At 50.1% G+C, this 57,671-nt stretch carries 49 protein-coding genes (2 of these 49 only partly in view); 19 read left to right on the plus strand and 30 right to left on the minus strand.

Annotated elements, in window-relative coordinates; genetic code table 11:
* From queC to ACJJIC_RS20440, 15 genes are all read right to left on the minus strand, one after another.
* A protein-coding gene (queC, locus tag ACJJIC_RS20370; protein WP_444883815.1) for a 7-cyano-7-deazaguanine synthase QueC crosses the window boundary here: on the minus strand, positions 1–663 show its 5' portion. Its footprint begins 15 nt before the window's first position; the window shows 663 of its 678 coding nt (coding positions 1–663); the start codon lies at positions 661–663; its stop codon lies off the left edge, out of view.
* Positions 664–701: 38 nt separating this feature from the next.
* On the minus strand, positions 702–1,361 hold the full coding sequence (gene queE, locus ACJJIC_RS20375; protein ID WP_252084629.1) for a 7-carboxy-7-deazaguanine synthase QueE: 660 nt from the start codon (positions 1,359–1,361) through the stop codon (positions 702–704).
* A 125-nt stretch (positions 1,362–1,486) separates the two neighbouring features.
* Entirely contained in the window at positions 1,487–2,311 is an 825-nt protein-coding gene (locus tag ACJJIC_RS20380; RefSeq protein ID WP_444908742.1) for a YbgF trimerization domain-containing protein, read from the minus strand.
* An 18-nt stretch (positions 2,312–2,329) separates the two neighbouring features.
* A complete protein-coding gene (pal, locus tag ACJJIC_RS20385; protein WP_444908741.1) occupies positions 2,330–2,815 on the minus strand; it encodes a peptidoglycan-associated lipoprotein Pal in 486 nt (161 codons plus the stop codon).
* Positions 2,816–2,909: 94 nt separating this feature from the next.
* Complete coding sequence (gene tolB / locus ACJJIC_RS20390; RefSeq protein WP_252084626.1) at positions 2,910–4,205, minus strand: Tol-Pal system beta propeller repeat protein TolB; 1,296 nt, start codon at positions 4,203–4,205, stop codon at positions 2,910–2,912.
* Positions 4,202–4,996: a cell envelope integrity protein TolA gene (tolA, locus tag ACJJIC_RS20395; RefSeq protein ID WP_252084625.1), complete on the minus strand. Its 795-nt coding sequence runs from the start codon at positions 4,994–4,996 to the stop codon at positions 4,202–4,204. The genes tolB and tolA overlap by 4 nt, the downstream gene beginning before the upstream one ends.
* Positions 4,997–5,003: 7 nt before the next feature.
* Positions 5,004–5,435 carry a protein TolR gene (gene tolR / locus ACJJIC_RS20400; RefSeq protein WP_444883811.1) on the minus strand — a complete coding sequence of 144 codons (432 nt, stop codon included), beginning with the start codon at positions 5,433–5,435 and terminating at the stop codon, positions 5,004–5,006.
* Between the two features lie 20 nt (positions 5,436–5,455).
* The gene (tolQ, locus tag ACJJIC_RS20405) at positions 5,456–6,145 is read right to left on the minus strand and encodes a protein TolQ (protein WP_152451559.1); all 690 of its coding nucleotides are present in this window, start codon (positions 6,143–6,145) and stop codon (positions 5,456–5,458) included.
* Positions 6,146–6,149: 4 nt separating this feature from the next.
* On the minus strand, positions 6,150–6,554 hold the full coding sequence (gene ybgC, locus ACJJIC_RS20410) for a tol-pal system-associated acyl-CoA thioesterase (protein WP_444883810.1): 405 nt from the start codon (positions 6,552–6,554) through the stop codon (positions 6,150–6,152).
* 54 nt (positions 6,555–6,608) lie between these two features.
* On the minus strand, positions 6,609–7,631 hold the full coding sequence (gene ruvB, locus ACJJIC_RS20415) for a Holliday junction branch migration DNA helicase RuvB (protein WP_445357749.1): 1,023 nt from the start codon (positions 7,629–7,631) through the stop codon (positions 6,609–6,611).
* 24 nt (positions 7,632–7,655) lie between these two features.
* Positions 7,656–8,267 (minus strand): Holliday junction branch migration protein RuvA, encoded by a 612-nt coding sequence (ruvA, locus tag ACJJIC_RS20420; RefSeq protein ID WP_444888053.1) that lies wholly within the window; start codon positions 8,265–8,267, stop codon positions 7,656–7,658.
* Positions 8,268–8,326: 59 nt separating this feature from the next.
* A complete protein-coding gene (ruvC, locus tag ACJJIC_RS20425; protein ID WP_252084620.1) occupies positions 8,327–8,854 on the minus strand; it encodes a crossover junction endodeoxyribonuclease RuvC in 528 nt (175 codons plus the stop codon).
* Between the two features lie 170 nt (positions 8,855–9,024).
* Entirely contained in the window at positions 9,025–9,768 is a 744-nt protein-coding gene (locus ACJJIC_RS20430; protein WP_445357750.1) for a YebC/PmpR family DNA-binding transcriptional regulator, read from the minus strand.
* A gap of 105 nt (positions 9,769–9,873) precedes the next feature.
* On the minus strand, positions 9,874–11,652 hold the full coding sequence (gene aspS, locus ACJJIC_RS20435; protein ID WP_445357751.1) for an aspartate--tRNA ligase: 1,779 nt from the start codon (positions 11,650–11,652) through the stop codon (positions 9,874–9,876).
* Between the two features lie 77 nt (positions 11,653–11,729).
* Entirely contained in the window at positions 11,730–11,996 is a 267-nt protein-coding gene (locus ACJJIC_RS20440; RefSeq protein WP_252084617.1) for an FmdB family zinc ribbon protein, read from the minus strand.
* 288 nt (positions 11,997–12,284) lie between these two features.
* Here ACJJIC_RS20440 and ACJJIC_RS20445 point away from each other — a divergent pair, with 288 nt between their 5' ends.
* The 5 genes from ACJJIC_RS20445 to ACJJIC_RS20465 all read left to right on the plus strand — a co-directional run bounded on the left by ACJJIC_RS20445 (position 12,285) and on the right by ACJJIC_RS20465 (position 17,528).
* Positions 12,285–12,692, plus strand: coding sequence for an HU family DNA-binding protein (locus tag ACJJIC_RS20445; protein ID WP_252084616.1), 408 nt, complete (start codon positions 12,285–12,287; stop codon positions 12,690–12,692).
* Positions 12,693–12,946: 254 nt separating this feature from the next.
* On the plus strand, positions 12,947–14,677 hold the full coding sequence (locus ACJJIC_RS20450; RefSeq protein ID WP_445357752.1) for a proline--tRNA ligase: 1,731 nt from the start codon (positions 12,947–12,949) through the stop codon (positions 14,675–14,677).
* Positions 14,678–14,886: 209 nt separating this feature from the next.
* On the plus strand, positions 14,887–15,429 hold the full coding sequence (locus ACJJIC_RS20455; RefSeq protein ID WP_444891703.1) for a lytic transglycosylase domain-containing protein: 543 nt from the start codon (positions 14,887–14,889) through the stop codon (positions 15,427–15,429).
* A 3-nt stretch (positions 15,430–15,432) separates the two neighbouring features.
* Positions 15,433–16,500, plus strand: a complete 1,068-nt coding sequence (locus ACJJIC_RS20460; protein WP_444888050.1) for a helix-turn-helix transcriptional regulator — start codon at positions 15,433–15,435, stop codon at positions 16,498–16,500.
* Positions 16,501–16,685: 185 nt separating this feature from the next.
* Positions 16,686–17,528: a sterol desaturase family protein gene (locus tag ACJJIC_RS20465; protein ID WP_445357753.1), complete on the plus strand. Its 843-nt coding sequence runs from the start codon at positions 16,686–16,688 to the stop codon at positions 17,526–17,528.
* A gap of 18 nt (positions 17,529–17,546) precedes the next feature.
* On the opposite strand, the gene ACJJIC_RS20470 is transcribed toward ACJJIC_RS20465, so the two are convergent.
* From ACJJIC_RS20470 to ACJJIC_RS20485, 4 genes are all read right to left on the minus strand, one after another.
* Positions 17,547–18,500: an AEC family transporter gene (locus ACJJIC_RS20470; protein WP_252084612.1), complete on the minus strand. Its 954-nt coding sequence runs from the start codon at positions 18,498–18,500 to the stop codon at positions 17,547–17,549.
* Between the two features lie 162 nt (positions 18,501–18,662).
* Positions 18,663–19,067: a DUF4345 family protein gene (locus tag ACJJIC_RS20475; RefSeq protein ID WP_444888048.1), complete on the minus strand. Its 405-nt coding sequence runs from the start codon at positions 19,065–19,067 to the stop codon at positions 18,663–18,665.
* A 641-nt stretch (positions 19,068–19,708) separates the two neighbouring features.
* On the minus strand, positions 19,709–20,185 hold the full coding sequence (locus ACJJIC_RS20480; RefSeq protein WP_226644702.1) for an Lrp/AsnC family transcriptional regulator: 477 nt from the start codon (positions 20,183–20,185) through the stop codon (positions 19,709–19,711).
* Positions 20,186–20,319: 134 nt separating this feature from the next.
* On the minus strand, positions 20,320–21,528 hold the full coding sequence (locus ACJJIC_RS20485) for a pyridoxal phosphate-dependent aminotransferase (RefSeq protein WP_444899052.1): 1,209 nt from the start codon (positions 21,526–21,528) through the stop codon (positions 20,320–20,322).
* A gap of 503 nt (positions 21,529–22,031) precedes the next feature.
* Here ACJJIC_RS20485 and ACJJIC_RS20490 point away from each other — a divergent pair.
* Genes ACJJIC_RS20490 through ACJJIC_RS20505 form a run of 4 tightly spaced genes read left to right on the plus strand, consistent with a single transcriptional unit; the run spans position 22,032 to position 25,157 of the window.
* Positions 22,032–23,051 (plus strand): S41 family peptidase, encoded by a 1,020-nt coding sequence (locus ACJJIC_RS20490; RefSeq protein ID WP_445357754.1) that lies wholly within the window; start codon positions 22,032–22,034, stop codon positions 23,049–23,051.
* A gap of 29 nt (positions 23,052–23,080) precedes the next feature.
* Positions 23,081–23,791, plus strand: coding sequence for an aspartate/glutamate racemase family protein (locus ACJJIC_RS20495; protein WP_445357755.1), 711 nt, complete (start codon positions 23,081–23,083; stop codon positions 23,789–23,791).
* Between the two features lie 59 nt (positions 23,792–23,850).
* On the plus strand, positions 23,851–24,783 hold the full coding sequence (locus ACJJIC_RS20500; protein WP_445357756.1) for a DUF4124 domain-containing protein: 933 nt from the start codon (positions 23,851–23,853) through the stop codon (positions 24,781–24,783).
* Between the two features lie 47 nt (positions 24,784–24,830).
* A complete protein-coding gene (locus tag ACJJIC_RS20505; RefSeq protein ID WP_252084607.1) occupies positions 24,831–25,157 on the plus strand; it encodes a hypothetical protein in 327 nt (108 codons plus the stop codon).
* Positions 25,158–25,309: 152 nt separating this feature from the next.
* On the opposite strand, the gene ACJJIC_RS20510 is transcribed toward ACJJIC_RS20505, so the two are convergent.
* Positions 25,310–25,750, minus strand: a complete 441-nt coding sequence (locus ACJJIC_RS20510) for a YqaA family protein (protein ID WP_445357757.1) — start codon at positions 25,748–25,750, stop codon at positions 25,310–25,312.
* Between the two features lie 221 nt (positions 25,751–25,971).
* Here ACJJIC_RS20510 and ACJJIC_RS20515 point away from each other — a divergent pair, with 221 nt between their 5' ends.
* Complete coding sequence (locus ACJJIC_RS20515) at positions 25,972–26,958, plus strand: transposase (RefSeq protein ID WP_445357758.1); 987 nt, start codon at positions 25,972–25,974, stop codon at positions 26,956–26,958.
* 164 nt (positions 26,959–27,122) lie between these two features.
* Complete coding sequence (locus tag ACJJIC_RS20520) at positions 27,123–27,407, plus strand: ABC transporter permease (protein WP_445357759.1); 285 nt, start codon at positions 27,123–27,125, stop codon at positions 27,405–27,407.
* A 118-nt stretch (positions 27,408–27,525) separates the two neighbouring features.
* Here the strand turns inward: ACJJIC_RS20520 and ACJJIC_RS20525 are convergent, their stop codons facing one another.
* The 3 genes from ACJJIC_RS20525 to ACJJIC_RS20535 form a co-directional block, all read right to left on the minus strand.
* The gene (locus ACJJIC_RS20525; protein WP_445357760.1) at positions 27,526–27,918 is read right to left on the minus strand and encodes a DUF6156 family protein; all 393 of its coding nucleotides are present in this window, start codon (positions 27,916–27,918) and stop codon (positions 27,526–27,528) included.
* Positions 27,915–33,935, minus strand: coding sequence for a toxin TcdB middle/N-terminal domain-containing protein (locus tag ACJJIC_RS20530; protein ID WP_445357761.1), 6,021 nt, complete (start codon positions 33,933–33,935; stop codon positions 27,915–27,917). Before ACJJIC_RS20530 ends, ACJJIC_RS20525 begins: the two co-directional genes overlap by 4 nt.
* 197 nt (positions 33,936–34,132) lie before the next feature.
* Entirely contained in the window at positions 34,133–38,803 is a 4,671-nt protein-coding gene (locus tag ACJJIC_RS20535; protein ID WP_445357762.1) for a fibronectin type III domain-containing protein, read from the minus strand.
* A gap of 683 nt (positions 38,804–39,486) precedes the next feature.
* On the opposite strand from ACJJIC_RS20535, the gene ACJJIC_RS20540 reads away from it, so the two are divergent.
* Complete coding sequence (locus ACJJIC_RS20540; RefSeq protein ID WP_445357763.1) at positions 39,487–40,884, plus strand: aminotransferase-like domain-containing protein; 1,398 nt, start codon at positions 39,487–39,489, stop codon at positions 40,882–40,884.
* 123 nt (positions 40,885–41,007) lie between these two features.
* Positions 41,008–41,205 (plus strand): CPXCG motif-containing cysteine-rich protein, encoded by a 198-nt coding sequence (locus ACJJIC_RS20545; RefSeq protein WP_445357764.1) that lies wholly within the window; start codon positions 41,008–41,010, stop codon positions 41,203–41,205.
* Between the two features lie 95 nt (positions 41,206–41,300).
* Here the strand turns inward: ACJJIC_RS20545 and ACJJIC_RS20550 are convergent, their stop codons facing one another.
* The 3 genes from ACJJIC_RS20550 to ACJJIC_RS20560 are packed head-to-tail and all read right to left on the minus strand — an operon-like array spanning position 41,301 to position 44,682.
* The gene (locus ACJJIC_RS20550; RefSeq protein WP_445357765.1) at positions 41,301–42,779 is read right to left on the minus strand and encodes a cryptochrome/photolyase family protein; all 1,479 of its coding nucleotides are present in this window, start codon (positions 42,777–42,779) and stop codon (positions 41,301–41,303) included.
* Positions 42,776–43,711: a MerR family transcriptional regulator gene (locus ACJJIC_RS20555; protein WP_445357766.1), complete on the minus strand. Its 936-nt coding sequence runs from the start codon at positions 43,709–43,711 to the stop codon at positions 42,776–42,778. Before ACJJIC_RS20555 ends, ACJJIC_RS20550 begins: the two co-directional genes overlap by 4 nt.
* An 8-nt stretch (positions 43,712–43,719) precedes the next feature.
* Positions 43,720–44,682 (minus strand): YbgA family protein, encoded by a 963-nt coding sequence (locus ACJJIC_RS20560; protein WP_444908721.1) that lies wholly within the window; start codon positions 44,680–44,682, stop codon positions 43,720–43,722.
* A 242-nt stretch (positions 44,683–44,924) separates the two neighbouring features.
* Here ACJJIC_RS20560 and ydiJ point away from each other — a divergent pair, with 242 nt between their 5' ends.
* From ydiJ to ACJJIC_RS20580, 4 genes are all read left to right on the plus strand, one after another.
* Positions 44,925–47,963: a D-2-hydroxyglutarate dehydrogenase YdiJ gene (gene ydiJ, locus ACJJIC_RS20565; RefSeq protein WP_445357767.1), complete on the plus strand. Its 3,039-nt coding sequence runs from the start codon at positions 44,925–44,927 to the stop codon at positions 47,961–47,963.
* 68 nt (positions 47,964–48,031) lie between these two features.
* On the plus strand, positions 48,032–48,784 hold the full coding sequence (locus tag ACJJIC_RS20570; protein ID WP_444903877.1) for a tetratricopeptide repeat protein: 753 nt from the start codon (positions 48,032–48,034) through the stop codon (positions 48,782–48,784).
* A 517-nt stretch (positions 48,785–49,301) separates the two neighbouring features.
* Positions 49,302–49,703, plus strand: a complete 402-nt coding sequence (locus tag ACJJIC_RS20575) for a 3D domain-containing protein (protein WP_444883789.1) — start codon at positions 49,302–49,304, stop codon at positions 49,701–49,703.
* Positions 49,704–50,528: 825 nt separating this feature from the next.
* Positions 50,529–50,930 (plus strand): 3D domain-containing protein, encoded by a 402-nt coding sequence (locus ACJJIC_RS20580; RefSeq protein ID WP_252084600.1) that lies wholly within the window; start codon positions 50,529–50,531, stop codon positions 50,928–50,930.
* Between the two features lie 238 nt (positions 50,931–51,168).
* Here the strand turns inward: ACJJIC_RS20580 and ACJJIC_RS20585 are convergent, their stop codons facing one another.
* Positions 51,169–51,702 (minus strand): hypothetical protein, encoded by a 534-nt coding sequence (locus tag ACJJIC_RS20585; RefSeq protein WP_444908719.1) that lies wholly within the window; start codon positions 51,700–51,702, stop codon positions 51,169–51,171.
* Positions 51,703–51,921: 219 nt separating this feature from the next.
* Positions 51,922–52,182, minus strand: coding sequence for a hypothetical protein (locus ACJJIC_RS20590; protein ID WP_252084598.1), 261 nt, complete (start codon positions 52,180–52,182; stop codon positions 51,922–51,924).
* Positions 52,183–52,381: 199 nt separating this feature from the next.
* Between ACJJIC_RS20590 and trhO the strand changes: the two genes are divergently transcribed.
* Positions 52,382–53,383 carry an oxygen-dependent tRNA uridine(34) hydroxylase TrhO gene (gene trhO / locus ACJJIC_RS20595; RefSeq protein ID WP_444908718.1) on the plus strand — a complete coding sequence of 334 codons (1,002 nt, stop codon included), beginning with the start codon at positions 52,382–52,384 and terminating at the stop codon, positions 53,381–53,383.
* Between the two features lie 3 nt (positions 53,384–53,386).
* Here trhO and ACJJIC_RS20600 read toward each other — a convergent pair whose 3' ends face one another.
* On the minus strand, positions 53,387–53,779 hold the full coding sequence (locus ACJJIC_RS20600; RefSeq protein ID WP_252084596.1) for a hypothetical protein: 393 nt from the start codon (positions 53,777–53,779) through the stop codon (positions 53,387–53,389).
* 736 nt (positions 53,780–54,515) lie between these two features.
* Positions 54,516–55,667: an iron-sulfur cluster carrier protein ApbC gene (apbC, locus tag ACJJIC_RS20605; protein WP_252085959.1), complete on the minus strand. Its 1,152-nt coding sequence runs from the start codon at positions 55,665–55,667 to the stop codon at positions 54,516–54,518.
* Positions 55,668–55,882: 215 nt separating this feature from the next.
* Here apbC and metG point away from each other — a divergent pair, with 215 nt between their 5' ends.
* Positions 55,883–57,671, plus strand: partial view of a methionine--tRNA ligase gene (metG, locus tag ACJJIC_RS20610; protein ID WP_444908717.1) — the 5' portion only. 239 nt of this gene lie beyond the right edge of the window; only the first 1,789 of its 2,028 coding nucleotides appear in the window; its start codon is at positions 55,883–55,885; its stop codon lies beyond the right edge, outside the window.

Raw genomic sequence — 57,671 nt, forward strand, 5'->3', positions numbered from 1 at the left:
CGTAGGGTCCGCCAGGCCTGCTTCCGTAAATCCCGCAGCACGCAGCCGACAACTATCGCAGCGACCACAGGCCGCACCATCTGGGCGCGCCTGGTAACAGGATACCGTCAAACTGTAATCAACCCCAAGACGGGTTCCCTCGAGTACAATATCCGCCTTACTCATCTGCATCAGCGGCGCTCTCACAGAGAGCTTGTTTCCCTCTACCCCAGCGCGGGTAGCGAGGTTGGCCATCTTTTCATAGGCCTCGATATACTCCGGCCGGCAATCCGGATAGCCAGAGTAATCCACCGCATTGACGCCGACAAAAATATCCTGAGCTCCAAGCACCTCGGCCCAGCCAAGGGCAATAGAGAGGAATACCGTATTGCGAGCCGGTACATAGGTAACCGGGATGCCACTGGTTTCCTCTTCGGGAACCTCAATACTGTCATCGGTTAGGGCCGAGCCGCCAATTGAACGCAGATCGAGCTTCACCACTTTGTGCTCTGCCGCTCCGAGATCAGCGGCTACGCGCTTTGCCGCTAACAATTCAGCTTCGTGCCGCTGACCGTAATCAAAACCCAAGGCATAACATTCATAACCTTCTGCACGCGCCATGGCGAGCACTGTGGCCGAGTCGAGGCCACCGGACAGCAAAATTACCGCTTTCTTTGCAGTCATCTCTTCCTCAATTTTTCAATCCACAATCACCGGGCCAATCAGACACCCGGGATATCTCCCCACAGCAATTTGTGCAGCTGCATCTGCATGCGCACCGGCAACCCATCGGCCAGCACCCACTCCGCCAGCTGCCGCGCCGGCAATTGCTCATAGCTGGGCGAGAAAAGTACCTCCCCTACACGCTCTGGCAAGTTGTACTGATCCAGGGTAAATCTGGCCCACTCGTAATCGCCCCGGTCACAGATCACAAATTTGATCTGGTCATCGCGGGTGAGCACCTGCATATTTTCCATGCGGTTGCGGTGCTGCTCTCCGGAAGCTGGGGTTTTCAGATCCACAACCCGGGATACCCGTGGGTCCACCTGATCCACCGGCATGGCGCCACTGGTCTCCAATGATACCGAGTAGCCGGCGTCGCAAAGAGCTTCAAGTAAGGGCAGGCAATTGGGCTGGGCCAGAGGTTCGCCGCCAGTTACACACACATGGCGTGCGGGATGGCTTTGCACCTGCTGCAATATTTGCTCCAGGGTCATGCGCTCGCCGCCATAAAAAGCATATTCCGAGTCACAATAGGTACAGCGCAACGGACAACCGGTCAGTCGAACAAAAACCGTAGGCAGGCCACTTTCCCGCGCTTCTCCCTGAAGGGAGTAGAAAATCTCACTAATTCTGAGTGATTCTTTAGACAGATTGGTCATACACACCCGACACAAAAACGCCCGAATGGCACATGCCATCCGGGCGCGGGATCATAGGCTTTTTCTGCTCAAAAAACCAGCGATGCGAATTAGGCAACAGCAGCAGTTATTACTGCCACACCGGGCTAGAAGTTCTCCTGCAGATATTTTTTAGCCAGGTTTGATGCACGGGCATCACTCGCCGCCACCTGCTCCAGCAGGTTGCGCGCTTTCTGCTGATCTCCCAGCTGGTGGTAAACCGTTCCCAGCTTGTAACGACCATCCCAGACTTTATTAGAGTTCGGGTAGCCGTCCAGCAGGGCCACAAACCATCCGCGGGCCTCTTCCAAATTTCCCTGTACCAGCGCTATCTCACCCAGCCAATAATTGGCATTGGGGGCATACTGACCGTTGGGAAAGTCTTGTAGCAGACTCTTGAATTCAGCACTGGCGCCACCGTAGTCACCATTGCGAGCCAGACCAAAGCTGGCCTGATAGCGGTCGCGTTCACTCTTGCCGTCTTTCGGCCCCTGGGGCTTGGGCGGCATTGAGGAACCCCCTCCAACAGAGGCGCCACCACTGCCTTTAGTATCCACCGGCGGCTGAGCTGAGGGCTCTGTACCACTCAGGCGCGCTATACGCCGGTCCAGATCCATATAGTCCTCGGTGCGCTGTTGTTTGAGACGCTTTATCTCGTGGCGCAGCTCCTCAACCGTACCGCGCAATTCGCGCACTTCCTGCTGCAATACCTGCATCTGGTAGTAGGCTTCAGCCTGGGGGTTGGTCTTAGCTTTGGGACTGGGGGTTGTGGCGCGGGCGAGGTAGATGTCCTCGTTACTAGCGTCACTTGAGACGGTCGACGACTCCTGGCTGCTGGCAGTCAGGTCGACAATCGGGGCTTGGGAGAATACGGGCGATGCCGCAGCCATTATGGCAGCGGCGATCGCCAGTTTTCTAATCGTAAAAGCCATTGGCATCCATTTTGACGATTAGTTAATAACAACGCGACGGTTCATCGCACGGGCAGCTTCGTTAGAGCCCATTTGAGCCGGGCGCTCTTCACCGTAGCTGATTACTTCCAGGTTAGCTGCGTCTACGCCCTGCAGTACCAAAAAGTCGCGTACAGCATTGGCGCGGCGCTCACCCAGAGCCAGGTTGTACTCGCGGGTGCCCAGTTCGTCAGCGTGGCCTTCGAGGCGAACAGCAGTAGCATTACTGCGCATGCGGTCGGCGTGACGGATCAGCAGTTCACGGGTTTCCGGCTTCAGCAGGGACTGGTCGAAGTCAAAGTAAACCACATTTTCCAACGGAGCCATGGTTTCAGCTTCATCTACAACGTTAGTTTCAACTTGAGTATCAGCCTCAGGCTGAGTGTACTCTTCACCGCTGGTGTTGTCGCTGCTGGTATTGCTACAACCGGCCATTACTGCCAGAACACAGGCCAACCCCAGGCCCGTTTTTACTGATTTCAACATAAGCTACTCCGCTTTTAGTGTTATCGAAAATCCTGAAAGATTTTTAAAATTGGTCTTATAAATACCCTACGCTTCAGAGCGCTGGGCCCCCGCCTCAATCAAAGTATGGCGACCATGCCGGTTCACGGACATCGCCTCTCTGTGAGGGTAAGTTGTACTTCACCCCGGCATCCAGCGATACCGCAGCCAGAATGCCCTTGTCTCCGCGCTTGGTTGCGTACATCAGCATGGCCCCATTGGGTGCAATGCTGGGGGACTCATCCAGGGTGGTCTCCGTGAGGACACGCATCCTGCCCGAGTTAATATCCATCGTGGCGATGGTAAAGGTTCCCCGGTTGCGATGTACCATGACCAACGTTTTCCCATCAGGAGAAACACGCGGCCGCGCATTGTAGTCGCCATCGAAGGTTAAGCGGTCGACTTGACCAGTGGCAAGAGTCAATTGGTAAATTTGTGGCTTCCCTCCCCTATCTGAGGTGAAAACCAGCGATTTACCATCCGGCATCCAGTTCGGCTCGGTATCGATGGAGAAGTGTCTGGTCATGCGAGTGAACTTACCACTCGCCAAATCCAGTACATAGATCTCCGGGTTGCCGTCCTTGGAGAGCACCATCGCCAACTTGGTTCCATCAGGAGACCAGGTTGGCGAGCTATTGATGCCCTTGAAGTTGGTTAGTTGTTTGCGTTCGCCTGTGCGCAAGTTTTCGCGGAAAATCGCCGGGCGGCCGGTCTCGAAAGAAACATAGGCCAGCTCCTGGCCGTTGGGCGACCACATGGGCGACATCACTGGCGCACTAAAGCGGCGAACCTGCTTGGCACGGGCACCGTCGATATCCGAGCGCATCAGCACATAGCTGGGCTTGCCGCCGCGCTTCTCTTCCTGCACATACACCATCTCTGTGGAGAAGGCGCCGCGAATACCAGTGATGGCCTCAAAGATTTCATCGGCGGCGCGGTGGGCGATATCGCGCAACTGGGTTTGGCCGCCACGTACCTGTTTGGTGAACATCTTGTGCTGGCCGAAAACATTAACCAGGTCAAAAGTCAGCAGGTAGCCCGAGGCCTGGGGCTCGATACGACCGGTAACAATGTACTCGGTGCCGAGGATACGCCAATCGCGGAACACCACATCTTCCGGAGTTTTAGGGAAGGACAGCATGTCCTCCTTGGGTACCGGAGAAAAAAGGCCGCTGCGGCGCAGGTCGGCGGAAATAATTCCAGAGACATCCTCTTTGAGGACACCACCGCCTGACCAGCTGAATGGGGATACCGCGATCGGGGTGGGGTCATCGATACCACTGGTGATATCCACCACCAGCTGGGCGCGAGCCCCCAGGCTCACCGAGGCGATTGCAATAATGACGACTGTCTTCAGTAAACTCTTGATCATTGGCGCAGATCTTCGACTTTAAAGTTCAAAATTGTGGTGCGGACTTCCCGCTCAAATATCACCGGCTCCTCCTGGGCCAACTTGGCCACTTCAGGAAAGACTTCCACCCGACGGATGGCGGTGAGTACCGATCGATCCAGGGCCGCATTACCACTGCCCTCGACGATATTAGTTGCCACCACCCGGCCGGTGGGGACAAAATTTATTTTTACCTTGGTCAACATGCCGTTACGGGCACTCGGTGGGCGACTCCACACGGCTTCAATTTGCTGTTGAATCGCTTGGGCTACAGACATCACCGCCTGCTGCCCATCATTGGCATCAAGCAGCTCCTGTTCATCCTCCAGCGCTTCATTGAAAGAGCTCTCTCGCTCTTTGGCCAGCTGCTCCTTGAGTTCTTTTTCCTTACGCTCTTTTTCTTTGCGTTCTTTCTCGCGCTGGGCCTTCTCCTGCTTAGCCTTGCGATCGGCTTCGACTTTGGCCTTGCGCTTTTTCTCCGCTTCCTGCTTTTTCTTTTGCTCCAGGGCCGCGCGGCGCTTGCGCTCAACTTCGGCCTTGCGTTTTTGCTCAGCCTCGCGCTGGGCGCGCTGCTGAATTTTGTCTACTTTTTTGGGCAGTTTCTTCTTTGGCGTCGCCGCCTCAATGGTTACCAGCTTGGCCTGCACAAACTTCGGCATCGGTTTGCGCTCGGGCATACTGCTGGCTTCCCAACCATAGGTAATGGCAGTGATTAGCGCCCCGTGTAACAGGAGGCTAATTATTATCGCCAATACATAAAAGCCTTTATTCACCGGCACCCTACCCCTGCGGTGGCTCTGTCACCAGGCCGACACTGGGTGCACCCGCCTGCTGCAGCTCGGTCATGGCATTGACGATCAAGCCATAGCGGGCCTCGCTATCGCCCCACACCAGCACCGGGGTTTTCGGCTTTTGCCGCAACACCTTGGCCACCGTCTCCTTGATCTCAGTGAGAGACTTGGCCTCCTGCTCATCGGTACCCAGATTTAGGTAGTAGGTGCCATCGGCACGCACCGAAATAATCAAAGGCTCCTCATCGGTGTCCTCCATCGGCGCCGAGGGCGCATTTGGCAGGTCCACTTTGACCCCTTGCATCAACAATGGTGCCGTGACCATAAAGACAATCAACAGCACCAGCATCACATCGATGTAGGGCACCACATTGATCTCGGAGACCAGCTTTTTCTTGGTTCCCTTGCGAAACACACTCATAGGGTTCGCCTACTCACTACTCAGCCGGAGTGCACTTTGCGGTGCAGGATAGAGGAAAACTCCTCGGCGAAAGTTTCGTAGCTGGACAACAGCCACTCCGCCTTGGCCGAGTAACGGTTGTAGGCCATTACCGCGGGAATCGCCGCGAACAAACCCATGGCCGTTGCCACCAGTGCCTCACTGATACCCGGGGCTACAGTGGCAATGGTGGCTTGGTGCATAGTGGCGAGACCGCGGAAGGAGTTCATAATCCCCCAAACGGTGCCGAACAGGCCGATATAGGGGCTAACGGAGCCTACAGTCGCCAGAAACGGCAGGTTCATCTCTACCTTTTCCTGTTCCCGGGACATGGCCACGCGCATGGCGCGCTCGGTACCTTCCATAACCGCTTCCGGGCCACTACTGCCCTGCTGGCGCAGGCGGGTAAACTCAGTAAAGCCAGCGCGAAACAGGGATTCGACCCCATCGGTCTTTCCTTTTTCGGCGCGCTCGTTGCCCTCGCGAAAAAGTTTGTTCAGATCTGCACCGGACCAGAAACGACGTTCAAAATTATTGAGCGCGCGTTTGGCCTGGGATAAGTAGAGCCCGCGCTGGATAATCATGACCCAGGACACCACAGAAGCCAGTAACAGCAGCAACATGACGAGCTGTACCAACAGGCTGGCGTTCTGAATTAGCCCCCAAAGAGAAAGTTGTTCACCGGCGTTCATCTTCTTAAATAACTGCCTTTAATGCTGAATAAATAGGTTCCGGCAGGGCACAGGGCCTGCGGCTGTCGTCAGCGACACAGGCCACTTTGACCACGCCTTCGCAAATTAGCTCATCGCCGCGCCAAATTTTTTGCTCAAAAGTCACTGCGGCACGCCCCAGTTTGCCAATCGCCGCCGTGGCGCGCAATGCGTCATCGAGCCTGGCGGAACGACGGTACTGGACCTCGGCGGAATGTACCACCAACAGTACACCTTCCTGCGGCATTGCCGGCTTATCATACCCGAGGGAGCGCAACAGTTCTGTGCGCGCGCGCTCCATATACTTCAAATAATTCACGTAATACACGATGCCGGCCGCATCGGTATCTTCGATATAAACCCTTACAGGAATACCGAACTCTTCCTTCATTGAATTTCCCTCACTTCCACAGCACCCAACCCAAAAGCACCAGGTGCTGAATCATCAACTGATCTTATCCGGCTTAGGCAGGCCAAAATGCTCATAGGCGAGCCCGGTAACTACTCGCCCACGGGGTGTCCGGGCAATATAGCCCTGCTGGATCAGGTAGGGCTCCAATACATCTTCCAAAGTATCCCGCTCTTCGCTCACAGCAGCGGCGAGACTATCCACCCCCACGGGACCACCATCAAATTTCTCGATCATCGCCAACAGCATACGTCGATCCAGAGAGTCGAAGCCTTTTGCATCCACATTGAGCATATTCAAAGCGGCATCGGCGATATCAGTATCCACCGCACCATCGCCCTTAACATCTGCGTAATCGCGCACACGGCGCAGCAGGCGATTGGCAATCCTCGGGGTACCGCGGGCGCGACGCGCCACTTGTAAGGCTCCGCCTTCATCCATCTCAACCCCCATCAACCTAGCGGAGCGACGCACGATACTGGTGAGGTCTTGCACGTTGTAGAATTCCAGCCGCTGCACTATGCCGAATCGATCGCGTAGGGGCGAGGTGAGCAGGCCCGCTCTGGTAGTGGCCCCCACCAGAGTAAAGGGTGGCAGATCCAACTTGATTGAACGCGCCGCCGGCCCCTCGCCGATCATAATATCCAGCTGGTAATCCTCCATGGCCGGATACAAAACCTCTTCTACATGGGGGCTGAGCCTGTGAATCTCGTCGATAAACAGTACGTCCCCAGGTTCCAAATTCGTCATTAGCGCGGCCAGATCACCGGCCTTCTCCAGCACCGGCCCCGAGGTAGTCTTGATCGCAACACCCATCTCTGCGGCAATAATATTGGCCAGAGTGGTTTTACCCAGACCTGGAGGACCGAATACCAATGTGTGATCCAGGGCCTCTTTGCGCAGTTTGGCCGCCTGAATAAAGATCTCCATCTGCTCGCGCACCACTGGCTGACCCACATAGTCGGCCAGTGCTTTAGGGCGCACAGCGCGGTCGTACTGCTCTTCCTGCCCAGAGGGCCCCGCTGGTTCGGGGGCTACTAAACGATCGGCTTCAATCATCGCAACAACTCCAAGCCTCCCGCTTTAGGCGGGTGCCATGCCCTTTAGGGCCAGGCGGATAAGGGTGGCACTGTCGGCTTCCGGCTGCTCCTTGCTCGCGCGGGCCACCATTTTGCTGGCCTCAGTGGGCTTGTAACCCAGGGCCACCAGGGCGCTCTCCGCCTCGCCGGTATGATCTACCTTGGGTGCTGTGGCTGCCGCCATCAATGGAATATCGTTGGAATCACCGAAATCCGGGGTCAACTTATCGCGCAGCTCTACAATCAAACGCTCGGCCGTCTTCTTGCCAACGCCTGGTACCTTTACCAGTGCCGCAACATTATCCTCAGCCACACAGCGTGCCAAAGCCGCACCATCGAGACCGGATAAAATTGCCAGGGCCATCTTGGGGCCCACACCACTAACCTTGATCAAGGTTCTGAACAGTTTGCGATCGGCGTCGCGGATAAAGCCGTAGAGTTGCTGGGCCGTTTCGGAAACCGCCAAGTGCGTGTGTACTTGAACCGGCTGTCCCAGGGCGGGCAATTCAAAAATTGTGGTCATAGGCGCGAGTACTTCGTAGCCCACCCCTTGCACATCAATCAGTAACAAAGGGGGCTGTACCGCGGCCAGAGTGCCACTCAGTCTTCCAATCATGTGTTGTTCCAGGTTTATCTATCGCTGCCCACAATGAGGGCCAAGTTCTGCAGAGTTTTCTAAACGCTGAGGCGACCGCGGCGAAAGCGGCTGCGCGCTCCGCCGGCGGTAAATAGCAGAGTCTGCTCCGTGTGCATATGGCAGAGAGCCACGGCGAGTGCATCGGCGGCATCCTCCTGGGGAGTCCCCGGTAGTGACAGCAAGGTTTTGACCATGTGCTGCACCTGCAGCTTATCGGCTGCACCACTGCCCACCACCGCTTGTTTGACCTTGCGCGCTTCATACTCAGCCACGGCGAGACCACTATTGGCCCCGGCCACTATGGCTGCACCGCGCGCCTGGCCCAGTTTCAGGGCTGAGCCCGCACTCTTAGACATAAATACATTTTCAATTGCCATCTGCGCCGGTTGGTATTGCTGAGCGATCTGAGAAACCGCGTCGAAAATCAGCTTTAGGCGTTCAGGTAGGGGGCCTTCGGGAATACGAATTACCCCACTGGCCACATAGCGGGCCTTACCCCGTTCTACATCGATAATTCCATAGCCGGTTTTACGCGAGCCGGGGTCAATACCCAGGATTCGGGTCAAGAGGTGTTCCCCAAATATCTGTATGTTTATATAGTGGCGGGAGTGTCCCAAGGTGGGAGCGAGGCGTCAAGAGAGATCGCAGACAGCATAGAAAAAGTGGCTATCTGCTGAAGCGATATGAGGGTAAACCGGAGCAAACACCGTCTGCCCCGGCCGGCCTGAACCGGGACTCAGCCCAGCTCTTCCATCATCTCTGCGGGAATATCCGCGTTGGTGTAAACATTTTGCACATCGTCGAGATCCTCCAGCATCTCGATCAGGGCCAACACCTTCTCTGCCCCCTCTTTATCCAACGGGATAGTGGTGGACGGAATCATGGCGATTTCAGCGCTGTCCGGCGTGAAGCCTGCGGCTACCAGCGCATCTTTCACCGTGAGGTAATCCTGGAATTCAGTGGTCACCTCAACGCTGCCATCATCGTTGGTTTCGATATCCTCAGCACCCGCTTCCAGGGCCGCTTCCATCAGCGCGTCTTCATCCACGCCAATGTCGTAAAACATCTGGCCTTTGCGGGTGAACAGGTAGCTTACGGAGCCATCGGTACCCAGGTTGCCGCCGCGCTTGGAGAAAGCGTGGCGAACCTCGGCCACTGTACGGTTGCGGTTGTCGGTCAAACACTCCACCAGTACTGCGACACCGCCGACACCGTAACCTTCATAAACCACAGCTTCATAGTTATCACCTTCCGCATTGCCGGCGCCGCGGGCAATGGCTTTATCGATGGTGTCGCGCTTCATGTTCGCGCCCAGAGCCTTGTCGATAGTCGCGCGCAATGTCGGGTTATCGTCCGGGTTGGGGCCCGCCTTGGCAGCTACGGTCAGCTCACGAATGATCTTGGTAAAGATCTTGCCGCGCTTGGCATCCTGAGCCGCTTTACGATGCTTGATATTGGCCCATTTACTATGTCCGGCCATGTTCCGTCTCTCTTCAATCTGTGCGAGGGATGGGCCAATAAGCGAAGCGAAATGCCCATCACCACGATTTGACAGGCCCGCTTCGCCCAGCCCGTCGGGGGAAAATCAGCTGATTTTTTCTTCTTTCTGGCGCAGGCGAATATTCAGCTCGCGCAACTGCTTGGCATCCACCGTGCCCGGAGCATCCGTCATGACACAGGCGGCACTCTGGGTTTTGGGGAAGGCAATCACATCGCGAATAGAATCGCTGCCAGTCATCAACATTACCAAGCGGTCCAGACCAAAGGCCAGGCCTCCATGGGGCGGCGCACCATACTTGAGAGCATCCAACAGGAAGCCGAATTTCTCGCGCTGCTCTTCTTCATCGATACCGAGAATACGGAACACCGCTTGCTGCATGGCCTGATCGTGGATACGCACAGAACCGCCACCCAGCTCGGTACCATTCAGCACCATATCGTAGGCGCGCGACAGTGCCCCCAGTGGGTTTTGCTCTAACTCTTCGGGGCTACAGGAAGGTGCAGTAAACGGATGGTGCAACGCGGTGAGGCTGCCGTCATCATTTTCCTCAAACATTGGGAAGGCCACTACCCATAGGGGCGCCCACTCACTGGTGTACAGATTGAGGTCTTCACCCAACTTGCAGCGCAGCGCACCCAGCGCTTCGGAGACCACTTTGGCAGTATCCGCGCCGAAGAAAATAATATCGCCGCTCTCAGCCTCAAGCCGATCCAGAATGGCAGCACGAGTCTCAATAGGCAGGAATTTCACGATCGGCGACTGCAGGCCATTCTCCAGATCGGAGCGGTCGTTCACCTTCACATAGGCCAGACCCTTGGCACCGTAGATGCCCACAAACTTGCCGTAGTCATCGATCTGCTTGCGGGTCAGCTTGTCGCAACCACCGCTCACCTTGATAGCCGCTACGCGACCTTTGGGATCATTGGCCGGTCCAGAGAACACCTTGAAGTCCACTTCGGTCATCAGGTCTTTGATCTCTACCATTTCCAGCGGAATGCGCAGATCCGGCTTGTCAGAGCCGTAGCGCAACATCGCCTGGTAATGGGACATACGTGGGAATTCACCCAACTCAATGCCTTTCAATTCCTTGAACAGCTTGCGCACCATGCCCTCAGTGATCGACATAATCTCTTCTTCGTCGAGGAAAGAAGTCTCGATATCGATCTGAGTGAATTCCGGCTGGCGATCGGCGCGCAGGTCTTCATCACGGAAACACTTGGCAATCTGGTAGTAACGATCGAAGCCGGACACCATCAACAACTGTTTAAACAGCTGCGGAGACTGCGGCAGGGCAAAGAATTTGCCATCGTGGGTGCGGCTCGGCACCAGGTAATCGCGCGCGCCTTCGGGGGTGGCGCGGGTCAGGATCGGGGTTTCGATATCGAGGAAACCGTGCTCATCCAGATAATTGCGAATGGCCGTGGTGAGCTTGGAGCGGAAATACAGATTGTTCTGCATCTCGTTGCGACGCAGGTCCAGGTAGCGGTACTTGAGGCGCACGTCCTCACCCACAGCGGTGTGCTCATCCAGCTGGAAAGGCACCGTCTCGGCGGTATTGAGAATTTCCAGTTCGGTGCCGTAAACCTCAACTTCGCCGGTCACCATATTCGGGTTGAGGGCTTCGGGGGCGCGGGCGCGCACACGGCCGGTCACCTTGAGGACATATTCGCTGCGCACGCGATCGGCCATTTCGAAATGCTCGGCCGCATCCGGGTCGAATACCACCTGAACAATTCCCTCGCGGTCGCGCAGGTCGATAAAGATTACACCGCCGTGATCGCGGCGGCGGTCGACCCAGCCACAGAGGGTTACTACACGGTCTATGTCCGCGGAACGAAGGACGCCACAGTAGTCGCTGCGCATGGATGAAAATTCCCGTTATCGATAGGTAAAAAGGTTAAATAGAGAGTACACCGCACAAGCGGCTCCGCACAGCGGGTTTAAGCCGTCTTCGCCGTTTTTGCCGGCTGGCCACTTTTAGCTTTACTGCCATTGGCCGCATCACCGGCCAAATTTTTCTTACTGCCGGTCTTAAAATCTGTCTCGTACCAGCCGCCGCCCTTGAGACGAAATCCCGCTGCTGAAATCTTCTTGTGCAACTCGGCCTTGTCACAGGCTGGACAGTCTTTGAGGGGGTTGTCGCTCATGCGCTGCAAGGCCTCCATCTCGTGGCCGCAGGCATTGCACTGGTATTCATAGATCGGCATTACTCGGTACCCGATGCTGGAAAAAGGGGGACAGAGTATACATGAGCCCCCCAGAGGGAAGAAGCAGGCACCCCCTTTTGGCCTTTGTAGAAGGGGTTTGGGATCTCAAAACAGGTACAAAATAAGGAAAAAGCACTATTTTTCTAGTATTTTCCCGTGCGGCCAAACAAAAACTATATATACTTCCCACCATCACCCGCTGAGACGCCGTTTTGTGGATGCAGCGCAGCGGGAGACCGAACACACTTTTACCGGATATACACCGAACAACAAAGAAGGAAGTAAGCTATGGCAATCGCCAAGAAAGCTGCCAGCAAAACCACTGCTGCCAAAAAGGCTCCAGCCAAGAAAGCCGCTGCCGCTCCAGTTAAGAAAGTAAAAGCGATCAAAGAGAAGTTCACCAAAACCCAGGTGCTGAACCAGATCGCAGAAAATACTGAACTGTCCCGCAAGCAGGTACAGTCTGTTCTGGACGAGCTGAGCGATATTATTGAAGGCCACATCAAGAAGCGCGCTGTTGGCGAATTCTCCCTGCCGGGCCTGATGAAAATCACCACTGTGAAGAAGCCAGCCAAAAAAGCCCGTAAAGGTATCAACCCCTTCACTGGTGAAGAGACTGTCTTCAAGGCCAAGCCTGCAAGCATCCAGGTAAAAGTTCGCCCGCTGAAGAAGCTGAAGGAAATGGCTGAGTCCTAAGACTCCCAGCCTCAGGCACTAAACCCCGCAACTGCGGGGTTTTTTTATGCCCCTATATATCATCTAAAGATTGGCCATAGCCCCATTCTTAGCTACACCAATTTCCCCTTTAACCACGCCCTTATCAATTTCAGCAGGGTGTAGCTTCCACAAAAAATAACCGATCCCATACGGGAGTCTATCCGGCAATATTTATTAGCTGATGAATAGCGTAAAATAACCAGCTTACCGATAATTGAACCCAGTTTATTCCTATGCGCGCATCCCGTTACCTTATCGCCACCCAGAAAGAAACGCCCAACGACGCGGTAGTAATCAGCCATCAGCTGATGCTGCGCGCCGGTATGATCCGCCGTCTCTCCTCCGGCCTCTACACCTGGCTGCCCACCGGCCTGCGCGTACTGCGCAAAGTAGAGCGTATTGTGCGTGAAGAGATGAATAGTGCCGGTTCCCTGGAAGTATTAATGCCGGTAGTGCAGCCGGCGGAGCTGTGGGAGGAGTCCGGCCGCTGGCAGCAGTACGGCCCGGAATTACTGCGTATCCAGGATCGCCACTCCAATAACTTCTGCCTGGGCCCAACCCACGAGGAAGTTATTACCGACCTGATCCGCAATGAGATCAAAAGCTACAAGCAGCTGCCTGCCAATTTCTACCAGGTACAGACAAAATTCCGCGATGAAATTCGCCCGCGTTTTGGTGTGATGCGCGCGCGTGAATTCACCATGAAGGATGCCTACTCCTTCCACATCGATGCGGATTCCCTGCAGGAGACTTACGACATTATGCACGGCGCCTACTGCCGCATTTTTGATCGTATTGGCCTGGACTACCGCCCGGTGCTGGCGGATACCGGCTCTATCGGCGGTTCCAGCTCCCATGAGTTCCACGTTCTGGCACAGAGCGGTGAAGATGATATCGCTTTCTCCACCGAATCCCGCTACGCCGCCAATGTTGAGCTGGCCGAAGCCTTGGCCCCTGCTGGCGAGCACGCTGCACCGAGCCAGGAAATGCAGGAAGTACACACACCAGGGCAAAAAACCATCGCCGATGTCAGCGAATTCCTGAACAGCGACCCCACCCATTCGGTAAAAACCCTGATCGTGCTGGGTGAATGCGAAGAGGGTGAAACCGCGCCCCTGGTTGCGCTGGTGCTGCGTGGCGACCATGAACTGAACGAACTGAAAGCAGAAAAGTTGGCCGGCATCGCCAGCCCATTGCAGTTCGCCCCAGAGCAGCGTATTGCCGATGAACTGGGCTGCAATATCGGTTCTTTAGGACCCGTTGGCATGAAGCTCGAAACCATTGTGGACCGAGCTGCGGCACACCTGGCGGACTTTATCTGTGGCGCCAACCGCGACGATTACCACTTCACCGGCGTGAACTGGGGCCGCGACGTGGAACTTGGCCGCGTTGAAGACCTGCGCAATGTCGTTGCCGGTGACGCCAGCCCCGACGGCCAGGGCACCCTGGAAATCAAACGCGGAATCGAAGTCGGCCATATTTTCCAGCTGGGTGACAAATACAGCCGCGCCATGAACGCCACCGTACTCGATGAGAACGGCAAGGAGCAGGTCATGTCCATGGGCTGTTACGGCATTGGAGTATCCCGGATTGTCGCCGCCGCTATTGAGCAAAACCACGACGACTCTGGCATTATCTGGCCAGACGCCATAGCGCCGTTCCAGTTGGCAATTGTGCCCATCAATATGCACAAGAGCGATGTGGTACGGGAAAAGTGTGAGCACCTGTATGAATCCCTGCGCAGCAAAGGCGTCGATGTACTGCTAATGGATGAGCCCAAGGCTCGCTTGGGTGGCATGCTCGCAGATGTCGAATTAATCGGTATCCCCCACCGCATCGTTATCGGCGACCGCGGCCTGGAGAAAGGCATTGTGGAATACAAGGGCCGCGCCGATGCTGAGAGCCAGGAGTTTGCGGTATCCCAGCTGGAGGAAGTACTGCTGGAGAAATTCGGCCTGCGCTAATCTGATGATGAGATAGATTTTCTTTATCTATCTCAAAATACCTCCGTGAAATGCCAACACAGCACTTTAAGTCCGTTGGTATTTCACAGCCCCATTCAATTCAAATGCCTCTCCCTGTCCAGATTTGCGTAAAAGGTCCATAAAAGGCGCTACCCAATCTCCCTGGATCTCGTAAAATTCCCAACATGATAAGAAAAGCTATTACCGCGATGGGGTTCTGCCTTATCTGCTGCGGTGCGATATCCCAGACTAACACCAAGCAAGTGGACCCCGAGTTGCGGCTCGCCCTGCGCGAGGCCATTACTCAGGCAGACAGCTTTGTCGATCGCTTCGATGCGGAGGTGTGGCTGATGTCAAAATCCCAGCCCTTAGCACGCTACATCAAAGACCCTAAAAGGCGCATGCACGTTCTTAAGGCTGTTCATCGCGAGGCAACCCGAGCGGGTTTACGCCCGGAAATTGTTCTAGCGGTAATCCAGATCGAGAGTGCCTTTAACCCCTACGCAGTATCCCGGGTAGGCGCGCAAGGCATGATGCAGGTAATGCCATTTTGGAAGAAAGAGATCGGCCGTCCCGGTGACAACCTGATTGATATGGATACCAACCTTCGTTACGGCTGCACCATCCTCAAGCACTACATCAAAAAAGCGAAGGGCAATCTGGCCAACGCCCTCGCCTACTACAACGGCAGCTATGGCCGCCACACCTATAGCAGTAAGGTGCTGGATGCCTGGGCCAACCGCTGGAGATAAGTCGTGACTTCAGGCTATTTATTTTTTTCCGGCGGGGCCTGCGCCTTACTCTTACTGGCCGCAACCAAGGTTTCCGTCAATCACCGACGTCTCGCGGCGGGCCGCTGGCTGATCTTGGTTTTGATCGGTGTTATCTGTTATTTACTGTTACCGACACTCCCTCCCCTTGTCGGGCTTATGGGGCTGCTGATTCACCTGCCGGTGATTCTGGTGCCCGCCGCCTTCTGGTTGTTTACCCACTTGCTCTGTCGCGAGGAAGAACCCTTTCCCCGCTGGGGCTGGATGCCTATCGGCCTCTCCATTGCCTTTAGTGTCGCCGCTAGTCACTCGCCAATCCCTTTAGGCAATAGCGCCGAAGAGGTTTTTTTTAATCTGTCCCAATTTACCCGCTTAGGCCTGATTGGCCTGGGCATGCTCACCCTACTCGGGCAATTTCACTCAGATTTGGTGGAGGAGCGTCGTCGCTTGCGCGCCATACTGTTGATTGCGGTGGGCACTTATATGCTGATCGTTATCAGTGCTGAATCATTGTTTGCCTACCGCCCCGTCCCCAATGGTGTGCCAACTCTTCACGCCCTACTCGCCAGCCTGCTGTCCCTGGCAGCCTGTTTATGGCTGCTTGCGCTCTCACCCAGCGCCCTGGGCGACTCTCTACCACAACCAGCAACAGATATCCCTGAAGAGGAAGCCCCACCTCCAGCACCTGTACCAACCTTGGATGAGCAGCAGCAGATGCAATTGGCTAAATTGCAAAAGCATATGGAAGGTGGAGGCTATCGACACACCGGGTTGACCATTCGCGAACTGGCGGAGCAACTGGATACCCGCGAGCACCTGCTGCGTACACTGATAAACCGCCACTTGGGCTATCGAAACTTCAACGAATATCTCAATCAATTTCGCATTGATGAGGCCAGCGCTCGTCTGGCCGATCCGGAACAGGCGCATCTACCAGTGCTGACCATCGCCCTGGATATCGGCTACCGATCTCTCAGCCCGTTTAATGCCGCTTTTAAGCGCCGTCACAACCAGACCCCAACCGAGTACCGTCGCGACAAGCTGCCCGCCTAAGAGGGCAGCAATTCGGAATTCGTCAGCATTTTTTCATTTTCCGTAAGCCTCAGTCAGCAAAGCCCCCCAGACTGCAAGCACTGATGCAAAAGCTCCCCATGTGGGTAGCACTTAGAATCCCAAAAGATCCTCAATATCCAACGCTGCCCCTTTAGCAACGCCGATGAAAAAGGATGGTGAAAAAGATGGATTTCTTCGCAGATGTGGCTGATTACGGAACCACCCACTTTAAATTGACCCTATTTCGCTATGTGTTGGCGGCTTCTGTGATGAGTATCTGCGCGAGCTGGCTGTTTCGCGCCTGGATGAACCGGCGCCGCATCCAAAAACGGCATGCTAGCTGGGGGGATATTCGCCGGGAAGTCAGCTACTCCATGCTGACCGTTTGTATTTTCACCCTGTTTGGCATCAGCATAAATTTGCTACAGGATATGGGGATCGCCAAGCTGTATTGGAACTGGAATGACTACCCGCTCTGGTGGAGCATCTTGAGCCTGCCTGTGGTAATTCTCCTGCATGACGCCTATTTCTACTGGACCCATCGGGCAATGCACCACCCAAAGCTGTTTAAGCACTTCCACAAGCTACACCATATGTCGCGAACCCCAACTCCCTGGACTGCCTATAGCTTTTCTATCGGTGAAATATTTATCAACGGACTTTTCTCTCCACTGATCGCCCTAACGATACCATTGCACCCAAGTATCTGGCTTAGCTTCCTTTTCATAATGATTTTCCGCAACGCCATGCTGCATACAGGCCGCGAATTCCACCCACGCAGCTGGGTCGATGGCGTGCTGGATAATATGACCACCACAACTCATCACGATCTGCATCACCAGCGTTTTCAGGGCAATTACGGTTTTTACTTCACTTGGTGGGACCGCCTAATGGGCACGGAATTTAAGGACTACAAAGAAGTTTTCCGTCAGGCTGTAGACGGTAAACTACACGGCGGACAGCAGGTGGAAACTACCACGCTGGAACAGCACTCCAGCGATGACAACTCTGGGAAAATAACCGCCTGATCAATGGCTGCAGTGCAATCACTGGCTTTCAAAGTAGAGAGTCAACGGAAGTGTTATCAAACTGATAAAAGAGGTGGCAACCACCATTGCGGATGCAACGCCGCCATCGCATCCATAGCGTTTCGCCAGTACGGCGGCGATCGCCCCAGAGGGCATTGCCGCCTGTAAAACCAATAGCTCCCGCTCGATGTGCGGTAACTCAATTGGCATTGCCAGAGCCCATGCCACCATAGGCTCTGCCACCAGCTTTAACAGGACGACCACCAGGATCAGGCCCGCCAGTTGGCGCACAGCGATGGGGCGCAGGGCCAGACCGATACTAAATGCCACCAGCACGATCAAGGATTGTCCGGAAATCCGTAATATATCCTCCAGCAGCTGCACAGTAACATTCCCCTGGGGCAGGCCAAATAGGGAAATAATTGTGCCTAAAACCATCGTGATAAAAATTGGTGATACAAAGAAAGGCTTACAGGCCTGCCAAACATTGACCTGCTCTCCCTCATCCCGGCCGAAATAAATGGCCACAGCAACACCGACAGTAAATACAGATAAAAGTGCGCCATATTCACCAATGAGAACACTGTCTCTCATAACCAGAGGGTTATCGTGAAAAATCCGACGAATCAGCGATAACCCTAAAGTCGAAGAGCCGCCAAAACCCGCAACCAACACGATCGAGCCGAGGGTCTTACGCCCCAGCCCCATCAATTTACCCACTGCCCACGCAGGCACCATGATTGCAATACTCACAGCAAATAAGGCCAGTGCGGGAAGAAGAGCCTGGGAAGAGAAAGGGACTTTAATCAAGCTATGTAAAATTACTGCGGGCAACGCAAAGTCTGTTGCCAGACGCCCAAATACTCCTTGTTCTTCTCTAAGAATCACCCCGCGACTTCGCAGCCAAATCGCGCAGGCACAGAGCGCAACCAGGATAACCAGAGCTTCCACCAAACTTTGGAATTGAGACATGACTCATATCCATCTGTGACAGGATGCGGCAAACACCAGGCCAAAGCCTTTGAACACAGGCCAAACTTCTCTCAGTATTAACGCGAAAAGTAAGAACTGCCCACAGGCCAAAGTCACCGGTGAACAGAGCTAAGGACGATCCCTGTATTTAGCTGTTTTGGATTAATGCCCGTGTTGCAGGGGAAGCCAACGAGATTCCCGATAACAGTAGAGCCCCCAAATTACCATGATCACTTCCAGGGCGAAGAACAGTAAATTACGTTCATCGAAGCTACCGCTGGAAAACATGCCAAAGAGACGGCCAGCCGCAAATCCAATGTAAGAGATTGAGAGTGAAGCATAGGCGGCACGGCGGTGAGGGCGCATGGCCAACGCAATCAGTAAGAGAACGGCGATTGCCAACATAAAGCCGGCGTAAGTTGCAAGAAACTCGGGCACAGCGGTAGGTGAGGTAAATGAAAACCCGATAGCCGCAGCAAACGACTCCGGATTAAACAGGGCCCCAAGACCGATAGACGCAAAAGCCAATAAATTGAGAGTCAGGTAGACTCGCCCTAAATATTTCAACTGCCACTCCCCTGCACCAGCGGTGATTACCAGCCTCTGGATAGCAGCTTTCCAACCACTGTCGCTGCACAGAAGCCTGTCTAAAGTATATATGAGGTTACAGCCGCCACTCTTTCAATTGGATCACCAACCTCACAAAATGGACATAAAAGGGAGGTAAGTCCTTTAAATTCCGCACAGGATCAAGCCAGACCACCCGCCTGACAGCTAATTCAACCGATTAGAATCCCCGAAGAAAACGGCTCAAAACAGCATGGGTACCCGCCACCTAGGCCAGCCGGAAATTAATCTGGCCGACTAGAGACACCACATTTAACACGCTTGTACAAGAAGGCAGGGCTTACCGCAACAAAATTGTCATACGCATGGCGCAGACTGAGCAGCTCTCCGCAATCTCTAGGCAGGATAACTATTAATCATGCTCAACTCTTTGAGCTGGGGCGCTTCAAGCTATTGAACAAACAGCAAGGAAAGCAAGAGAAAGGATTCTTGACCAGCTGGCAACAGTCTCTATTCGCTGTAGGTATCGCCGAAGAATAAGGATCACTTTTTGACCAGCATGTCAGAAAGTGCAAACGAAAGCCGCACCACAAATAAGGAGCAGACAGTGGCATTAAACCTGCCCACTGCCTGGCCTGTTCCTAATCCTGGAAGAGAAGCTCCAGTGGATAACCGGTAAAAGGCTTGGTTTTCTCGATCACCAAATGCGAAGTCATACGCGAGATAGCGGCCTCCTCATTGGCCAGTAACTGCTCGGAAACCCGGTTGAAGTCTGCCGCATCAGGGCAAATAAAGCGCAGCATATAATCGAATTCACCAGACATCTTCACGCAGGAAACGATCTGTGGGATATCACTGATAATTCGCCGGAAGTTTTCACTGGTGCGCGCATCCTGGCGCTTCAGGGCCACATTCACATAAAACTCAGCATGGCGCACCTTGTCCAGATTGATCTCGGCAAGGAACTCACGGATATAACGCTCACTGGTAAGGCGCTTCACCCTGGCCAGGCAGGCGCTCTCCGACAAGCCAATTTGTTCACTCAAATTCAGGTTGCTAATACGGGCGTTAGTTTGCAGAGCCTGCAAAATACGCAAATTATGCCGGTCAATTTTCACGGAACTGATTTCTTTTGAATCTGAAAGGGGGCAAGGATAGCGGTAATCGCCGGAGGCTGAAACTCTATAACCTCCAGAGATGAAAAAGCCAGCCCCCGGCAAGAGAGGCTGAGAGCTGGCTACCGCCACTTGGGTTAACTAGCCTGGCGATTAGCGCAGGTGACAAAACGCTCGATTCGGTCCAGAGCGCGCGACAACTCACTGTCATCGGCCGCTAGCGTCAAACGCACATGATTCACCGCACTTTCACCAAAAGGTGTACCCGGCAATACTGATACCCGCTCGGCTTCTAGCAGGGCCTCGGCGAATACCTGACCAGAGCTGGCCAACTCGGAAACATTGACCATCACAAACATACCCGCATCCGGGCTGTAACAGCTAAGCCCCGGAATTTTGCCGATTCTCTCAACGATCAAGTTGCGGCGACGTTCATAGGCGTCACGCATCTGTTTCACGAAATAGGTATCGAACTCCAGGGCAAAAGCCGCAGCTTCCTGGATAAACTGTGGGCAGCCGAAGATAGTGGCTCCGGCGAATGCCGCAAGGCGCTCCACCAGGGGGCCGCGCGCTACCGCCCAGCCCAGACGCCAACCACTCATGGCATGAGACTTAGACAGACCATCAATCACCACAATATTGTCCAGAGACTCTGCTGCTGTGCGCAATGAGGTATGGCGGCGGGCAAAAGTGATCATGGAGTACATTTCATCGGACACCAGCCAGATGTTGCGCTCACGGCAAAAGGCAGCCAGTTCACGCAACTGCTCGGGGGTTGCCATTGCACCGGTGGGATTGACCGGGGTATTGATCATGACCACTCGGGTCTCTTCAGTGACTGCCGCTTTGATCGAATCCACATCGAACGCAAAATTCTGTTCCGCCGGGCAGGCCACCCGCTTTACAGACAGCCTGAGACTGTCGCAAATGGGGACATAACCGATATACATCGGTTCAGGGATAACAATCTCCTCACCAGGGTTCAACAGGCAGGAAAGTACCGCGTAGATAGCATTGGTACCGCCGGGAAACACCACAACATCATCGGGATTGCAGGGATGGGGCGATACCTTACTCTCGATATCCGCGATAGCTCTGCGCAACACCGGCTCACCGGCGGCGGGAGAGTAATGAGTCCGCCCGACACCCAGGCGAGCGCGGGCAAAATCCAGAATTGGCTCGGGGGTATCGAAGTTGGGGTCCCCCACACAGAGGAAAATGACATCCTCCCCCTTATCGGCAAGATCATGGGCCCGGTCACTGACCGCCCAGACATTGGAATCCTCACAGTTCAGAGCCTCGCTTTGAAGGCTGAATTGGGGGGTAAAATCTGTCACGTTTTTCACTATTTATCTGCCATTTATGCCTGCTAAGGTAGCAACCATCAAAGTAATCTATACCGCTATATAGCCGCATATTTCGCATTACTCAGGAGTTTCTATGGGGATTACCGCAGAAAATTCTGAAGACATTGTCTACGCATAAAGGCGGGATAGACTGTTTGGCACCAATAGGTCACAAAATATCTATCGCAGGCGACCGAACAGCCTATCAGGCAGATGCCAGTACATCTGCTCCCTCCGATCACACACAGAAACAGATTCTCCAAACTGGCTCTATAAACGAACCCAGACTCCAAAGATGGCGCTCAGTTTAAGGCGCATTTCAACAGCAAAAGAAAAGATAAGAGTCATACATCCTTCACTTACAGCCAAGCCCCCAGTCAACCCCTCCCTACCGACTTAACTGAGGCAAATGTGCCAGAAATTATCTTTGGCGGCCTCTTTTTTCTGCAATCCAGGCCCATATATTGATTTCGAGGGAATAACGAAAACAGAGGGTTACTGTAATGAAAAAATATCTAGCGGTTGTATTCTTGCTTATCTCATCGCACGGCTTCTCCGCCACCTTCTCAGCAGAGCAAAAAAAGTCTCTCATCGATGCCCTTGAGCTTGAGATTTCCAACCGCTATATACTTCAGGAGAACATCCCCTCAATTCGTGAAAGCTTGCAAAAAATTGCACACTCCGAGGCCCTAAAAAAAATTAAAACTCCAAAACAAACAGCCGATCTACTTACTAAGGCACTGGAAAAACACGATAAGCATTTTGGTGTGCGTTGGTACGATCCAAACATCCCAAAGAAACAACCGAAGCGAGAGGATTGGTTCAGTAAACTAGCCAGGAAAAATTCTGGTTTTACGCGCGTTGAAGTACTCGAAGGTAACATTGGCTATATCGATTTCTGGGGCTTTGATCATGTCAACGAAGTCTCAAAGAAACGTCTAGAAGCCGTAATGACCTTGATTGAAGATACCGATGCCATCATCTTCGATCTTAGAAATAATGGCGGCGGTGATGGCAATATGGGCCGCCTAATTAGCAGTTATCTTTTTGAGAAGCCCACCCACCTGAACAGTATTTACTGGAGAGCAACAGATAGCACCACCGAATTCTGGACTTTCGAAACCCTCAATGGCAAAAGAAAAGCCAAAGTGCCAGTCTTCGTTTTAACCAGTAAAGATACCTTTTCGGCCGCGGAAGCATTTACTTATTATCTAAAACATCTTAAACGAGCCACAATTATTGGCGAAGTCACCAAAGGTGGAGCCCATCCCATACAATTTCTCAGCCTTGATAAGGAGTTCAAGGTATCAATTCCAATCGCAAGAGCTGTAAATCCAATTACCAAAAGCAACTGGGAAGGTACCGGCGTTTTACCAGATATTATCGCTTCAAAAGAGGAGGCTTTTGATATTGCTTACCAAAAGTCTCTACATATCATTCAAAACACAACAAACAACCCACAACAACTCAAGGAAGTTAGTGAACAGTTAGAAGTATTGACTAACAAAGAAAGACTCAACTAGATCAACTTCAGCCTGAGTGATTTCCTCGAATGAAGAATTTTAATCAGACAAAACATATTGGTATTGTTGGCTGCTCCTCTGAGGGTGCAGCCCTGTGCTATAAAACAATTTGCACAGAGAGTGGTAAATATCTTGGTGAACATGCTCATCCCGAGATATCCATGCACACTCATTCACTGGCTCGATATGTAGAATATTTAGATTCCAATGATCTTCAAAGAGTTGGCGATCTAATGCTCTCTTCCGCTGACAAGCTCAAATCCCAGGGGGTCTGTTTTCTGATCTGCCCCGATAATACTATTCACCAAGCCTTTGACTATGTAATAGAGAGATCCCCCCTACCCTGGCTACATATTGCCGACAGTGTTATTGCTGAAGCCACCATCAAGGGCTATAGAAAGCTGGGCCTACTCGGTACCCGATGGTTAGTTGAGAGCGACGTTTATCCGTCCAAACTAGAGACCGCAAACATAGGTTGGTTACGGCCGCCTAAGAAGGCTGTTAAACGGATCGGGCAGCTGATTATGGGCGAGTTAGTCACTGGGGTATTTCGACAGGAAACAGTGCAATACTTCCAGGACACTATTAACAACCTCAAACAGGATGGATGTGATGCAGTAGTCTTGGGTTGCACCGAAATACCATTGATTATCGATGATAGTAATTCTGCGTTACCAACGTTAAACTCTAACCACCTTTTAGCTGAGGCCGCGATAAAAGAGGCGATTGTAGCCTCTTGAGTCAGGTGTCAGTCAAAGAATCATAGTACCAACTTTCAATTAGTTAAAAGTTTCAAGCAGTGACTCCTCACCTACCAGCTGTATTAGCTATTCTTCTGTCTCTAATTCCACTAAGCGCGATAGCCAATATCTACAAGTGGACCGATGAGAATGGTCAAGTTCACTTCAGTGACAAGAAAATAGAACATGTTAAACAAGAAGTTATTAAGCCTAGAAAGCACAAGTCTGATTGGTCTCGATATGAAATTTCCGTCGAAGCCATTGACACCAACCTGAGCAATCAGGAATTAAACAAGATTGTTACAGACGTCAATCTCGTCTATGAGTTTTACGATCGCGTTCTGTTTTTTGACTTTTATAAAACGGTACCCGTTAAGGTCTTGGTTCTAAAAGATAAAAAGGCCTACTACGAACACCTAAGAAAGAGAATGGGAAAAGAACCATCAGCCTCTTATGGGATATATTTCTCTCAAGATAACCAAATTATTGTTTACATCCAAGAGGATAGAGCCAGAACATTCCGCACTATTAAACACGAGGTTAGTCATGCAATAACCGATACTGTCACTCCCTACGCCCAATCCTGGTTAAATGAAGGTTTGGCCGAGCAGATGGAAACCCTCACTAAAGTGAACGGGCAACTGCGCATCACTAGTCACTGGGAAAATTATAAATGGGTAAATCCTCTTAAACGCCATGAGAGGCTTATGGATATCAGTACATTCCTCAGGCTCCCTAACACAAGATGGCGACATGCACAAAGAAATGGGACTGCGCCTTTACAAGCACAGGCCGGGCAATTTTTGTACTTTTTATTATCAACGCCAGTCGGTAAAAGCTTTGTAATTCGTTTAGTCCATAAGCTGGAGCGTGGGGATCGTACGCACTCGTATTATCTGGTCGATAAAGACTATATTGGCGGGATCAGAGGCCTGGAAATCAACTGGAGAAATTGGTTAAGTGGGGAAACTGACAAACATATCAACTTTTAAAACAAAGATTTAAGCAAATTTAGACAAAAAAATATTCGGTTTAAACTATGAAAGACTTAAGAGTCGCAGGCAAGCTCCTTCAATTCAATGGATGGCTAACACTTTTGTTTGGCATATTATTAACTGCCATTTATATATACAGTCAGGGGGCAGCCTTTACTATCAAAGCAGCAGCCCCAGCTATTTTATTTTTAAGCTGGTGTGTAGCACTTATCAGCATAGGAGGAAAGATAAAAAGCGGGGCTAGAATTTATAAAATTCCCGGCATTATTGCTGCATTACTCAGCCTAATAACTTCGCCCATAGGCTTTATTTTTGGCCTGGCTTCACTGTTTTATCAAATCAGGGGAAAAGACTCTTTTCTAAATAGCTGACTTGAGTAACTGAGGGCGCTTTCCCCTCAGCACCCCATCAACTGATGAGGACCGACCATTTAGTACATATAGCCAGAATATAACACTCATGGATTTTATATGAAACTTACTCGCTTATAGCTCAGCAAACAACACAGTCAAGCCTCCCAAATTCAGGAAACCTGCAACACCATATAACTAATAACTACATAGCGCAAAAGCTTACCTACCGTCACCAAAATCAAAAACCATAACAGCCGTATTCTTAACACCCCTGCCATAACGGTTAATGGATCTCCGACAACTGGAACCCAAGCAAAAGCTAATGAAATCAGACCATATTTTTTAAAACGCTGCTCAGCCTTTACAAATTCATTTTCTGACATCCTCAACCATTTTTTTATAAGACCCAAACTTGCCCAATAGCCAAGAGCATAATTCACCAATGAGCCAGCCACATTACCAATTGTTGCGACAGCCACCAATGCAACTGGTGAGAAACCATTGGTCAGCAAAACAGTTAATACAACCTCTGAACTCACAGGCAATATTGTGGCCGCTAAGAAAGCTGAAATAAAAAGACCGACAAATCCCAACCCGATCAGACTTCCCATTTAACAAAATCGCTCATAAAAAATTGAAAACACCTTGAATTTAAATTTTTAAGTAACAAAACCTAGTCACACAATCAATAAAAGCAAATAGCATAATGAGAACACACATGACATTTCTGGACACCCATCAAACATAAAGTATAAACCGCCAACACCATTGACAAAAGAGTACGAACCTACAATATACTGGATATTCATCCAGATTAATGCGCGTGTAATCAATGACTCTACCGCGAAGCACCCAGATATCTCTTGACGCAACGCCTTATTACCACTGCGTATCCCGCTGTGTACGGCGAGCATTCCTTTGCGGTCGGGATACTGTATCCGGGAAAGATTACCAGTATCGGCGCGAGTGGATTGAAAATCGTATGCATAATTTGGCTGAGGTTTTTGCCCTGGATCTTGCCGCCTATGCAGTAATGAGCAATCACTATCATGTGGTACTCTATATTGACAAAAAATCTGCTGATAAGTGGTCTCTTTTCGAGGTGATTGATCGCTGGCAAAAAATATTCAAGGCCTCTAATTTGGCTCAGCGCTATCTAAACGGCGATACTCTTGATCCCTGCGAGCTTAAGGCACTAGAAGATGTCGCTTCGATATGGCGAGAACGCTTAACGGATATCAGCTGGTTTATGCGCTGCTTAAATGAGTCTATCGCTCGCCAAGCCAATGCTGAAGGCAAGTGCATGGGGCGCTTCTGGGAAGGTCGCTTTAAATCTCAAGCTTTACTGGATGAAAGGGCTTTTGCCGCCTGCATGGCCTATGTCGACCTCAACCCCATCCGCGCCAATATGGCAAAAACCCCAGAAGATTCTGATCACACTTCCATTCAACAGGGTATTCGTGCAGCAATCTTGGGCGAGCAGCCCAAAAAACTACTTCCACTTGTAGGCGGTGAGCGGCTGAATATGCCTAAAGGACTTCCTTTTCGGCTGGATCATTATTTAGAGCTAGTCGATTGGTGCGGGCGGCACCTAGACCCTAGAAAGCGTGGGGCCATTGCTGAAAATACTCCTCCCATACTCAAGCGACTGGGTATTCCACCAAGACACTGGCTCTATCTCAACCGAAATTTTGAAAGCCGCTTTAAAGGCTTGATAGGGTCTGCTGGGACCGTACGAAACGCTTGCAGGCGACTCAATAAACGCTGGGTACATGGCATAAGCGATTGTCAGCGCTACCTTTCTACAACACCCTGCTAATTCCCCTCCATTCTCTCGATACTGTTTCCCACGCTCACCCATAACCGCAATTTTTCTAAGGCCAGCATAGATCTTCAGCGCTTCACCTCAACTTAACTAGCAAACAGGAAGAAACAGACAATGGAACTGGCGCCAGCAACACTGCTAGCGCCTCTCTCTATTCTATGGGTGCTCAGGATTTGCTAGAAAATCGTTTAATGCTTAGCGAAATCTGGCGACAAGCCAGTATTGAATTTCGAAGGGATGCGATGCGCGCGGGGTTGATGCCAACGATCAATTCGATGTCCTCAGCAGGGATTGTATTTCTGGCTGGTATGATGACCGAGCAGATACAAGCCGGCACCTCTCCTACCATCGCAGTGAAATATCAGATTTTAATTATGTTTACGATTGCTGCTGGTATGGGACTTGGTACTTTTATCACAGTTGCGCTATGTACGAAGCGCTGATTAGACAAACGTGAGCGACTGCGTGTTGAGTGGTTACAATAAAAAGCCCCGCCGGAATCACTAGCAGGGCTCTTTATGGAGACCCAGAAACAGGCTCTCCTACTAATTTGCTTTAGGCTCAGTCTTTTTTAATTGCTTTTCCTTCTCCATCAAAGAAACTAACTGTTTCTTTGCCATCCGCATTAACAACGCGACTTTCTTTCAAAGAACCATTTTTATGGTAAAAGTAATCATGCTTAAAGAACAAACTCCCACGAAAATATTTTTCCACACTGAGCAATACTCCTTTATCGTCAAAGTAAGCGACATAATACGAATCAAGAGAAGCAGCTTCATCCTTGGTGATCTCACCTATCAAATTCAAAGGTATTGAATAGCCAGAAAAACTAGAGAAATAAACTTTATCGCTCATTTTATTTTCAGAATCACTCATTTCAGCTTGACACCCAATAGCAAATAAACAACTTGCTATGAGTGTACACCCGAAAATAAAGCGCCGTAAAAAAATCATGGCGCACTCCTTATGGCCATATCATACTTATCTAAAAGATCATCTTGAAACGAGTGACAATTTTGCCCAATAGGCCAACTCCAACTACCATTATAATCATTAGCAAAACTTCTTATAGACTTAATCACAACATCTTTAGACTGCATGCTGTAAACATCAAAAATATTTACACCACTACTCCTATCACCATGATGTGGATCTTTTGTGGCTGTTCCACCAAAACTCGTTTGACCATTCAGTTCACCATCAATACCGAGCAGCGTGCCTTTTAGGTTAACAGGATTCTTCGGCCACCACCCATAACTTTCTTGACCATCAATCTCTATCCACCAATGGCCGTATTTATCTTCACCACCAATATCGATATCTTTTCGGTAAACCTTTACCCCCTCAACAAGCGATAATTTGGCACTCTTTTGTGGAAAAGGGGCGATATCTTTAACTTTTGAGTGGCCACTATCACATCCAGCCCCCGCACCACAAAAAGCCCCCTGAAAACCACCCCCGAAACCAGGAGTATGATCTCCATCTCCACCCCCAACACCTACAACCCACTCCCCTTTCGGATCAACAAAATTAATCGGGTTATTTCGCGCATAACGGTACGGTGTCCAGCGCTGTGGATCCCTAAAGCGACCCTCATGATTCAGCACCGGGTCCGGACTAATAAAAGTACCTACGGTGGATTGTAAATAACGCCGCTCAAAGTAATTGAGCCCGGTTGACTCATCCCGCTCCTTGCCTATGTAACCGTAGGGTGCATGAGTGCTATCGCCGAAGCTAGCCTCAACATCACCATAAGATTTATAGCTAAAGGCATTCACAACCCTGCCCGCTTCGTCCAGGGTAATGGAAGTAGAGCCCAAATGGGTATGCAGGTAGTACTCGCTGGGGGAGAAGAGCTCACCATCTTGATCGCTGCGCGCTATACGGCGCTGGCCCACCTGGATGTACTTAAACAGCTGGCCGTCGCGCACCTCACTGCCTTCGTCAATATACAGGGTGACGCTGCGTGCTCCGCCCTCGCGCTCGGTGATCTTATAGCGGCGCTGATGTTTAAAATCATAACCATATTGATCGGCAACCCGGGTATTTCCGGCATAGATCAGGCGCTGATTGTAGTCCCAGCGGTAGAGCTGATCACCAGCCTGGGTCTGATTGCCATTAGCGTCGTAACCAATATCCCCCTCTGCCCAGCTCAGTGCTTGAGGGCCGGGCAAATTGCCGCGACCGATACGATTGGAAGCGCCGGTATTGTTGCTGTCACTGCTGCCGCCGTAGCGCAGGTCGGTCACCTCGCTGAGACCGCCAGCGGCTATTTCCGATAGTCCACTACTCTCACGGCTAACTTGCAGTAGGTTGCCAATTTTGTCGTAGCTGTAAAACACCTGCTCGCTGTCATCGGCAACACCCGTGAGGCGATAGGCATCGTCATAGCCGTAGACAACATTCTTGTTCAGCAAGGCAACCTGGGCACTGGTGATCCCCAACTCTGCGGCCACAGCAGCGATGGCACCGGCGGGGCGCTGGTCATCAATGGCACTGACATTAGAGACCGCATCAAACTGATAGCCCCACTGCTGTAGAGGGATTGCATCACCAGTACGCAGAGTACGCAGGCCGGTGAGCCTTTGGCGCTCATCAAAGTCCCAATTTGTCTCAATACCATTGCTCAATGCCTGGTACTGCAAAGCCCCATTGGCACTGTAATCCAGCCGCTCAACAACCCCAGGGATGCGCTCGAGTAAACCACGGGTATTGTATTCAAAGTCTACGCGGGAGTTGTCGGGATAATACCGCTGGGTAATCCGCCCGGCGCTGTCATAGGCAAAACCCGTGGTGTAGAGGGGGCTATCAATTTGTGGGCCGGTAATTTTGCGTTGGCGCTGGGTAACCTGGCCGCGCGCATCGTAACTCCACTGCGTATAGCCAGCTTGGTCAATAACTTTTGCCAAGCGGCCCAGCAATCGAGCACTGCTCTCTTCATCGCGTTGGTCGTACAGGTAACTGACCACAGGATTGGCAGAGTCTAACTCCAAACTGGGTTGCCAATCTGCGCCTTCCGGTGGGTCTCCTTGCGGTGTGCGCTGATATTCTGCAGATAGGCGATTGGCGCCGTCGTAGCGATAGTATCGCTCTTGGCCCAATGCATCGCGAGTGGCTAATTGGTTGCCCGCATCATCAAAATACTGCCAGCGCTGCCCGCGATTGGGATCATTTAAATACAGCAGCCGACCCAGATGGTCATAGTGCATGCTGCGCACATTGTTTTGTGCATCCTGCAGGCGGGTGAAGTTGTTATTAAGGTCATAATCGTAATAGGTCGACCAGGTTGCACCACCGGCACCGCCCTGGGTGCTGGCCCCAACGATTTCATCCAGTTGCCGCAGGCGATATTCACCCTCGTCATTTTGCAGCCCATCAAAAACCAGTTTTTTAGCGGCGCCAGTATGGGCACTGTTTGCTCGGGTCTGCTCTTCATCTTTATGGATCTGCGCCATGGGCAAATAGGTAATACGGCTAAAGACCGTCTCGCCGCTTTGCGCGGAGTAGGGTTGATACACCTCTTGGGGACGCCCCTGGGCATCGTAGAGATATTGGCGGAAGTGCTGGCCTTTATCACTAGCCTGATAGGCAAGGCCTTGGGCAAAATACGGCAAAGCTGTCCGTGTTACCTGGCCCCGAGCATTGAAGCTGCTGTGTTCGCTCACAACAACTTGCCCCGGTTGCTCGGCTTCACTGCGTACCATTAAGGCACGGCCCAGGCCATCGTAAAACTGGCGGCTATCGATCGTGCCTCCAGTGCCACTCTTTTCACGCTGACGTGTTTCCACCCAACTGATATGGTGACCATCCACTATTTTCGCCAGCTGATAATCGTACTCAACTGTGGGGAAGTGCAGGCTATCCCCCGGTTTAGCGATGGCGGTTAGACGCGCGTGGGCATCGTAACGGTACTGGGTGACCTGGCCGTTAAAGTCGGTGTAATCCGTCAAGACACCCAGGCCTTGATCATAACTGGCCTGAGCGCTGAGCCAGCGGCTGCCGGTATTTACACTGACCTCCGTGGGAAAGGTGTGATACTGCGGGTCGTAAGTAATTTTGGTCTCGTGGCCCGCCGCCTTCCCCCATAAGGGGTCGTAACTCTGAATACGGTTACCATACTCATCGTAATGGTGTCGCTCTGCAGCAATATAGGCATCCCCACTATTTGCATCGCGCCAGGCGCGACGCAGGGTCAGGTTGCCCTTGGAAATTTCACCGAGATTGCCACCGGTAAAACTTTCATCGTCGTAGAACCACTGCTCTTTACCGACCAGCTGACCACTGAGGTCGGTAACCCGGCGTTCTATAGGCAGGTTTAGAAACCCGCTTTCCCGCGCCGATGCCGATTCGGCACTAAAGCGCCAGTGGGTAATGCGTTCATCCTGCCAGTTGCCATCAGTACGCCCTAACTCTTTGATGTAAGTGGTGTTGCCGTAATTGTCGTAATCGTATTCCCACGACAGGGTTACCGGGGTGCCGTTATTTCGCTCCAATAGATGCTGCTGGCGTTCGGTCATGGCCGCAAACGCTACATTGCGACTCTCTCCACCATAACCCGGCAGTAGCTGGCGTAACTCCCACTGTTTTTCCTCTCGCCAGAAAACCCCGCCGAAAGCATCGCGGGCCTCCACTTGTTTCACTTTGCCTTGCAGGGCTTCCTGATCGATACCATCGGCAGTTTGCCCCAGGTGATATTCGTAGCGGGTAACCAGTGTCGGGGTACTGGCATCGCCGATACGGCGCTCTTCACTGTGGGCAAAGCCCTGGAACTCTTTATCGGTGGCATCGTAGAAACCATCCCAATAATCCATTTCCGTGGTTTGCGGCTCACCACCCCGGCCATCTTCCACCAGCATGCGCTTTAAGACCTGCATCGCCACCGGTACATTCAGCGACCAGGGATTGCCGGCATCGCGGTCCCTTACCATTTCCTCGACAACGGTGCCGTACTCCAAAGTTGTTACAGCACCCAAGCCATTGTCGATACGTTTTAGTTGGTTCGGTTGTTCGGAGGGAAATAGCTCGGCAAAGTAAAAAGTATTGCTGCCGCGACCAGGGCTGTACCAGACAATATCGGTGGAACCGTTACCATTAATATCCACCAAGCGCACTTCTTCAGCAGAGATATTGCCTTGGGCCTGGATTAATTGTTTTTGGCTAAATTGGGCTTTCTGGTGATCACCGCTTGTCAGGCCCTGGTTCAACCAAATCGATACCTGGATCCCATTGAGATACAGCAAATCGCTGCGGCCATCGGCATTGATATCGGTCACCCGCACATTGTTCAGGTTATACAACGTAGCCGGAGTGTTGGTAAATTCTACCGCGGGGGCAAAACCATTTAGGCCGCGATTGGCAAAGTAAGCGGCATAGCCTTTATTGACCCACACCAGGTCTGCCATACCATCGCCATTCATATCCCGCAGGAATACGTTGGGGTCACCCAGGCGCACCCCCTGGCTGCCCACGGGTATCGGCAATTGAATCGGCTGTGACCAACCACCGGGCAGGTTAAGTTGTACAGTATGCGAAGTCACCATACCGCTGCTGTTAGTGGTGGTTGCCAATACATCGACACGCTTATCATTATTGATATCCAGCATCGCAACGCGTGGGCTATTCAGAGGAATATAGAGCCCGCTGAGAGTGCCGCTGTACTGCCAATTTTGCTCGTCATCAAGATGGAAGTATGCCGTGTTGCCAGAATTGTACTGCAGCATATTGACCCGACCATCGCCATCGATATCCGCCCAGGTAACCGAGTCATTGGAAATACGGCTGGTGGAATAAGTGCTCATCTGCCGGTAGCTCTGCCATTGCGGCAGGCCATCCTCACCGGGACCCAAGTTGATCCAGTAGGCATCCCGGTTGGGCCCGGTATTAATCACATCCGGTAGGCCATCGCGGTTCATATCCAGAAAGGCCACATCGGCACTATTGAGCGGTATCTGGCTGGCCGCCGGAATTGACGACATCAATACTTCACCCTGCTGGTAGTGGGTATAGTCGTAGTGGATCGTAGGTAAGAGGACAATTGAATCCCCTTCGCCGGCACTGGAGTGAATCTCCTGTAATAGGGAAAGGCTTTGCCACTCAGTCAAAGGTTTGTAAGCAAATTCATAGCGGCGCAAATGCCGCTCAGCAATTTGCGTTTCAATACGCTGTAGGCGATAAGCAGTTTTAACTTCAAAGCCGGCTTTATAGCTTGTAAGGATATCGGGGCGCTCTTCGTAGTGAAAGTTTACCGCCATATCTCCATTACTATTATATTGAATAGTATCCAGATAAATCTGCTCGCTGTTATCCAGCTTGCGGTACTGATATTCAATGCGATTGCCGTGAGCGTCTTCTATCGCCTGTAAATACCAGGAAAATACTGCTTCATCATTAAAGTCACTAATACGGCTAGCAGAATCCTGACCGAGATACCAACGTAACCCATTGGATTGGGTCACCAGCCAACCATTTTTTAAACGCTGATAACGAGCATAATCTGTGGCATTTTTAGTGCGGTAAACGCCATCCTCGACAAGAACTAGCTCCTCACCTCGGTGATTGATAAATGTATCAAATTCATCAAATTCATCCGTAACCCCATCCGCATCATTATCTGAACCATCGCTTTCCCCCCACTCAGAATAATTAGGTAAGCCCTGATCGGTCTGCCTCTGGATATAGGGAATCACTAGCTGATGCCCCAACCCCAGCAATCCATTACCAAAACCACTGTTATATTCCAAAGATATTTCTGGAATCAAACCATTACGTCCTGGGGGCACTTCCAGTTTGATTAAACGCGAGCTGGTACCGGTATTTAAATTGGGGGTAAAAGCCTCACCCAGGCCGGAAATAGTACCAGGGCCCGTGGGTAAGTTAAGAATTGGAGCTTGTAAAGCGGTGTGTTCGTCTACTGCAAATGATAACGTCGGAAACACAAGCAAACTGCAATAGAGCAATATATTGCGCAACATAAATATTCCCAGTTTAAGACGGAAATTTAGAGAAAAAATTTAAGGTGTAGCCTGATGTATAAACAGGATCTAAATATAGATAGACCAGGATAACCTTGCCCTCTAAATTTAAAAAAGCAACTCAGTGAAATACTTTTACTGAGTTGCTGACAAACATATTTAATTTTTATAACTCTTAGTGAATTGTATAGATAAAATTAGTGGATGATTGATCCCTTAGGAATAACCAGAGGATCATCACAATCAGAGTAGTTTCTAGGTATATAACGATGACTAAAAATCAACTCAATATCCTCAATAGCATTTATATCTAAGATTTCATAGCCACTCTTATCTACTAACTTCAAAGATAATCGCCAATTTGAAGATGCAACACTACGCTCCTTAAAAATACTGGTTATAGCTGACGTTGGAATTTCTTGATTGCCAAATAGCTTCAAATTTGCAGACATAGGAACAGTGTAAGAGTCATCAAAATGCAAACCAACTCCTTTCTCAAAGTCCCAAAAACGCGCAGTATGAGTTGAAAATTCGTCTATAACACCAAACCCTTCATCATTTTCAACCCATATACCTGGGGTTTTATTTCGTAAGAAACTAGTACCGCCATAGGTTAGCTTCGCTTTAGTTGTAGTTTCTCCATTATTACTGCTAGACACGGGGACATTCAAAGCTATTTTTTCTATCTTGTCTCCATAAGAACCTCCCGAGGCCACACAACTTTCGCTTCCGCTATTTACAACCAACGGACCCTCAAAGAAATTTCCATTAGGCAATTCCATAACCGTACTAAAGTTCACAGTTACCCAAGTATCGCCACCTACGTCACGCATGAGCAGAAGTAATTTCTCTTTAAATGCTTCTTGGGCACTTAATTTCGCCCCATCTACTTGTTGCTCTGGATCAGGGTGATCATATTCTTGTTCCTGTCCATTAATAAAATCATAGTATCCAAAAATATGTTCTTTGATGGATATAGTGTCTTCTGCCTTTTGGACCCCGTTCAAACTGCTTATTTGATCAAAGCTCTGCATAGCAGAATAAAAGTCATATAACTCTTGTACATTACGTAAACTGAAAAGAGTATTCTTATTAAAAACACCGTATTCGAAAGCCTCCTGCCATTTGTACTCCAGTGCATTTACAGCATAAAACAACCATTTTTGTACTTCATCAAAGCTTCGTTCAGCACGTAACATATCTGTTGTTAAACGTACGCCGTGAATCGGATCGGCAAAATAACGCTCCGCCAGATTTTTATTGGTAGTAAAGATTTGATTGAGCACCCTCTGTGCTTCATTCAACATACCGGCCAACCGCTCAATTTCTTGTTTCAGCGTTACTTCTGACTGGGCAATATCCAGCGCGATAGTGTGTGCCTCTAGCCACATAGCACGGATACGCGCCTTACTCTCAACATCTAATAACTGATTACTTAAGTCATTGAGTTCAGCTTGCTCCTCTGCGGCAAGACGAATACTCATCTCTTCTAAGTTACCAATATCTTCAATATCCTTAATATTATTTAAACTAGAAACAATCCCACTTGCACCCTGAGCTAAAGTACTAGGATTCCCTGTATAAATTACTTGAACTACACCTTTAACAGTATCCCCAATGCTATTCCAAAGGTTCCTCTTTTCCGCCTTTTTCTTTATCGCCTTCATTCGTTCTGCAATTTTCACCTTTTTATCGCCATAGGCCAACTTAACCTGGGACATCGCATCTGTAATACCCTCCTCCTTACCACGCCGTTCAATTTCAATTTGAATCGAACTGGTCAGGTTTTCCATACGCTGTAAATTTCGATCCAAAGCAAGCTGTGCCGACTCAATATTTGATGCCTGTAATGCAATCGCACTGCCATATTCAGCATTATCACCCACAACCACACAAGAAGATTGATGGCAACCCGGGTCAACCTCCATTCCCAAGAGCTCAAAAATCCAGTCGCTCAACTGCTGATGACGATCAGTATACTCTGTAGATAAGGTGTCTATTCGATGACGATAATTATCGTAGCTATTTTCTGCATCTATAAACTGTTGTTTAGCAGAGGCAATTAACCCACCATCTAGAAACTCACTCAAGACATCATAGGAGTCAAATCCAGTATCACTGTCAACACCATAACCCTGCACAATTAACAGTGTATCGTCAGGAATACCTAAAATATTGGTATCACCACTCAACCAACTAATTGTATTACTAAGAGCAGAAAGTTGGATTCCGAACTCCTGTACTGTTTCTGGTAAACCAGAGTGTCCCTGTGCCTTAGTGAAATCAATATCTACAAAGATATCCTGTACTAAGCTATCTACTGCAATCAACTTTTCATACAAATTAGCAACATCATTCATCATCTGTGCTAATAGCGTTGTATTAGTTTGGCCATCAATAACAGACAAACGCACCTGGTTTACTTTTGTTTCTGCTAGCTTACTCATCAGCTTATAAAGCATGACAACATCTTTGTAACCACTAAATAGCTGATCAGCAGGAATTACATCCTTCTGCGCAAAATCATCTGGATCGTAATAGCGAGGGCTAGTCTGTCCCCGAGATGCACCCCACTCCGCCAAAAACTGGGGGTTAAATTTAAGTAAGGACTCATATTGAAGAAGCGCCTGAGACAATAAAACGTGAGCGGTCTCTAGATGCTCAATCTCATTCTCCCTTGGGTCTCCACCCAGACGGCCTATACGAGCATGATCGATCCCCTCATTAGCGAGTATCATCTCTGCCACAGCACGATCATAGTAAACATCTAACGTAAACCGTTGCAGATTTTCATTGTCAGGATAGATTGCCAATTGCTCTAAAATAAACGATTCAACCTGACTTGCGCGTTCGCGCTCATTAACACCGTAAAGTGTAGAAAAGGGCTCTGTAGCATTTCCACTAGCATAGGCATTGATAATTGCATTATCAGTATCTATTACATACATTAAATCCAAATAACGGAACGCTGCCAGATCTCGAGAAAAAATTCCTTGAGCTGGATTTTCATCCTCTGCAGGTACAACATCCGCTTCGTTATAGTAGAGTATTTTGCGTATTTGTACGGTTGGATCCAACTCCATAGTGAGCGTCTTTGTATCGCTAAAATCGGATGATCCTGCCTTATTGATTGCCTTTACACGGTACTCGTGAAAACCAAAAATTAAAGGGTCTTCATCATATTGAGATTTAGTATCAGTACCGGAATACGCTTCAGTCCACTCACCCCAACTATTATTTCCAGCAGGTTTAATACGTCGCTCTAATAAATAACTTTCCGCATTATCAACGGGCGACCACGATACTTGATATGCTTCTGATGGGGACGCTGGTATAAAAATATTGCTTGGGGCTGCTGGCGGCTGTAGTAGCTGTACGGTGACGCATGCTTCAGGTGAAAACTTCGAGGACTCCTTAATAGTTATCGCACGGACTCGATAACAATAAAATCCATTAATTAGGCTTGCTAAAGAAAATCCAGACCTTCTGCCATAGTAAGCTTGATTATCATCACTATCCAAAACTTCATAACTTACTTCTAAACTACCTTTATCAATCTGAGTCCAGCTCAATTCAGCAGTACCATTCCAACTATCTTCTGGAGTTACTGTTAAAATTGGGACACCAACCGCGAGGTCGACCTGTACACTTACTCTTGAGGAAAATTCAGAGCAAGTACCAATAGCATTACAGGCCCGAACCTGATAATTGTAAGAGCCTGCATCCATTCCTGTGAATGTTTCTTCTAACTCTTGACCAAAATAAATAGTTTTAGGGGGGGTTCCCCAGCCTAGAGATTGTACAATTTCGTAATTAGTTGCAAAGTCGACCGCCCCCCAACTGATTGTATATTTACCATCAGGACTGTAGCTAGTAGAGATACTTGGTGTAGGCATGCCAGGCTTGAAGTAAACTGCCATGTCACTACTTTCACGGTAATCAGAACAAGTTGTGTTACAAGCACGAACCCTAAACTGATAAATACTACCGTGGTTCAAAAACTGAATTGGCGTACTAGTTCCTGAGCCTGAATAAATAGTATTAGACCAAATCCCACCATCTTTACGATACTGTAATTCATACTTGGTAGCACCATTACTAGCCCTCCAGCTAACATCAACCGTGCTAGATGTACCTTTTCTAGGTACTGAAATTGAAAGTGGTACAGTCGGAGTTATTTCTACTTCAACTGTTCCACCAGTTTTATAGGTACTGCACAATTCATGCTGACTTGAGGTGCAAGCACGCACCTTATACATGTATTCACCATTAGATCTACCGCTCTCAGAAAAACTGGTATTTGCACCACTATAAACTGGATCCCATGACCCATCACTAGCACTTCGAAAAACCTCATAGATTCCGGCATTATCACTGGTATCCCAACTTACTTTGTAGTCGCCATCACTATCGAAAGTGCTATAACTCATACTACCGGGAGGAGAAAGACTGAAAAAAACATTAACAGAGTGCTGCCCCACTATAGACGTGGTATCACTCCATTCATCGCAAATAGGGATAAGTGTTTTAGCATTAGAGGAACTATGCCTAATATTTGATTTACAATATTTATAATCGTACTTGTATTTATAAGAGTACACACCCTCACCAGAAACGGTTATTTTTTTTGCATAAGGAAAGCTAGAAGCATGCGATGGAAGATTAATCTTTCTTGAATACTCCCCATCCTTATATTCCTCCAAATAAATTTCATTCAAAAAAACAATATCATCAAGACCACTTTCATCAACAGATAAATTGAAACCTCCATCGACATCATAACTTGGACCGCTCAAAGAATTTGCAAACACAACGGCACTAGCAAAAAAAAACTGTAATGCAATCAAACTTCTAAATAAACTTAACATTATTTAATCCTAATGTTGCACCTTACCTAGACAAAAATAAGCCTGCTATAAACTGCTCACCAAAAACTATCAGATAAACCGTTTAACACAGCGCTACCCCTGACATCATACGCCAATTAAGCAGAAGCCTATTTATAGAAAAATAAATAGATCTTACATTCCTAAATCACAAGGACGATTACAGGCAACAAATAAACCGCCACTACGCCAACAAAGCCATGGATTAAGATTTAAAAGCAATAAATATTTAACCTACCCCCTTACCCGAGCAAAAAACAAGCTTTAAAAAATACATATTCATATAAAATCAAACGAAGAAAAATAAATATTTCACATAAAGATTAACAAAAACTCCAGAATATACCTTTATTATTAACTTCAGCCAGTCATCTCCTATCCGGGAATGCCTAGTTCACACCATTCTTCAAACACAAGTACTAGATAACCAAAAAATTAACTACAAAAATATACTAAACCAACCAATACAGCCCCTCAAATCCTGCCTCATTTAAAACATATCCAGCCAAAATAAATTCACCCAATAAAAAAATACCTAACCTTCACTTATTTCAAGTATGATAAATTTACACAAAAAAAACAGATACAGATCAAAAATATTAAAAGGGTACAACCTAAGATTCAAAGCGGTAGGCTTCCCATGCCTATTCACAGGAGTAAGATGTGTGAGATATAAAATATTAGCCAAACAATTTATCGACGATGTCCAACAAAAACGTGTACAACCAGGACAACGCTTACCTTCTCTACGCAGCTTTGCTACACAGCAAGAGGTAAGCTTAACTACAGCCGTCAATTGCTATCGTTACTTGGAAGAACTCGGGTGGGTGCGCTCAAGACCTAAGTCTGGTTTTTTTGCCTCGGAGCCGCTTGTCTCCACCACTCGCAATCAATCCGCCATTACAAAACCATCCAATGATTTGACCAAATTTCCCAAACGCCGCCTGCTAACTAATTCAGGGCCTCTTGGTATTTCGCTACCCGCTATAGATCTATTACCCACAGAGGCCCTGCAACGCAGTATGTACAGATCAATTCGAGATCAAGGAAATAAAGTCCATTTTTATCCTGACCCCTTAGGTGAACCCCACCTAAGACAAGCACTTAGTCGACATTTTTCAAACAGCGGTTTTAATTTTAGTGAGCACGAAATCGTTATCTCAAATGGTTGCCTGGATGCAGTACGTATAGCTGTAGAGGTCACTACTAAACCAGGTGATACGGTCGCTGTTTGCTCGCCCTGTTTTACTACATTAATACATCTGCTGGTAAAGCTTCGCCGGAAAGTTCTAGAGATTCCTTTGACTGAGAGTGGAATAGACTTGGAACAACTCGAGCAGCACATGTATATGAGAACTATTAATGCTGGCTTATTTAATTGCAGTAATATAAACCCTACAGGTATTTCCCTATGCAAGTCCCAAAAGCAAAAGCTTGCAAGCCTGGCAACTCAATACCAGATACCTATTATCGAAGATGATATTTATATAGAGCTTAGCCATCAGCCTAATCTGCCACTTCCAGCCTACCATTGGGATCAGGAAGGCTATGTGCTCTGGTGCAGTTCCGTTTCAAAGACTTTAATTGCTGGTTATCGAGTAGGTTGGTGCTTACCAGGGCGATATCTAGAACGCTACCAAGATCGGCTCCTTCATGAGAACCTAGGCATCAGTAGCCCAACACAACTCGCTTTAGCTGACTTCATTAGCAGCGGGCAGTATGCCAGACACATAAACAGTCTTCGATCTAACCTGCATCAACAAGTGCAAGAGTACCGCCAGTATCTCATTAAGAATTTACCTAGGAATATACGAGTTAGCTCTCCAGAGGGTGGGTTAGTTTTATGGGTTCAAGTTCCCGGCCTAAATACTGAAGACATGGCCAATAAGCTTTTGGAAATGGGGATAGACTTATACTTTGGAAAGGAGTTCAGCACTAATGATTTATATCACGACTACTTTAGAATTAACTGTGGCTATCCTCTTAGGAGTAAAGAGGGGAAAACTACCCTAGCAAAACAACAACTAGATCAAGTAATAATGCTCATCCATGAGACAATTTAATCACCTTACAATTAAATATATGACAATAACAACTCACGATTTTAATAAGCCTCTAAAGCCTGACAAACAGCTCATAAGGGAAAAATTTACACAAAAGTAAATATTGCTTTATTAGAGATTAAAATGAACCCAATTCTAGAAGAAACTATTCAATGTCCTTACTGCGGCGAACACTTTAGTACACTCATTGATATTTCTTTACTTCCGCAAGAATATATAGAAGACTGCCAGGTCTGCTGTAAGCCCATAGTTTTTCACGTTACCGCTGACCTAGAGGGCTCTATTTCTATCAATTTATACAGGGAGGATGAGTCGTTTTGAATACTATCAAATAGTCGACATAGTTCTCTTCTATTTATCTAGAGTACCTGCTCTACAAAACTTATCTCTGCCTACCAACCTGCCTCTGAACATGGTTATTTAAGGTTGGCAAATACCTCTATCGCTCGCTTGCGCCCGGCACTCACATCACAAATTACTTGGGGATACCCTTCAATCATTGGGGGCTCATGAATCTCCTTATTACTTAGTGAGGAAATTTCCGGCACATAATGTCGAATAAACTCTCCGTTAGAATCGAACTTCTGCGACTGGCTATAAGGGTTAAATACCCGAAAATAAGGTGCTGCATCCGTACCGGTTGAGGCGGTCCATTGCCAACCGCCATTGTTTGAGGCAAAGTCACCATCAATCAAGTGCTGCATAAAATAGCGTTCACCCCAACGCCAGTCGATCAGCATATTTTTACTCAAGAACGAGGCGACAATCATTCGTAAGCGGTTGTGCATCCAGCCGGTTTCATTTAGCTGGCGCATTGCAGCATCGACAATAGGCACTCCGGTTTCGCCACTTGCCCAAAGGGAAAATAATCCTTCATCATAGCGCCAAGGAATTTGTTCTGTTTCCTCTTTAAATGGCCTGCCCATACTCAAGCGGGGAAAGTCAGTCAGTAAATGTGTATAGAATTCCCGCCAGATAAGTTCGCTGATCCAGCAGGCAATCCCTTCATCTCCACCCTGCCAAAGGCCTTTATTCTGGCTGAGGGCCATCTTGACGCACTGGCGAATAGAAATAGCTCCACTATTTAAATAAGGGGAAAGGCGAGAGGTACTATCTTTCGCTGGAAAATCTCGTTCGGCCTGATATTGATCAATAATTTTGGCAAAAACTTTCAAGCACTTTTGCGCAGCTTGCTCACCACTCTCCCAACCTTTAACCCTACCTGATCCATCAATATTGAGTGAGTAGCCCAATAACTGGTTAGGTATTTTCTGCGTTAGTTTTCGATTTCCTTTTACATCCACTGCGAACCACTTCGGCCAATGTTTGCTATTGGCAGAAGGTGGTATTTTCCTGGGCGTGGGCAAGGGCTTAACCTCGCTCCCTGCACATAACTGGATTAGGGCACGCTTGAAAGGGGTAAACACTTTGTAGGGATCACCACTCGCCGTTCTCACTGCTCCTGGCGGTAATAAGGTGCGGTCACTGTAGTATTCAACCGAAACATTGTGTTCCAGCAATTTTTCTCGAACGGCATTGTCTCGACGCAGCTCATTCAGAGGATACTCAGCATTGGCAAACAATGCCTCTACTTTCAGACGCTGAATAATTTGCTGCAGCGCCTCCGGAACCAGAGAAAACTCAGGGACTTCGAGGAAGTACAGGGGAATATTGCAAGTTTGCAACTGCCCTTGGAGTTTCTGCAAGCAGGCCATACGAAAAGAAACCAGTGCATCGCCTTCATCGTGGTTTTTCCAGGTTTCTGGACAGGCGATAAAAATTGCGGCCAATTGTTCGCATCGAGTACTGGCATGATACAGCGCCGAATTATCCTGTATACGCAAATCGCTGCGGAACCAGACTAGGCCCCGCTGTATTGATATTTGTCGGCTCATCGCTTCAGCTGCTCCCGCAGTTGCGTTACCACGAAGTCTGTAGTACCTGATAATACTGATATCATCGGTATTTTCTTTAGGTTATCCAAGCTGGCAGACTGTAACTCTACGAAATCCCCCACAAGCCTAAGAGGCTTGCTTAGCTCCTGAAATGAACGTGGTAATTCCTCCTCAAGTAAGGGTTTTGGCAGTGCCCGATGGCTGTACCAGAGCAGCGCATGCACATCCAGCTTTCTCACATTTTCAGTAAGCCCCGGCAGAACGGCCCGATAATTCAAAACCACTACGCCAATACCGGCAGCCAAAAGTGTGGCGCAAAATAATTGCACAAAGGCCCGCTGATCTTCACCGGGGAAATCCAGCAATAGGACTCGACTCTCGCAAGCCAAACGATCTTTATTTAAATTTCTGCGAGCTATGCCGTTGGCCAATAACAACTGTTCATTAACCAGCTGCCAAAAGAAACCTTGCGCGGCTTGCGATCGCCTCAGCCTAGCCAACTCGGTATGCAGCGGCTTGAGCCAATGATCGAGTAATAGTGATGCCGGTAAGGTGGAAATCCAGTGGTCCAGTTGCTGGCGAAGCTTTGGCTCGTCAAAGTTTTGTGACAAGTTTAAGGCTTCATCGATCATCTCATGCCAACCACCTGCAGTGTTTGCCTCTCTCTCTTTGGCAGACAGGGAGGCTGGACCACGTGCCAATAATTTCCGCACCTGTCCAATAGCTACACCTCGGGCCAGGCAGGCCAGTACCTCTTCGATACGCCTGACCTCTTCTTCACTATAAAGTCGGTGCCCCTTGCTGGTTCTGGCCGGTGTTAACAGGCCGTAGCGCCGCTCCCAGGCTCGAAGGGTGACAGGGTGCACGCCGGTACGACGCGCTACCTCACGAATTGGTAAGCTGGCTTCAGAACGGGGGGCAATCTCAACCATCACAATTCTCAGCGAAATTCACACAGACCCAGCTCTGCCGGCTCAGCGGCGAGCAACACCTGGCTGTGGATAAACTGGTGAGGAGTGCGCGGCAAATAATGGCGCAACATGGTAAGCACTGCCGACAGAGGCTTATTACCCTGACGGTATTCGTCAATAAGTAGCGCCAGTTCGGCTCTCTCCTCTTTGCTCAGGTAGCTCTTCAGGTGACCCTGGCTGTGCATCAGAGCGTTAGTGCGGTCCTTTCGGCTGGCCAACTGGCTGAGAATCTCCATTATTTTACCTCTCACCTCATAGGCAAACTCCTCCACCGGCAATGCGCGCGAGTTAGAAACAAACTGACCCAATGCACGGGTCATTGGCTGACTGTGCGCCAACAGTAGATATTTATAAGCGGTGTAAAATTCAATGACCCTGGCTGGGCGCAGGTCGGTGGCCACATAGCGATGCCAGGCGTCGTAAGCAAAAACACGGGTGAGGAAATTCTCGCGCAAATCGCTGGCATTGAGCCGCCCCACTTCTTCCATCGGCAAATGGGGAAAATGCTGGCGCAGGCGTGCCGCGAATAAGCCGGAGTCGTGCGCCAGCACCCCGGTACCATCTTCTTTATAGTGGGGAGTGGTTCGCACTCCACAGCTGGGAGATTTCTGCATCAGAATAAAACCACGCAGATTCTCCACTTCAGGGACAATCGTATCCGCGTAGCCCTCTAGAGCCTCGGTAACATCTAAGTTGGGGTCTTCCCGGCCAACCGCACGCAACCGGTCACTCACAATAAGGTGAATAGGCGGTCTGGGCACGCCCATGCCAATGGCAACCTCCGGGCAGTAAGCCTGCAACTCAAAACAATTGCCCAGCAGTTGGGTGCAGACTTTACTGTGCTTGTGGCTGCCGTTGTAACGCACCGGATCACCCACGGCACAGCGGCTAATGCCCACCGGAATTTTTTGAGACAAGAGCTGTATATGCATAGTTTTGCTGCGCAGAATCGGTTCACGTTCTTCTTTTATAGACTCTCACAACTAGTTGTACAAGAGATAGCTTTGTACAACTTTTGGAAAGTAATCAAGTCTCTATGGCCGCTTGCGCCCATACACACCATAGCTACAATGCAGGGCCGCATTTTTACCGAGCGGCAGGGCTGTGATTCTTTATCTCACCAGCTACCCCGGCAATTTGCGGCCTCCTCCTCCCCGAAAGTACGGATTAGCTCATGATTCCAGCATTGCGCGAAGTCGACGAGGTTCAGGCGCTCTATTTGCAGTTTTTGCAGGAGCTTGCAGACGCGGGTTTCCGCGGTGACACCACACCCAGTTACGCCAGCCGCACCGTTTTAGCGACCGATAACTCTATTTACCAGGTTCTACCTCAGGCAGTGGTATACCCACGTAATCACCGCGACCTGCAACTACTGGCGGAACTGGCCGAACGGGAGGAGTTCCACTCCGTAGTGCTCTCACCCAGAGGCGGTGGCACCGGTACTAACGGCCAATCGCTTACCGATGGGCTGGTGGTGGATATCTCCCGCCATATGAACCAGATCCTTGAGATCAATGTGGAAGAGCGCTGGGTTCGCGTACAGGCTGGCGTGGTCAAAGACCAGTTGAATGCCGCACTTAAACCCCACGGCCTGTTTTTTGCGCCAGAACTTTCTACCAGCAACCGCGCTACCATCGGTGGCATGATCAATACGGATGCCTCAGGCCAGGGATCCTGTGTTTACGGCAAGACCCGCGATCACGTGTTGGAATTACACACAGTATTAATGGGCGGGGAGCTGTGGCACTCCACTGTTATAGGGGACGCTCAGCTACAAGAAATATGCGCTGAAAATAGCCGCGTCGCAGAGGTGCATAAAACCTGTGACAAGATTGCCAGGGAAAAAGCCGAACTCATCGAGCAGAAATTCCCCAAGCTCAATCGCTGCCTCACCGGCTACGACCTGGCCCATATTCGTGAAGGCAATCGCTTTAATCTCAACAGCGTATTGTGCGGTTCCGAAGGCACCCTCGGATTTATTGCTGAAGCCAAACTCAATCTGCTGCCCATTCCCAAGTGTGTGGCTCTGGTCAATTTAAAATACGACCACTTCCAGGAAGCGCTGCGCGATGCCAAGGACCTAATGGGCGCAGGCCCCATGTCGATCGAAACAGTGGACAGCAAAGTACTGCAGCTGGCCATGGAAGATATCGTCTGGCACAGCGTCAGTGAATTTTTTCCCGCAGAGGATCGCCCGGTCAAGGGTATCAACCTGGTGGAGTACGCTGCAGATACCGAGGAGGAACTGGAAAAAGCTCTGCAGCAATTTATTGCACATATCGAGGCTGCCATTGGCCAGCCAGGCAAGAGCTTCGGCTATTCTATCGCCCGCGGCCACGCCGAGGTGAATCGTATCTGGGCCATGCGCAAACGCGCAGTGGGTTTGCTGGGCAACGCCCAGGGGGAAAAGCGCCCGATTCCCTTTGTAGAAGATACTGCCGTACCACCAGAAAACCTGGCCGATTTTATTGCCGAATTCCGCGCAGTGCTAGATGAGGCCGGCCTCGACTACGGTATGTTCGGCCATGTGGATGCCGGCGTATTACATGTACGCCCGGCAATTGATATGAAAGATCCACAACAGGCCGCACAAATTCGCCCCATCACCGACCGGGTGGTGGCACTGACACAAAAATATAAAGGGCTGCTGTGGGGAGAACACGGCAAAGGTGTTCGTTCCGAATATGCCCCGGAATTTTTCGGCGAGCTGTATCCAGAGCTGCAGAAAATTAAATCCGCTTTCGATCCACGCAATCAATTAAATCCCGGCAAAATTGCCACACCCGATGACAGCGCCAGCCTGCTGAAAATTGATGTGGTGAGCACCCGCGGTGAACACGATCGACAAATTCCCGCGCAAGTATGGGAGGGATACGACGAGGGTGTGCACTGCAACGGCAACGGTGCCTGTTTTAATTGGAATCCAGACGATGCCATGTGCCCTTCCTACAAGGCCACGCGCAACCGGATCCATTCCCCCAAAGGGCGTGCCTCGCTGATGCGAGAATGGTTGCGTCTATTGAGTAAACACGGTGTAGACGCAGTAGCCAGCGCGCGTAAATACCGCGAGCGCTCTTTTTTTGTCGGCCTGCCCAAACGCATCGTAAATACCCTGGCAAAAACCCGCGGCGAGTACGACTTCAACCACGAAGTCAATGAAGCCATGCAGGGCTGCCTAGCCTGTAAATCCTGTGTAGGGCAATGCCCTATTCGCGTGGATGTACCAGAATTTCGCAGCAAGTTTTTGGAGCTTTATTACAGCCGCTACCTACGCCCGCTAAAGGATTACGCCGTGGGCGGACTGGAATTCCTGATGCCGCATCTAGCCAGACTACCGCAATTGTACAACTGGCCGCTAAAGCTGAAGCCTGTATCTTTTTTGATGGAGCGTGTTTTCGGCATGGTGGATAGCCCACAGCTCTCACAAAAAACCCTGCAAACCAGCATGAGAGAACTGGGAGTACCCACCGCTACAAAAGCCTGCCTGGATACTCTGGGGCCCTCCCAGCGCAGCCGCGCGGTCATCATTGTGCAGGATGCCTTCACCAGCTATTTTGATGCCGAAGTGGTAGCGGATATTTTGCGCCTGCTCAAACAATTGGACTTTGTGCCGATTCTCGCTCCCTATCGGGCCAACGGCAAACCCCTCCACGTTCATGGTTTTTTACGCCAGTTCCAACGAATTGCCGAAGGCAATAGTGAGATGCTTAACAACCTGGCGGAGAGCGGCATCCCCCTGGTGGGCATTGATCCCTCCATGACCCTTACCTATCGCTCTGAATACAAGAAACTCCTAGGGGAACGCGCCCCGAAAGTACATTTGTTACAAGAATGGCTGGTTCAACAAGAAGATCACCTGCAGCAACAGCGCGCTCGGGTAAAACCTGGCAGCTTTCAACTACTGCCGCACTGCACCGAGCAAACCAATGCCGCCGCCTCACTCAAGGATTGGCAAACAGTATTCGCCGCCTTGGGCCTGGAGCTGCAGAGTGAAAATCTCGGCTGCTGTGGTATGGCTGGGACCTATGGCCACGAGACCGCGCATAAGGAAACATCGCGGGTGATCTTCCAGCAGTCCTGGGCTCCCAAACTCAATGGTGGGGAGCACAACCAACTCGCCACCGGATACTCCTGCCGCTGCCAAGCCAGCCGCTTTGCAGGTGTTAGTCTGCGCCATCCTCTGCAGGGATTACTGGCACAACTCGATAACTAGGGATTTACTGACGTATGAGGGCCGTAACTATGGCCCCATACGTCATCGGGCCAAGCGCGAAAATCCCTATGCATAAACCACTGCCTCATTTATACATATTTTTTTATGCACTTTTCTGCCTAACCGCACTATTAGCGGCAGTCTCCCTTATTTCGGACGTTCTCCCCAACAATACCCAGACTCACAGAGCTCAATCTCACGGGGGAGAAACCCTAGGGGCGATCCACTGGGTCAACGAAGCGGAGGCACTCGCCCGCGAGGGTAATTTTGGCGATGCCTTGCCACTCTATGAAAAAGCCATTTCCGCTCTCGGCGCCTATCCCTCCCAGCAGCACACCCTGCGCTACCGCTACGGCATAGTACTAAATGCCTTGGGGGCCAAATCGAGGCCAGATCTCTACCCGCTGGCGCGGGCCCAGTTTCAATCAGTTCTGCGCTACCTGGATTCAGGTGCACAACTACCTCACTCCAGCGCAAGAGTGCGCTCTGCCCTGGCACACACTTACCACCGCCAAGCTGCCAGCGAAGAGTTGGCCACGCAGCGTGAACACCTCCTCAGCACTGCTTATCTCCTCTATAAAAGTGCCCTTGAAGGTCTGCTCAATCAGGAGGAATGGCACAACCTTTCTATTACTTATTTCAATCTTGGGCAGGTTTGTGAGTGGCAAGGAAATATTGAAGAGGCCATTCGTTGGCTGGAGAAAGCGGTAGAACTGGATTTACAGCACAAATTACCCGACCTAAAAGAGGATAGTGACTATTTGGCCGCGCTTCGCCAGCAGGTAGAGCCGGTACAGCAGAACCGGGGAACCACCCTTTAGCCCTCACTTTTCCCCAAATTGTTTGCCAGAAAATGAATCGACGAAGCCGTTTTGCTGCGTTAAACCACGTTTTTTCTTCAATTCAGACTAATTTGGTGGGGCAGTCACAAATAGTTTCAGGGAAATTTTTTACTTTTCTCGTACGAATTAGAAAGCCGATCCGGAAAAATAGCTTGTTAACTGTAGGATGACATCGCTGTCACTGTAAATCCCACCTAAAAAATGAAATTTCTTAATCATAAAAAAATACGAATTATGTAACCATCAATAGCGTATAAGTGCGAACAAAACCCTTAAATATAAAAATAAAAAGGGTTATTGATTTCAAGCACTCAAAATAATCAGCAATTCTTTAAGGCCTTTTGTCGCCAAATAAGAAAAAGTTGCCTCAACCCAAATCCCCAGTAATATAACCAGCGTTGATTAAATATTGATCAACCATTTCCAAAAGCACTTGGAAATTTCGTAAGCACCTTTTGGCTTGCGACCATTTGATTCCTGGAGGTAATGGGACATCATGAAACAGACTCTGCGTAACACTGCTTTTTTCATCGCCGCCCTGCTTGCTATTGGTGTGAGTGTCAATGCATCAGCCGCTCTTAAGAAAACCATGATTGTCGACGCTACCGCGTATAACTCGGTGCCCGGCCAGACAGATAGCGACCCTTGGGTAGCTGCCTGGAACAACCGCCTGCGTCCAGGCGATAAAATCATTGCCGTTTCCCGTGATTTGGAAAAACACGGCCTGACCAACGGCGCTAAAGTACAGATTGAAGGTCTGCCCGGTACTTACACTGTGCGTGACCGCATGAACAAACGCTTCACAAACCGTATTGATGTTTGGATGGAAAAAGATATCCGCAAGGCTCGCGCCTGGGGTAAGAAGAAACTGAAAATTGTTTTTGAACCGGTAAAGTAAAGCAGAACTGATTTCAACGACCCTTTTGGCCCCGCCCTCCAGCGGGGTTTTTTTATTTCTGCCGTTAGGTAAACAATCAATAGAGAGAATTACTGCTCTCTAACTTTATGCCATCGATTATTAGTAATGATTAGTTAGAGGCTTATTCAAACTTATGCGCTTGGAACGTTGAAAGAAGAGATCTTTGCATCCCTGCATCCCTGCATCTCTGCATCTCTGTATCTCTGTATCTCTGCAGCAGAGTCTACTTCCTATAGTCTCACCACAGATAGTCGAGCCTCTACAACAGAGTTGGGTAGCCACCCTTTAGCTCTTATTTACTCCATTTCTTTGCCAAAAAAATCAGTGACGAAGCAGTTTTTCCACCTAAAATCAGGTTTTCCCTTCAAACCAGACAGTTTTGGCGGAATGGTCACAAATAGTTTCAGGGAAATTTTTTACTTTTCTCGTACGAATTAGAAAGCCAATCCAAGAAAATAGTTTGTAAACCGTAGAATGACATCGCTGTCACTGCAAATCCCACCTAAAAAATGAAATTTCTTAATCAGAAAAAAATAGGAATTCTGTAACCGGTAGTAGCGCCTAAGCACAAACAAAAATCTTAAAAGTAAGACTAAAAAGGGTTATTGGTTTTAAGCACTCACAATAACCAGCCATTCTTTAAGGCCTTTTGTCGCCAAATAAGAAAAAGTTGCCTCAACCCAAATCCCCAGTAATATAACCAGCGTTGATTAAATATTGATCAACCATTTCCAAAAGCACTTGGAAATTTCGTAAGCACCTTTTGGCTTGCGACCATTTGATTCCTGGAGGTAATGGGACATCATGAAACAGACTCTGCGTAACACTGCTTTTTTCATCGCCGCCCTGCTTGCTATTGGTGTAAGTGTCAATGCATCAGCCGCTCTTAAGAAAACCATGGTTGTCGACGCTACCGCGTATAACTCGGTGCCCGGCCAGACAGATAGCGACCCTTGGGTAGCTGCCTGGAACAACCGCCTGCGTCCAGGCGATAAAATCATTGCCGTTTCCCGTGACTTGGAAAAGCATGGCCTGACCAACGGCGCTAAAGTACAGATTGAAGGTCTGCCCGGTACTTACACTGTGCGTGACCGCATGAACAAACGCTTCACAAACCGTATTGATGTTTGGATGGAAAAAGATATCCGCAAGGCTCGCGCCTGGGGTAAGAAGAAACTGAAAATTGTTTTTGAACCGGTAAAGTAAAGCAGAACTGATTTCAACGACCCTTTTGGCCCCGCCCTCCAGCGGGGTTTTTTTATTTCTGTCGTTAAGTAGGAATCAGAGTAAAAAGTGGATGACCGCTAATTACATACCGGTCCATTATTAATAAGGACTTGATTAGAGAGCACTATAATTGTTCTCTCGAGGCCCTTATGCAAAGAAGCCCCTGAAACAATGCCGGCTCACTCTCTCCTCAAATGACTGAAAAAGGCCACAATTTCTAGGGCTCCATTTCCATCAAAATCCCCGGTAATTCCTTACAGTTCGCACTCTCCAAATGGAAAACACTCGGCTGATGCCCCTCTACGTAACGGTGCTCCAGATTTTCACCCGTGAGTAAAAGCAGGTATTCAGACTTGATCCAAACATCCCCCGACCGGTACTCGGTCAACCATAACAGTGAAGGCAGCCCCTCATAGCAATAGCCGTAAAACATACGGGTTTTTTCTACCAGCTTTTTCGTCATATAGTCGAGATACCTACCCGGATAGGTATAACGATCACCATCTGACTGGTTATTACCAACTACTTCACCCGGCCTGGCAATACGTCGTATATAAATCGCTAGATTCTCATCGCAATCAATGCAGTGGCGCCCTGCCACTATTGCGTAGCCATGCAGCTTCGCAACTAGGCGAACCTCCTTGAGGTCTGCATAAAGCTGCTGTTGGACAATTGGCACCAAGGGGTCGGCATGGAGGGGAAGGGGCGGGATCTGCAAGCAGACCATGATAAAAATATCGCGCATTATCATGGGGAAGGCAACCGCTGGTTTGGTAGCACCGCCGGAGACAAAAGCTCCACAGTTGCCTCGCGACGGCGCTGTGATTGGGGTGTGCTGTCACACAGTCGCGATTCCCTTCACCATAACCATAGCAGTTATCGGCATATTGGGCGCAAAGAGCCGCCTCCCAGGACTACCGGGAAGACATCCACCAGCAGCAGGTGCCCTTTGAGGTCACAGCAAAACTATCTACCAGCCGCCATCCGCTTCTTGAACAGGGCCGACAAAAGTAGAGATGCCCTCTTCCCGCAAAGCGTCCAAGGCTTCCTCAAGGGCATCCTGCTCTGTCTCAAAGGCATCCTCCCACACGGTGGAGTTGTTATTCTCATCGACAATTTCGAGCAGCCAACCGCCCTCACCATCCTCGAATATATCGATTTGCACAGATACCTCGCCCTCGCGGTAGATCTGGCTCAATTCTGACTCTTTCGGTGCAAATTCTTCGCCCATGGGGTTCACCTCGCTATGACCCTGAAAATTCGGCCAGAACTTTGACAAGTTGCGGCTCCCCGGTCAACAAATATTGGTGTGCTGGGACAACAGCTGGAGCGCTTGCTAAATGTACGACAAGCTGTTTTTTTTGCGATAAAATGCGCGGCGATTTTTTCTGCCCCGGATTTACGCTCCGGACTGCATTTAAGGAAGTACCATGAATCAATTCGTTGTCTGTGCACTCTACAAGTTCGTCACTCTGGAGGACTTTGAGTCTCTGCGCACTCCCCTGCTTGACGTTATGCTGGAAAACCAAGTGCGCGGCACCCTACTCTTGGCCCGAGAGGGCATTAACGGCACTGTTGCTGGTTCCCGCGAGGGCATCGACACCATCCTCGCCTACTTGAAGTCAGACGAGCGCCTTGCCGAGCTGGATTACAAGGAGTCCTACACTGGCGAGATGCCGTTTCTGCGCAGCAAGGTCAAATTGAAGAGAGAGATTGTCACTATGGGCGTAGAGGGCATTGACCCCCGCCGAGTGGTTGGCACCTACGTCAAACCAAAAGACTGGAACGCCCTAATCAGCGACCCAGAAGTCGTTGTTGTGGATACCCGCAACGACTATGAATTCCAGGTAGGTACTTTCAAAGATTCTCTCAACCCCAATACCGAAACCTTCCGAGAGTTTCCCCAGTACGTCAAAGAGAACCTGAATCCAGCCAAACACAAAAAAGTCGCCATGTTCTGCACTGGTGGTATCCGCTGTGAAAAGTCCACCGCCTATTTGAAAGAACAGGGCTTTGAAGAGGTTTACCACCTGCACGGTGGCATCCTCAAGTACTTGGAGGAAGTACCCAAAGAGGAATCTCTGTGGGAGGGGGAGTGCTTTGTTTTCGATGAGCGCGTCACCGTCAACCACGATCTGGAGCGAGGCCAGTACGATCAGTGCAATGCCTGCCGTATGCCTATCACCAAGGAGGACCAGCAGTCAGAACAGTTTGAGCAGGGAGTTAGCTGTCCGCATTGCTATGACAAAGTGAGTGACGCCGATCGCCACCGCTTCCGCGAGCGTGAGAAGCAGATTCAACTGGCGAAAAAACGCGGGGAAAAACACATGGGACAAGATGCCCGCGATATGACTACCGCTAAACGCCTGCAGAAAAAAGAAGAGCGGCGCCGCCAGGTGGAAGCTCAGCAGGCCAAAGCCCAGCAGGCGTAGTAATCAGCGAAGTACCGGCCTGGGAGTGCCCTTGATCTGGGTGAGCCAGGCCTCAGCCTCAGCTTCGGCAACGAATTCCCGCGAGCTATGCCGGCACAGGCAGGTGCCGTCGGTCGACAGGGGGGAAGTACAGCGGTTGCGCGGATGTAAAACGGCAATATAAGCGCAGCGCAACACCGGGTGCTCGGCTATAAAGCTGGTGAACTGCCGCTGCTCCTCCAGGGTAACCCTCGTGCGCGCATAGCGCATATCCAGTAATACCCGCAAAGGTACACGGTGGCGGTACTTTTCTACCAATCGGGCAGCCGCCTCCATTTTTTCTGCAAATCCCACGGGCCCATAAAATAAAACCCGCGCTATACCCCCTATCGGTCGATAGCTAATATTAAAATTCATGGATGAAAGCACTCGCGCTTTTGTCTTTGTTATTTTTATCGACTACAGCTACTGCAATGCCTGATGTATGCCCTACCTGAGACCAACAACACGGTGGCCACCACAGGTTTGCACTCCTGATATTATGGCCCTCGGCGCAGTATGTCTGTACCACGCAACCGAGTGTTATCCACGAACCGACTAAACATCTCCCGGTATATTCCGTGGATTATCGCGGCTTTTCTGATTATCCGGGTTGTCCCTCCAATAAAAGTAAAATCACATAAATACCTTGACGATTGCCAAAGGATATTCAGCAGGAATACTTACTCTTTTTACCGCAGAGGCTGAATTCGAGCAGTCATAGGCAAAACTGCCATAAGTATCTACAGAATAAATTGGGTCTGTTAAAAAAATACTAAAACCCTGACGATTAACTCGGCAGCGTACCAATAAAGGCTAACAGGCACGCTAGCGCGAGCGAAGGCGCCGTAAATACAAAATCGCAATAAATAAATTATTTAAAGACCCATTTTTCAATGGCTCAACTGCGAGCCATCAACACAAGCCATTATTACGAATCTTTACAGAGACATGAAAAGCCTGCGTTAAATTCTGGCTTATCAAGATTGAGCGCTCCTGCAAAAACGAAATTTCACAGAGGCGCCCGAAGGAGTTCAATATAGGGAGTTTTGCCCCTTTAAAAAACCACAAAAAATAAAAAGTTAATGCTTTGTGATCAATATCGCGGTTGGGTTCAACTAATTTCGATTTCCGGCAGTTCCTCGTCGCTGCTGGCATTCAACCAAACCTGGGCTGCGGCTTTGCGGGCAATTTCCCGGTAGAAACCGGCAATTTCACCCTCGGGGTCTGCGGTTACACTGGGGCGACCACTGTCGATATCGGCGCGAATTTTCTGTGCCAGAGGCAATTCGCCAAGCAGATGGGTATCGTATTCCTCAGCGATACGCTCACCACCACCTATGCCGAAGATCGGCTCACTATGGCCACACTTGGAACAGGTATGAAGGGCCATATTCTCAACAATGCCAAGCACTGGTACCGACACCTTGCGGAACATCTCCACGCCTTTGATAGCATCCTTCAACGCCAAATCCTGTGGTGTAGTAACAATCACCGCACCAGCTAAAGTGGTTTTTTGCGCCAGAGTCAGCTGGATATCTCCGGTACCCGGGGGCATATCCACAATTAAATAATCCAGCTCTTCTTTGGCATCACACCAAAGTGTTTGTGTGAGAATTTGATTGAGTGCACCACTGGCCATGGGGCCACGCCAAACTGCCGGGGTATCCTCAGTCATCAAGTACCCCAAAGACATTGTCTCGATACCTAATGCATCCACCGGCACGAAGAACTTCTGTTCCTTCACATGCGGGCGGACCCCTTCAGTACCAAGCATGGTGGGCAGGCTGGGACCATAGATATCCGCATCAAGTAACCCGACTCGCGCACCCTCTGCCGCCAGCGCCAAGGCCAGGTTCACGGCTGTGGTGGACTTGCCGACGCCACCCTTACCAGAAGCAACTGCGACAATATTCTTTACGCCACGCAATGGCTCTGGAGCGTTGGCCGATGAGGTGGCAGGGATATCGCTGAATAATTCAAATTGCAAGCCATGGCCGCCTAGGGGACCACTCTTCATCAGGGGCTCACAGGCCTCGGTAACCCGCTTGCGCCAATGTACTTCCTGGCTTGCGCAGGGGTAGCCGAGGGTAATACCGACGTACACGGTATCATCTTCGTAGCCCACCTCAATATCTGCATCCAGTTGATCCAGCGGCAGGCCACTGGCCGGGTCCTGCAACTGACCAAGGCACTCTGCCAGACGCTCCAGTTCGGCCTGCACTTCCTTTGATAACTCTTCATGATCGTGGTGGTGATCGCTCACGGTATCTCCCTCTAGGTGCTTCTTGTCAGAAACCGCATTGTGTCGGATGAAGCGGCCTAGCGCCAGCGACGGGCTCAATCCCGACCGCTTTATACACGAGCATGGCCCACACCTCCCCGGCATAGTACAAATCTGCTATATTTCGCCGTCTTTTGACGATCTCCGGCCACTCCAGCGGAGCCTCCGGCCGCAACCCCACAGCGATGGAAAAACCGATGCCCGATACGCGCAAAATCCTAGTCACCAGCGCACTCCCTTACGCCAACGGCTCCCTGCACCTGGGCCACATACTCGAATATATTCAGACCGATATCTGGGCGCGTTTTCAGCGCTCCCGCGGTAACAACTGCCTGTACATTTGCGCCGATGATGCGCACGGCACCGCAATCATGCTCAAAGCTGAGCAGCTGGGTCTGACACCGGAGCAACATATCGCCAATATGCAGGCGGAGCACGAGCGGGATTTCGCCGACTTCCTAATCGGCGTGGACAACTACCACTCCACCCATTCGGAGGAGAACCGCGAGCTGTCCGCTATGATCTATCGCCGCCTCAGTGAAAATGGCCACATCGCTTCGCGCACCATCACTCAGGCCTTCGATCCGGAGAAACAACTCTTCTTGGCGGATCGCTATATCAAGGGCACCTGCCCCCGTTGTAGCACTCCCGATCAGTACGGTGACAACTGCGAGGCCTGTGGTGCCACTTACAGCCCCACGGAGTTGATTGATCCAGTGTCCGCCATCTCTGGCGCCACGCCGGTGGAAAAAGAGTCAGAACACTTCTTTTTCACTCTCCCCGCCTTTAACGAATTCCTGCGCAACTGGACCCGCTCCGGAACCCTGCAAGATGAAGTGGCCAATAAGCTAGCCGAGTGGCTCGAAGAGGGATTGCAGGAGTGGGACATCTCTCGCGATGCGCCTTACTTCGGTTTTGAAATCCCCGATGCGCCGGGCAAATACTTTTACGTATGGCTGGACGCCCCCATCGGCTATATGGCCAGCCTGAAAAATTACTGTGATAAAAATGGTAGCGACTGGCTCGATTACTGGAAAAAAGACAGCGATGCCGAGGTATATCACTTTATCGGCAAGGATATCGTCAATTTCCACGCCCTGTTCTGGCCTGCCATGCTGGACTCCGCCGATTTCCGCACCCCCAATAAGGTGTGCGTACACGGCTTCCTCACCGTAAACGGCAAGAAAATGTCCAAGTCCCGCGGCACCTTTATTAATGCCCGCAACTACCTGGACCACCTGAGCCCGGAATATTTGCGCTATTACTTCGCCGCCAAACTCACAGCCGGCGTGGATGATCTGGACCTCAACCTCGATGACTTTATCGCCAAGGTAAATTCCGACCTGGTGGGCAAAGTGGTCAATATCGCTTCACGCACCGCCAAGTTTGTCAGTAAGGCCGGTGGCAAGCTCGCCACCGAGCTAGCCGATGAGCAGCTGTGGAATCAATTTGTCGAGGCCGCACCGCGTATTACCGATTACTACGAGCAGCGCGAATACGCACGCGCCATGCGCGACATTATGGCCCTGGCCGATGCTGCCAATGCCTGGATCGCCGACAAAGCGCCCTGGTCCCTTGCCAAACAGGAAGGCACTGAAGCCGAAGTACTGGCGATTTGCTCTCAAGGCGTAAATATGTTCCGCGCCCTGATCACCTGGCTGGCACCGGTACTACCCAATACCGCGCAAAAGGCAGCGGAATTCCTCAACAGTGAACTGGATTGGACCCAGGCCACCACACCGCTGGCGGACCACGAGATCAAAAAGTTCAAACCGCTGCTACAACGGGTGGAAAAAACCCAGGTAGATGCGGTGATGGAAGCCGCGCAGGAATCACTGGCCCAGCTACAGGCTGAAGTCAAAGCGGCCTGTGGCCCGCTGGCAGAAGACCCTATCGCCGAGCAGATCCAGTTCGACGATTTCGCCAAAGTGGACTTACGCATTGCCCTGATCGCCAAGGCGGAACACGTCGAGGGTGCCGGCAAAC

It is taken from the genome of Microbulbifer mixtoriginis (SeqCode), assembly GCF_052468275.1.

Excerpts from the sequence above, each read along its gene's own strand:
- queE (WP_252084629.1), bottom strand. The coding sequence starts at position 1,361 with ATGACCAATCTGTCTAAAGAATCACTCAGAATTAGTGAGATTTTCTAC.
- ACJJIC_RS20380 (WP_444908742.1), bottom strand. The coding sequence starts at position 2,311 with ATGGCTTTTACGATTAGAAAACTGGCGATCGCCGCTGCCATAATGGCT.
- pal (WP_444908741.1), bottom strand. The coding sequence starts at position 2,815 with ATGTTGAAATCAGTAAAAACGGGCCTGGGGTTGGCCTGTGTTCTGGCA.
- tolB (WP_252084626.1), bottom strand. The coding sequence starts at position 4,205 with ATGATCAAGAGTTTACTGAAGACAGTCGTCATTATTGCAATCGCCTCG.
- tolR (WP_444883811.1), bottom strand. The coding sequence starts at position 5,435 with ATGAGTGTGTTTCGCAAGGGAACCAAGAAAAAGCTGGTCTCCGAGATC.
- tolQ (WP_152451559.1), bottom strand. The coding sequence starts at position 6,145 with ATGAACGCCGGTGAACAACTTTCTCTTTGGGGGCTAATTCAGAACGCC.
- ybgC (WP_444883810.1), bottom strand. The coding sequence starts at position 6,554 with ATGAAGGAAGAGTTCGGTATTCCTGTAAGGGTTTATATCGAAGATACC.
- ruvB (WP_445357749.1), bottom strand. The coding sequence starts at position 7,631 with ATGATTGAAGCCGATCGTTTAGTAGCCCCCGAACCAGCGGGGCCCTCT.
- ruvA (WP_444888053.1), bottom strand. The coding sequence starts at position 8,267 with ATGATTGGAAGACTGAGTGGCACTCTGGCCGCGGTACAGCCCCCTTTG.
- ACJJIC_RS20430 (WP_445357750.1), bottom strand. The coding sequence starts at position 9,768 with ATGGCCGGACATAGTAAATGGGCCAATATCAAGCATCGTAAAGCGGCT.
- aspS (WP_445357751.1), bottom strand. The coding sequence starts at position 11,652 with ATGCGCAGCGACTACTGTGGCGTCCTTCGTTCCGCGGACATAGACCGT.
- ACJJIC_RS20440 (WP_252084617.1), bottom strand. The coding sequence starts at position 11,996 with ATGCCGATCTATGAATACCAGTGCAATGCCTGCGGCCACGAGATGGAG.
- ACJJIC_RS20445 (WP_252084616.1), top strand. The coding sequence starts at position 12,285 with ATGGCAATCGCCAAGAAAGCTGCCAGCAAAACCACTGCTGCCAAAAAG.
- ACJJIC_RS20450 (WP_445357752.1), top strand. The coding sequence starts at position 12,947 with ATGCGCGCATCCCGTTACCTTATCGCCACCCAGAAAGAAACGCCCAAC.
- ACJJIC_RS20455 (WP_444891703.1), top strand. The coding sequence starts at position 14,887 with ATGGGGTTCTGCCTTATCTGCTGCGGTGCGATATCCCAGACTAACACC.
- ACJJIC_RS20465 (WP_445357753.1), top strand. The coding sequence starts at position 16,686 with ATGGATTTCTTCGCAGATGTGGCTGATTACGGAACCACCCACTTTAAA.
- ACJJIC_RS20470 (WP_252084612.1), bottom strand. The coding sequence starts at position 18,500 with ATGTCTCAATTCCAAAGTTTGGTGGAAGCTCTGGTTATCCTGGTTGCG.
- ACJJIC_RS20490 (WP_445357754.1), top strand. The coding sequence starts at position 22,032 with ATGAAAAAATATCTAGCGGTTGTATTCTTGCTTATCTCATCGCACGGC.
- ACJJIC_RS20495 (WP_445357755.1), top strand. The coding sequence starts at position 23,081 with ATGAAGAATTTTAATCAGACAAAACATATTGGTATTGTTGGCTGCTCC.
- ACJJIC_RS20505 (WP_252084607.1), top strand. The coding sequence starts at position 24,831 with ATGAAAGACTTAAGAGTCGCAGGCAAGCTCCTTCAATTCAATGGATGG.
- ACJJIC_RS20510 (WP_445357757.1), bottom strand. The coding sequence starts at position 25,750 with ATGGGAAGTCTGATCGGGTTGGGATTTGTCGGTCTTTTTATTTCAGCT.
- ACJJIC_RS20515 (WP_445357758.1), top strand. The coding sequence starts at position 25,972 with ATGACTCTACCGCGAAGCACCCAGATATCTCTTGACGCAACGCCTTAT.
- ACJJIC_RS20520 (WP_445357759.1), top strand. The coding sequence starts at position 27,123 with ATGGGTGCTCAGGATTTGCTAGAAAATCGTTTAATGCTTAGCGAAATC.
- ACJJIC_RS20525 (WP_445357760.1), bottom strand. The coding sequence starts at position 27,918 with ATGATTTTTTTACGGCGCTTTATTTTCGGGTGTACACTCATAGCAAGT.
- ACJJIC_RS20530 (WP_445357761.1), bottom strand. The coding sequence starts at position 33,935 with ATGTTGCGCAATATATTGCTCTATTGCAGTTTGCTTGTGTTTCCGACG.
- ACJJIC_RS20535 (WP_445357762.1), bottom strand. The coding sequence starts at position 38,803 with ATGTTAAGTTTATTTAGAAGTTTGATTGCATTACAGTTTTTTTTTGCT.
- ACJJIC_RS20545 (WP_445357764.1), top strand. The coding sequence starts at position 41,008 with ATGAACCCAATTCTAGAAGAAACTATTCAATGTCCTTACTGCGGCGAA.
- ACJJIC_RS20550 (WP_445357765.1), bottom strand. The coding sequence starts at position 42,779 with ATGAGCCGACAAATATCAATACAGCGGGGCCTAGTCTGGTTCCGCAGC.
- ACJJIC_RS20555 (WP_445357766.1), bottom strand. The coding sequence starts at position 43,711 with ATGGTTGAGATTGCCCCCCGTTCTGAAGCCAGCTTACCAATTCGTGAG.
- ACJJIC_RS20560 (WP_444908721.1), bottom strand. The coding sequence starts at position 44,682 with ATGCATATACAGCTCTTGTCTCAAAAAATTCCGGTGGGCATTAGCCGC.
- ydiJ (WP_445357767.1), top strand. The coding sequence starts at position 44,925 with ATGATTCCAGCATTGCGCGAAGTCGACGAGGTTCAGGCGCTCTATTTG.
- ACJJIC_RS20570 (WP_444903877.1), top strand. The coding sequence starts at position 48,032 with ATGCATAAACCACTGCCTCATTTATACATATTTTTTTATGCACTTTTC.
- ACJJIC_RS20575 (WP_444883789.1), top strand. The coding sequence starts at position 49,302 with ATGAAACAGACTCTGCGTAACACTGCTTTTTTCATCGCCGCCCTGCTT.
- ACJJIC_RS20580 (WP_252084600.1), top strand. The coding sequence starts at position 50,529 with ATGAAACAGACTCTGCGTAACACTGCTTTTTTCATCGCCGCCCTGCTT.
- ACJJIC_RS20585 (WP_444908719.1), bottom strand. The coding sequence starts at position 51,702 with ATGATAATGCGCGATATTTTTATCATGGTCTGCTTGCAGATCCCGCCC.
- ACJJIC_RS20590 (WP_252084598.1), bottom strand. The coding sequence starts at position 52,182 with ATGGGCGAAGAATTTGCACCGAAAGAGTCAGAATTGAGCCAGATCTAC.
- trhO (WP_444908718.1), top strand. The coding sequence starts at position 52,382 with ATGAATCAATTCGTTGTCTGTGCACTCTACAAGTTCGTCACTCTGGAG.
- ACJJIC_RS20600 (WP_252084596.1), bottom strand. The coding sequence starts at position 53,779 with ATGAATTTTAATATTAGCTATCGACCGATAGGGGGTATAGCGCGGGTT.